Here is a 57,671-nt window from a genome sequence, read left to right on the forward strand (position 1 = left end):
CACCGGCCACCAGCTGCAGCCTGTTATCGACATGGTTTACCTGACAACGGAATCGGCTGCTTCACAGCGTTTTCTGCGGGAGGTAATGGCAGAGTTCGAGCAAGTGCCGCAGAGCTGCGGACAGGCCGAGAACGAACCATCGCAGTAGTCGCCGAACGAGGGGTCCCTCGAACTCGGCGGCACAATGGCCATCGCAATCAAGCGGTGGGGATGTCGAGAACGGCGAGGAAGGCGGTCGCCGCCGGCGTGCGGCTCGAGCGGCTCCAGATGACGTACTCGACGCGAGTCGGCGCGTCGGCGACCTCGATGGTGACTACGCCGGCGAGCTGAGGCACGTAGGCGGAGGGGAGCATGGCGACGCCGAGGCCCTGCCCCACCAGTCGAGCCATCATCGAGTCTGCCGTGGTCACTTCGAACGCGACGCTACGGTCGAGGCCAGCGGCCGAGAAGGCTTGGTCGGATTGGGCACGTCCGGCCGTCCCCGCCGGAAGGTCCACGAATACCTCGGAGGAAAGCCTGTGAAGGTCGACGGCCGGTTCGTGGGCTAGTGGATGGTCGGGCGCGACCACGGCGACGAGTCGGTCACGGGCGAGTTCGTGGGCGGCGACACCCTGGGGTCGCGCGGTGGTCGGCAGCCCGAGGAAAGCCACGTCGACGGCTCCTTGCTCGACCTGCTCGGCGAGGTCCTCGCTCGCGCCCACACGCAGACTGATGCGCACGTGCGGGTACTGCCGGCGGAAGTCCCGCAGCGCGCCCGGGATATCGACCGCGGCGACAGTAGGGATCAGGCCTACGGCCAGCCGTCCGCGTACTTCTCCGACAGCCGCGGCGACCTCGGCGGCCGCGCGCTCGGCGGCGTCCAAACACTGGCGGGCGGCCGGGAGGAACGCTGCACCGGCCGGTGTCAGTCGCACCCGGCGGCTGGTGCGTTCGAAAAGTCGCGCGCCGAGTTCTCGTTCCAGGCGCGCGATTTGGTGACTGAGGGCCGACTGGACAACCAGACATCGTTCGGCGGCCCGGGTGAAGCTGTTCGTCTCGGCGACGGCGACGACGTAGCGCATCTGCTGAAGCTCCATAGATCAATCTTGTATCGAGATTGATGGTGTGACAAACATGTGTTGGACTCATTGATCGCTGGCGGGTGAGACTGCAAGCGTGAAAAGTCCGACAGCACAGAGAGTTCCCGTCGGAACCGGCAGCGGTTCTCCCCGTGGAAATCTGCCTCGCGCCGCCCTGACGGCGCTCGCTCCCTTGGCGTGGGGCACGACCTATGTCGTCACCACCGAGCTTCTCCCGCTGGGGCACCCACTGTTCGCGGGACTCATGCGTGCCCTGCCCGCAGGCCTGGTCGCGCTGGCGATCACCCGGACCTTGCCGCGTGGAACGTGGTGGGGGAAAGCCGCGGCGCTCGGCGTGCTGAATATCGGCCTGTTCTTTCCCTTGCTGTTCACCACGGCCGAGCGCCTCCCCGGGGGCGTAGCCGCCACCCTGGCGGCGGCCCAGCCGCTCATCGTCGCCGTTCTGGCCGTGACCGTCCTGCACGAGTGCCCCTCCGCCTGGCGTCTCGCGTGGGGAACGACCGGCATGGTCGGGGTCGGCTTGGTGGTGATCGGGCCGAACGCGGCACTCGACATCGGCGGGATCGCGGCAGGCCTTGCCGGCGCGGCCACGATGGCACTCGGCGTGACCCTCACCAAACGCTGGGGACGTCCCGCCGACGTCAGTCCCACCGCTTTCGCCGGCTGGCAACTCACCGCAGGAGGTCTGTTCCTGGTGCCTGTCACTTTTCTTGTCGAGGGACTACCTCCCGCGATCGACCTGACCGCCGCCCTCGGCTACCTCTGGCTCGGTCTGGTTGGCGGCCTGATCGCCTACATTCTGTGGTTCCGCGGCATCACCACCTTGCCCGTCAACTCTGTCGCGATTCTCGCTCTGCTCTCGCCGCTGGTCGCCGCCGTTCTCGGCGCCATCCTGCTCGGCCAGACACTCGGCCCGATCCAACTCGTGGGGTTCGGGCTCTCACTCGCCGCGATCCTCGCGGGACAGCTTCCCTCGTCCACCCACTCACCCGGGTCTGTCTCAACACCCACACCGAAAGGGACACCTCGATGAAGATCGCCGTCGTCGGAGCCACCGGCATGGTCGGCTCGCGCGTCGTCAAGGAAGCCGCACGCCGGGGCCACGACCTCATCGCGGTATTCCGGAAAGAGCGGCCTGCCGCCCTGCCACCCGGAGTGACCGGCGTCGAGGGCGACGCGAACGACCCCGACCACATGAGCAGACTGTTCAGCGGCACCGACGCGATCGTGGCCGCGACCCGACCTGCCCCCGGGCGCGAACACACTGTCGCCACGACCACGACAGCGCTGCTCGACGCCGCCGCAACAGCTCGGACGCGCATCCTCATCGTCGGCGGCGCCGCCCCCTTGCAGATCCCGGGACGCCTCGACCGGCTCGTCATCGACAGCCCGGAGTACGTGCCGGAAGCAATCCGCACCATCGCCGCTGCCAGCGTCGCGCAATGGGAATCGTGCCGCGCACACCCTGCCAACTGGGTCTATCTCAGCCCGCCCGCCCTCCTCGAACCCGGACGTCGCACCGGAAACTACCGACGCGGCACCACCACACTCATCACCAGCGCCGACGGCGCGTCCCGAATCTCCGTCGAAGACCTTGCCGCGGCCGTCCTGGACGAGCTCGAGAACCCACGCGAAACCAAACACTTCACCGTCGGTTACTAGGCTCGTATCGGTTGCGACCTGCGGGCCTCCAACGGGATCGTGCACACGCCCGAAGGTACGGGGCTGATCATCGTGAAGCCGGTGGCCGGCCGGCTGTCCGCGTCGACCCGGCGACGGGCGCGACGCGGCAAGTCGATCTCGGGGGCCGAGGCGTGCCCAACGGTGACGGACTGCTATTGCACGGCAGCGCACTGTTTGCCGATCCTGCACGACTTTCGGCTGCTCATCGGACCTCTGATCAAGAGCGTCTGTCAGAGTATTCAGGCCGCACATGCACGCGCGGAGAAGCCGCGACGATGACGGAGGAGTGGTGCGCGAGAGGGGACTTCGATACCCGATCCACGACCGACATGACACAGATGCGTGTTCGAATGGCAACCGATGTGGGGCGCCCGATCGTAGCCAAGAAACGGCGAAGGTCAGGTGTTTGTTGTATGCGGTTGAACTGTAGTCGGTTCCGGACTTTTGGTGTAGTTAGCTGAGAGACGGTGAGTTGACGCGACAGCTCGCTCGTCGGTCTGCGATTCTTCCCATGGAGATGTTGCGGCGCGCGCGGAATCGCTGTGGAACGGCAAGGCGGGAGTGCGGGTCCAGCCTGCGGGTTGTGGGCAGTTCTGTAACGCATTACGCGGCAGGTGGTACCACTGTTGGTGAGCGCATCCCATGACCTCATGACAAGCTTCTCCAGACAATTCGCTGCGGGCGCGTTGGATGTGTCGCGTCGGTCGACCGGGCTGGTGCATAAACATAGGAAGGGCTGTCGAGTGTTCAGACGTATCGTGATCGTCAACCGTGGTGAGGCCGCGATGAGGCTGATTCATGCTGTTCGGGACCTAGCCGCGGAGACCGCGACACCGATCGAAACCGTCGCCCTGCACACCGACGTCGACTGCACTGCCACGTTCGTGCGAGAGGCCGACATCGCCTACGACCTCGGTCCCGCGTCCGAGCGCCCGTACCTCGACCTGAAGGCGCTGGAGCTCGCGCTGGTGGAGACCGGGGCCGACGCCGCGTGGGTCGGCTGGGGCTTCGTGGCGGAGGACCCGGCATTCGCGGAGCTGTGCGAGAGGGTCGGCGTCACCTTTGTCGGACCGAGCGCGGAGGCCATGCGCATGCTCGGCGACAAGATCGGTGCGAAACTGATCGCCGAGGAAGTCGGTGTGCCGGTCGCCCCGTGGAGCCGCGGTGCGGTCGAGACCTTGGAGGCCGCATTGGCGGCGGCGGCCGAGATCGGCTACCCGCTGATGTTGAAGGCGACCGCGGGCGGCGGCGGACGCGGCATCCGCGTGGTCACGAACGAGGCCGAGCTCGCCGATGCCTACGAGCGCACCAGCCAGGAGGCCGCGCGGGCATTCGGCAGCGGCGTGGTTTTCCTGGAGCGGCTGATCACCGGTGCCCGGCACGTGGAGGTCCAGGTGATCGCTGACGGCGAGGGCACCGCGTGGGCGCTCGGCGTCCGCGACTGCTCGGTGCAGCGGCGAAACCAGAAGGTCATCGAGGAGTCGGCGTCGCCGGTGCTCAGCCCGGTGCAGACGGCCGAGCTCAAGGCGTCGGCCGAACGGCTGGCCGTCGCGGTCGGTTACCGGGGTGCGGCGACCGTCGAGTTCCTCTACCATCCCGGCGACAAGCAGTTCGCGTTCCTCGAGGTCAATACCCGCCTGCAGGTCGAGCATCCGATCACCGAGTCCACGACCGGGTTCGACCTGGTCAGGGCGCAGCTGTGGGTGGCATCCGGTGGCAGGCTCGAAGGTGAGCCGCCGGTGGAGCGCGGGCACGCGATCGAAGCCCGGCTGAACGCCGAAGACCCCGACCGCGACTTCGCGCCCTCCCCGGGCCGCATCGCGCGCCTCGACCTGCCCACCGGGCCGGGCATCCGCGTGGACACCGGCGTCAGCGAGGGCGACACCATCCCTGCCGACTTCGACTCGATGATCGCGAAGATCATCGCCTACGGCCGCGACCGCGACGAGGCGCTCGGCAGGCTGCGCCGGGCGATGTCGGAAACCACGGTGATCATCGAAGGTGGCGCGACGAACAAGAGCTTCGTGCTCGATCTGCTCGATCAGCCGGAGGTGATCGACGCCAGCGCGGACACCGGCTGGATCGACCGCGCCCGCGGCGAGGGCAGGCTGGTCTCGCATCAGCACTCCGCCGTCGCGCTGGCAGCCGCCGCCATCGAGGCGTACGAGGAGGAGGAACGCGTCGAGCGGCATCGGCTGCTGTCGACGGCGTTCGGCGGCCGCCCGCAGGTGCAGCACGAGAGTGGACGGCCGCTGGATCTGAAGCTGCGTGGCGTCGGCTACCGCGTGCGCGTCGCGCGGGTCGGCGCGCATCGGTTCCGCGTCGGCATCGAATCGGGTAGCCCAGTCCGCGTGGTCAGGCCCGGAGGGGGTAGCGCAGCGTCACCGCCGCAGGGCCCCGCGCAGACTGCGTCGGACCACGTTCGTGCCGCCGACGTCGAGCTCGAGCGCTTCGACCGGCACACCGGGCGGATCGTCGTCAACGGCACCCGATACCGCCTGCTCACCGGCACGCACGGGCCGATCCACCTGGTCGAGGTGGACGGCGTGACGCACCGGGTCAGCCGAGACGAGGGCGGCGTCGTTCGCTCGCCCGCGCCCGCGCTGGTGGTCGCCACGCCGCTGGAGGTCGGCGCCGAGGTCGAGGCAGGCGCGCCGGTGCTTGTGCTGGAGAGCATGAAGATGGAGACGGTGCTGCGGGCGCCGTTCAAGGCGCGGCTGAAGGAATGTGTCGTGTCTGTGGGCAGCAAGGTGGAGACCGGTGCGCCGCTGCTGCGGCTGGAGCCGCTCGCCGATGACGACACCGAAGCCGAGAACACTTCGGCCGCGGGGTCCGTCGAGCTGGACCTGCCCGACGCGTCCGGGAAGATCACGGCGCGGGAGCGTGCCTCGCGCGGTCAGGAGGACTTGCGCAGCCTGCTGCTGGGCTTCGACGTCGACCCGCACGACGAACGCAGGGTGCTCGACGACTACCTGGTCGCGCGCCGGGCGGTGATGGCGGACGGCCGCCGGCCGCTGGCCGAGGAGCTCGAGCTCCTCGACGTGTTCGCCGACCTCGCCGAGCTGAGCCGCAATCGGCCCGCGGGCGAGGATATCGGGGGCCACCTGCACAGCGCCCGCGAGTACTTCCACACCTACCTGCAGAGCCTCGACGTCGAGCGGGCTCGGCTGCCGGAGTCGTTTCAGGCCAAGCTCGCCACGGCGCTCGGGCACTACGGTGTCACCGAGCTGGAGCGTTCGCCCGAGCTCGAAGCCGCGGTGTTCCGGATCTTCCTCGCTCTGCAACGCGGGCCCGCCACCGCCGCGGTGGTCGCGACATTGCTGCGCGCGTGGCTGTGGGAACCGATGCCCGACGAGACGCTGCGTGAGCCCGCCGGCCTCGCGCTGGAGCGGCTGGTGGCCGCAACACAGGTCCGTTATCCCGTGGTCTCCGACCTCGCGCGCGGCGTGGTGTTCGCCTGGTTCGGCCAGCCACTGCTGCGCCGCAACCGCGCCCGCGTCTATGCCGATGTCCGCAAGCATCTGCGCCACCTGGATGCGTACCCGGACTCGCCGGACCGCGCCGAGCGCATCGCCGAGATGGTGCGCAGCACCGAGCCGTTGGTGCGGCTGCTCGGTCAGCGGCTTATCCACCACCACTTGGACAACGCGGTCATGTTGGAAGTGCTGACCAGGCGGTACTACGGCAACAAGGGGCTCACCGGCGTCCGTACCACCGGGGTCGGGGGCTGCACGTTCGTGGTCGCCGAGCGGGTCGGCTCGCGCGTGGTCTCCTGCGCGGTGAGCTTCGAAGCGCTCGGCAGCGCGCTGCGCGGGCTCGCGGAGCTGGCGAGCGGCGGGAATGCCATCGACGCCGATATCTATCTCGCCTGGGAGAAGCAGCCGGAGGACTCCGACGCGATGGCGGCTGCGCTGCAGGAAGTCGTCAGGACACACGCGCTGCCGAACCAGGTCCGCAGGCTCACCACCACCGTCGCGGGCCGCGGCGCCGCGGTGATACACCACCACTTCACCTTCCGCCCCTCGACCACGGGGATGAACGAGGAGCGACTGATCCGCGGCCTGCACCCGTACATCGCGCAGCGGATGCAGCTGGAGCGGCTGAGCAAGTTCGACCTCACCCGGTTGCCGTCGTTGGACGAGGAGGTCTACCTCTTCCAGTGCGTGGCGCGGGAGAACCCGTCGGACGACCGCCTCGTCGCGTTCGCACAGGTGCGTGACCTGACCGGGCTGCGCGAGCACACGGGCCGGCTGATCGCGCTGCCGACGGCCGAGAACACCATCGCCACCTGCATCGACTCGATCCGCCGCGCGCAGTCGCGGCGACCGTCGAAGACTCGCTTCAACACCAACCGGATCGTGGTCTACATCTGGCCGCCGAGCGACCTCACCCGCGCCGAGCTGGAGATGATCGCCGGGCGAGTGCTGCCGACGACCGCGGGCGCAGGGCTGGAGGAGATCCTGTTCATCGCGCGCCGGCGCGACCGGAAGACCGGCGAGCTGACCAAGCTCACCGTGCGCATCTCCTTCGACGCGACCGGCGGCACCGAGCTGACCGTCGGCGAACCGTCGGCCGAGCCGGTCGAGCCGGTCGACGACTACCGACAGAAGGTGCTGCGCGCGAGCAGTCGCAACACCGTGTACCCGTACGAGTTGACCGGCTTACTCGGCGATTTCGTTGAGCACGATCTCGACGCCGACCACACGCTGGTGCCGGTTGACCGGCCGAAGGGGCGCAACACCGCGGCGATCGTCGCGGGCGTGATCACCACGCCGACTCGGCGGCACCCGCAGGGCGTCACCAGGGTCGTATTGCTCGGCGACCCGACGAAGTCGCTCGGCGCACTGTCGGAACCGGAGTGCCGCCGTGTGATCGCGGCGCTGGACCTGGCCGAGCAGATGCGGGTGCCGCTGGAGTGGTACGCGCTGTCCGCAGGCGCCCGGATCTCCATGGAGTCGGGCACGGAGAACATGGATTGGGTGGCTGCCGCGCTCAAGCGGATCGTCGAGTTCACCCAGGACGGCGGCGAGATCAACATCGTGGTCGCGGGCATCAACGTCGGCGCGCAGCCTTACTGGAACGCCGAGGCGACGATGCTCATGCACACCAAGGGCATCCTGGTGATGACGCCGGACTCGGCGATGGTGCTCACCGGCAAGGAGTCGCTCGACTTCTCCGGTGGCGTGTCGGCCGAGGACAACCTCGGCATCGGCGGCTACGACCGGGTGATGGGCCCGAACGGGCAGGCGCAGTACTGGGCGCCGAACCTGACCGCCGCGCGGGACGTGCTGATGTCGTACTACGACCACACGTACGTCGCACCAGGGGAGGAGACGCCCCGTCGGGCGAAGACGACCGACCCCGTCGACCGCGACATCTCCGACTTCCCGCATGCCGTGGTGGGCAGCGACTTCACCACTGTCGGCGACATCTTCTCCGCTCAGGCGAACCCCGACCGTAAGAAGCCGTTCGACATCCGGACCGTGATGCGTGCGCTCTCCGACCAGGACCACCCGGTGCTGGAACGCTGGGCGGGCATGGGCGATGCGGAGACCGCAGTGGTGCAGGATGTGCATCTCGGTGGCATGCCGGTATGCCTGCTCGGCATCGAGTCACAGTCGGTGCCGCGGCGCGGTTTTCCTCCCACCGACGGCCCGGACACCTACACCGCCGGCACGCTGTTCCCGCGGTCATCGAAGAAGGCGGCGCGGGCGATCAACGCGGCGAGCGGGAACCGGCCGCTGGTGGTGCTGGCGAACCTGTCCGGCTTCGACGGCTCCCCGGAGTCGATGCGGAACTTGCAGCTGGAATACGGCGCCGAGATCGGCCGCGCGATCGTGAACTTCCGCGGGCCGATCGTGTTCTGCGTGATCTCGCGGTATCACGGCGGCGCGTTCGTGGTCTTCTCGAAGGCGCTGAACCCGAATATGACCGTGCTCGCGTTGGAAGGCTCGTTCGCCTCGGTGCTCGGCGGTGCTCCCGCCGCGGCGGTGGTGTTCTCCGGCGACGTCAACGCCCGCACCGCGGCCGATCCGCGCGTGCGGGACCTGGAGGCCCGTGCCGCAATCGCCTCTGGTGCCGACCGCGGCGCGTTGACCGCGGAACTCGACGAGCTCCGCGCGTCGGTCCGTGCTGAGAAGCTCGGCGAGGTGGCCACGGAGTTCGATCGCGTGCACAACATCCAGCGCGCCGTCGAGGTCGGCTCCGTCGACGCTGTCATCCGTGCCGCCGAACTCCGCCCCCGCATCATCGAGGCCATCGAGGTCCGTCTGCGTTAGCCCTGGAACGGCCCCAGCAGGCGCAGGCTGGGGCCAACAGATCGTCGAGCGCGACAGGTGGGCGGATCAACAGCTGGTTTTCGGAGCTATGCGAGATCAGCAGAGTTGGTCCGCCGCTATCTCCAGAACGTAGTGTCAGTTCAGACCATCGCGACCCTGCGCGGGCTCGACGTCACCACGGTGGAAAGGGAGCTGACTGGGGCAGGTCCAACGCCCACCGGAATGCAGCCGATCTGGAGCGATCCGGCTGATCTGCCCGGGATCTCCATCGATCTCGATGAGCTCGACGCCGACCTGGGCGACGGCGACGCTGGATGAGCGCCAAGCCTGTCATCGATGCTGGACCGGCTCTGAACTTTCTGGCCATCAACCAACAGCGGTTGTTGCTGGCCGTTCTGGGGCCAATCAGTACACCGGAAACAGTTGAAAGTGAGGTGCTGCGCAAGTCGCAGACCGACCGCCGATTCGAACGGGTCGGGCTGGTGTGGTCCAAGCTGACACCGAAATGGATCGAAGTCCTTTCCGATGAGTGGACCGACACGTTGGAAGCGGCCTGCGATCGCCAGAACAACCTGCCCTGGACCGAGCGGAAGAAGCAGGCGAAAGGCCTCAGCGAGCTGCTTGTTCGTAGCCGATGTGGTTGAGCGGGCCGATGAGTCGTCGGGGTGGCGGCGGTCTTGGTGGTGCGGTCGAGGAAGTAGGTGCCGCTGAGTTCGCGATTTCGCCTGCTGATCTGGCCCCCGCTGGTCGGTCCGTCCGCTCTTACGAGAGTTGAGGGGTTTGTCCGTGTGTCGTCGATGGGCGGCTGAGCGGGCATGTTCGTCACGTTGCTGGTTTCACATCACCTCGAAGCAGTTGGAAGGTCGATACCGGTAGGCCGGTTCGCTCAGTTTCGGTGAGGGCCTGCTGCCAGTAGGTTCGCACCGCATATGCCAACGTGGTGTCTACACCCGCAGCGGTGGTGGTCTGGACAACATGCTGAGCGCCGGCCGCCATCATGCGCAGATGTGCGATATCGCGCCAACCGCCGCTGGAGGACATGGCCGTCACCGCGGCATACACATCCGCCATGCCACCCATCGACCGTTGCGCGTACGGCAGGAACTGCTCGATCGATTCGCCTGAGCGGTCGATCATGGCCAGTGCTTGCTCGAACGCGAGCAGCCCAGGGAGGAACATCGCCAGGACAGCCTGGTAGTACAGTTGCGCGATTCCGACGTCCTCGCCGAGGTACTCCTGTCGGCCCAGCGGTCGGAGCACCTCGGCGCATGCAGCGAAGACATCACGGGGGCCGCTGTAGAAGATGTAGGCGGCCGAATCGCCCACGCCATTGCTGTCGGCCATGACTCCACCGGCGAGGAACCGACCACCATGTGCGCGGATCCATGCCCCGGCTGTGCGTGTGCTTTCCGGCGAGTCCGACGAGAGGTTGACGATCGTCTTGCCCGGCAGGTGCTCCACCACGGGCTCGAGCACGTCGTACATTGCGCGGTAGTCGGTCAGGCTGAGGACGATCACTTCGCCGGCGTCCAAAGCTTGTGCCACGGTGCCCGCTCGCACGGCGCCGAATTCCCACACGGCGTCGGCTTTTTCGGGGCTGCGGTTCCACACGGTCACCTTCGTGCCCGAAGCACGCAACGACCGGACCATCGCCTGCCCCATCGGCCCAAGCCCGATCACTGTCACCGAACCAGCTGACGGAGTCATCCTTCCCTTCCTTCCACTTGCGGATCATGTCTGCGCCGGACTCGATGGTGTCTGCCGTTGGCCACGCCGGGAAGACCGCACTTCGAGGTCCGATTACTTACCTCCAGGTTTGGGACAAGGTCAGAAATCGACGACCGCTCCGGATGTGGTGTGGATCACGTCAGTCGTCGGAACATTCCAGGGTCGGCAACTACGGATGTTCGCTGGCATGACCGGCCGATTCCTGATCACGGCCGGCCGATCGCCCGGATCGCAGCACGAGCGTTTCCACGGCAACTCGTGTGGGCACCGTCACATAGCACGCGGCTCAGTTCCGCGCCGCACCACACGATCCGAGTCCGGTGGCCGTCGCTATCCTCCTGCAGCCCCGGTGGTGACTCCGGTAATTCGTGCAGGTAGCGCCGACCTGGTCGCTTACCTGAACGTAGGCAACTGTCCGAGAAAGTGCGTACTTGGCGCTGACGACGAGAGCGCGGACACTCGGTCCTCGTAGACGAGGTCACGAGACTCATAGGCATAGCGATCGGAACCACAATGATTGATCAGAACACCCCGGTAACCGTGCTCGGCACAGGTTCGATGGGCTCCGCTCTCGCCGCAGCCTTCCTCGCGGCGCGACATCCGACGACCGTGTGGAACCGTAGCCCGCAGCGGGCGGCACCGCTGGTGGCCGCGGGCGCGAACCAGCAGCTCGCCATCGCCGATGCCATTGCGGCCAGCCCGCTGATCATCGCATGTTTGACCACATTCCAGGCCACACGCGACAGTCTGACAGCGGTGGAGGCCGGGCTGAACGGACGCACCCTTATCACTCTCAACAGCGGAACACCCTCCGAGGCACGGGAATTCGCGCGCTGGGTGACCTACCACGGGGCGCGTTTCCTCGGGGGGGCGATCAAGAACGTGCCTTCGGCCGTGGGCAAGCCGGACACATTACTGTATTTCGGCGGCGAGCAAGCGGTCTACGACGAGCATGCAAAAACAATGCGGGTACTGGGCGGTGACCTCGTCCACCTCGGCGCCGAACCGGATCTGGCCGCCCTCTACGAATCCGCTGTCGGCGCCACTCTTCTGCCCACGCTGCTCGGCTTCTTCGAAGGCGCGGCGGTACTGGCCACGCGTGGTGTCTCGGCTCGCGCGATGGTGCCGTATTCGATCAAATGGCTACAGATGATCGAGACGCTGCTACCAGTCGTCGCCGACGAGATCGATACCCGGGACTACACTCGGCTCGGCTCTTCGATCGCACTGTTCGACTCGGCGACCGGCTATGACGAGCAGCTCGGGAAAGAGTCGGGCATCGACATATCCTGGCACGCTCCAATGCACGACCTCCTGCGCCGAGCGGTAGCAGAGGGCCGGGCAGAGCAGAGCATCACAGCACTGATCGAACTGCTCGTAACACCGGCCGCGCGGCAGGAGCCCTGAGAATCGGCGACTCTCGCTCCACTTCACGCCCACATCGGCTATTCCCGCCGTAGCGCAGGTAGTAGGCGATCTGCGTCGGGTCGCTGATGGACCGGCGGGCGAGCAGCCAGTGCCCGCGCCCGCGAGTCAGGGTGCCGTCGATGGGTTTGCGGGCCCAGTCGTAGGTGCGCGGCCCGTCCGCGCCGGCGCCGACCGACAGCCGTTGCCACGAACCAGCCGACAGCTCGGCGATCCGTCCCCGACGGTCGGCGCGGGTGCTGACCCGCTGGTCGCAGCGGGTCGCCACCACCTACGACACGTCGCGTGATTCCAACCAATCGCGCGAGTACCCGGCCTGGCCGTAGGCTTCGTCGGCGGTGAACCACGCGAACGGCACCCGGGCGACCAGCGCCGTTCCAGCATGGCGATCACCTGCCGCGGCTTGGTGGCGAAGTCGACCTTGTCGGGGATTCCGGCGGCCCGGCAGCGGTCCCGATTCACTTCGGGATCGAGAACGTGGGGCCGCAGGGCGAGGGCGCCGCCTCACCTGCAGGCGGTCTCGATGTGCAGCCGCAGGACAAGGCTGTCGAGTTGTGTCACAAATGACACGCATCTGGTGCGCGAGAGGGGACTCGAACCCCTACGTCCGTGGACACCAGAACCTAAATCTGGCGCGTCTGCCAATTTCGCCACTCGCGCTTGATGGTACGACCGTCCAAACTCTACCGGGCTTCACCGCCATCGCGAAGCACCGGGCGGGCGTGGCGTACCCGCCAGTAACACCACCTGGGATTATAACGATTCTATAACGGTCAACATGAGGAGAACTCATGTTTCGTACGCGTTGGTAACCCGATCGACCAGCGGCTTCAAATATGAGGAGAGGTCATGTTTCTGATCGTTCTAGTACGCGCGTACTCGAATACTCGACGGTAGGGCAGACGCCGGCGAGCAAACGTGAGGATTTCCTCATGATTTTGTGTCATCCTCGCCGGTATCAGGCCGATGCTCTGCGATCACCCGCATACCGGTAGGGAGCGGCGTGTCGACGAGGGCATGTCGCACGGAAAAGGAAGTCGAAGCGTCTTGACGATCAACGAGAGCACCAAGACCGGGACCGGACGGAGCGCCAAGGTGGTCGGCGCCGCCGGGAAGGCCGCGGCAGGGGGCGCGCGGTCGCCGCTGCTGGATCGTCTACTCGGCGGCGTTCCGTACGCGCTCGCCTTCGGCGGACAAGGCGCGGAGTGGCTGCGCGAGTTGGAGGAGATCGGGCGCGACAGCGCGCTGGAGCCGGAGCTGACCGCACTGGTCAACGAGGCGGCCACGCTGCTGGAACCAGTCGCGGCGCAGTTGCTTGTCGTGCGGCCGGTCGGCTTCGACCCGATCGGTTGGATGCTGGAGAACGAGCTGGCGGACACCGACGAGGGCGAGACCTCCGCGGCGCCATCCGAGCATGTGCTGCGGTCGGCCGCGGTGTCGATGCCCGGTGTGCTGCTGACTCAGGTGGCGGCCGTGCGGGCGCTGCGGCTGCATGGACTGGATACCACCGAGCACGCGCCCGCCGCGATCGTCGGCCACTCGCAGGGTCTGCTCGCGGCCGCCGCGGTCGAGGCGGGTGGCCGGCGCGACGCCGAGCTGCTTGCGATCGCGCAAATGATCGGCGCGGCAGCGGGTTTGGTCGCACGGCGGCGCGGAGTGATGCCGGTGGGTGATCGCTCGCCGATGGTCGCGGTGTCGAACGTCGATCCCGAGCGGCTGCGCGCCGTGGTCGCCGAGGTGTGCGCAGGTGTGGACCCCGCCGCGGCGGTAGTAGTGTCGATCCGCAACGGCCGCCGGCGTGCGGTGCTGTCCGGCGCACCGGCACAGCTGGAGCGGGTGCGTCAGCGGTGCGTGCAGCTCCACGACGAGCAGGCGCGCGAGCGTGACGCGAAGATACGTGGCGGCTCGGTGTTCGCGCCGGTCTTCGAAGACGTGTCCGTCGATGTGGCGTTCCACCACCCGGCACTGGCCGACACCGTCGACCTGGTGACCAGCTGGGCCACCCAGTGCGCTGTGGACGCCGACCTGGCGGGCAGACTGGCACAGCAGATCCTGGTGGATCCGGTCGACTGGGTCGGCGTCGTCGACGGCATGATTTCCGCTGGTGCGCAATGGATTCTGGACCTCGGGCCTGGCGATCTGCTGTCCCGGATCACCTCCGGCTCGCTGAAGGGCACCGGCGTCGGCATGATCGCCGCGGCCACCCGCGCGGGGCAGCGCAGCCTGCTCACGCCAGGGGCTGCGCCGGAGCCGGCAGACCCCTGGTCGGCGTTCGCGCCGCGACCGATCCGGCTGCCCAACGGCCGCATCGTGGTTGAGACCGCCTTCACCAGGCTGACCGGTCGCTCGCCGATCCTGCTCGCGGGCATGACCCCGACCACCGTCGACGCGAAGATCGTCGCGGCCGCGGCGAACGCGGGGCACTGGGCGGAGCTGGCCGGTGGCGGCCAGGTGACCGAGCAGATCTTCGCCGACCGAGTGGCCGAGCTGAAGAAACTGCTGCACCCGGGCCGCGCGGTGCAGTTCAACTCACTGTTCCTCGACCCCTACCTGTGGAAGTTGCAGTTGGGCGGCAAGCGTCTGGTGCAGCGGGCCCGCACCGCGGGCGCGCCGTTCGACGGCGTGATCGTGACCGCGGGTATTCCCGAACTCGAGGAAGCCGTCGCGCTGATCGAGGAACTCACCGAGGTCGGCATCTCGCACGTCGCGTTCAAGCCTGGCACCGTCGCCCAGATCCGGGCCGTGCTCCGGATCGCCGACGCAGTCCCGGACTACCCGGTGATCGTCCACATCGAGGGTGGCAAGGCGGGTGGCCACCACTCCTGGGAGGATCTGGACGACCTGCTGCTGGACACCTACGCCGAGCTGCGCAACCGTGCCAACGTGGTGGTGTGTGTCGGCGGCGGCATCGGCACTCCCGAGCGCGCGACGCAGTACCTCACCGGCGAATGGGCGATTCCGCACGGTTACCCCGTGATGCCGCTGGATGGTGTGCTGGTCGGCACCGCGGCCATGGCGACGCTGGAAGCCACGACCGCGCCGGAGGTCAAGCAGCTGCTCGTGGACACTCCCGGTACCCCCGACTGGGTCGGCGCGGGCACCGCGTCCGGCGGAATGGCCTCGGGTCGTAGCCAATTGGGCGCCGACATCCACGAAATCGACAACGCGGCCTCGCGCACCGGCCGCCTGCTCGACGAGGTCGCGGGCGACGCCGACGCGGTCGCCGGGCGCAGGGACGAGATCATTGCCGCGCTGAACGCCACCGCCAAGCCGTATTTCGGCGACGTGGCGACCATGACCTACCAGGACTGGCTGGAGCGCTACGTCGAGCTCGCGGTGGGCCTGGATCACCGCAAGGACTTCGACTGCGGCAGCGACATCGGCGACGCCATCACCGAGGCGACCCGCTCGGTCTGGCTGGACATCACCTGGCGTGACCGGTTCGCGGAGATGATGCGCCGCACCGAATCCCGGCTGCATCCTGCGGACCGCGGCGAGATCCCCACCCTGTTCGCGGGCGACGAGGACTTCGAGGACCCGGTCGCCGCGCTGTGCACGCTGAAGCAGCGGTACCCGGCGATGGCACAGACGCTGCTGCACCCCGCCGACGTTCCGTTCTTCGTGGCGCTGTGCAAGACGCCGGGTAAGCCGGTGAACTTCGTCCCGGTCGTCGACGGTGACGTGCGCCGCTGGTGGCGCTCGGATTCGCTGTGGCAGGCGCACGATCCGCGTTACTCGGCCGACCAGGTGTGCGTCATCCCCGGCACCGTCTCGGTCGCGGGCATCACCCGGGTCGACGAGCCGGTCGGCGAGCTGCTGGACCGCTTCGAACAGGACACCGCGTACTCGCTGGTGCGTGCCGGCGTTGTCCCCGCGGCGGTCGACGCGCGCCGTACCGCGAACGTGACCAGCGGTCCGATCGACGCCGTGCTCGCCGCACCGGACGTGCAGTGGGCCGGACGCACCACGATCAGCCCGGTGCACCGGCTCGGTGATCTGACCGAATGGGTCGTCGACGGCAACGGCGCGGTGCATCCGACCAGTGGCGCGACGCTCGTCGAGACCACGGGACCCGAGCCGGAGCACTCCTACGTCGAGCTGACCGTTCCGTTGCTGGCGGGCAACGCGGTCCGTATCCGCATCACGGTTCCGGTATCCATCTACAACGGCGGCGCCCCGGTCGTCACGGAGGCCGACGCCGACGAGGCGATGGCCGCGCTGCTCGCCGTCGCCGCCGGACAAGCGCTGCCGGAGGTGAAGGGCAGAGTCGCGCACGTGAATCTGGCCTGGACGCCGGATCTGATCGCCGACCACGCGGGTGTCACCGGCTCCGGCCTGCCCGTGTCGCTGAGTACGCTCGGCCGCACCGCCCCCGACGTGCTGGTCGGCGCCTGCTGGCCCGCCGTCTTCGCGGTGCTGGGCGCCGCGCGCACCGCCAACGGCGAAAGCGTCATCGAGGGCATGCTCGACCTGGTCCACCTGGACCACCAGATCCACCTCGCCGCCGACCTGCCCACCGAGACCAGCGTGCTCGCGGTCCGCGCGGAGGCAGGCGAAACCCTCGACACCGACCTCGGCCGAGTCGTCGAGGTGCACGTCCGGATCACCGCCATGCTGGACAAGCCCGAGACGGGGATGTCCATGCCGGTGCTGGCCACCCTCACCGAGCGCTTCGCGATCCGGGGACGCAACGGCACCGGCGAGCTGACCGATCCGCCGCGCGCGGCGGGCACCGTGTCCGACACGGCCACCGACACTCCGCGCAGGCGTCGTCGGGACGTCACCATGGTGGCCCCGCGCGCCATGCACGCGTTCGCTGCCGTCTCCGGCGATCACAACCCGATCCACACCAGCGATTCCGCCGCGAAGCTGGCCGGTCTCGGCAGCCCGATCGTGCATGGCATGTGGCTGTCGGCCGCCGCGCAGCACGCGGTGTCCGCGATCGATCCGGACAGCTCGGCTCCCGCGCGGACGCTGACCGCGTGGACCACCCGCTTCCTCGGCATGGTCCGCCCTGGCGCGGAGATCGATGTGCGGGTGGAGCGCGTCGCGGTCGACGCGGGCAGCGAGATCATCGAGGTTTCCTGCCGGGCCGGTGGCGAACTGGTGATGACCGCGACCGGTCGCACCGCGGCGCCGAAGACCGTCTACGCCTTCCCGGGTCAGGGCATCCAGCGCAAGGGCATGGGCCTGGACGCCCGTTCCCGCTCGAAGGCCGCCAAGGAGATCTGGGACCGTGCCGACAAGCACACCCGCGCGGCGCTCGGCTTCTCCATCCTGGCCGTGGTGCGGGACAACCCGACCTACCTGAAGGCGCGCGGCGTCGAGCACCGGCACCCGGACGGTGTGCTGCACCTGACCCAGTTCACCCAGGTCGCCATGGCGACCCTCGGGGTCGCCCAGGTGGCGGAGTTGCGCGAGGCCGGTGCGTTCGTCGAAGGCGCGATGCTCGCGGGCCACTCGGTCGGTGAGTACAACGCGCTCGCGGCGGTCGCCGGAGTGCTTCCGCTGGAAGCGGTGCTGGAGGTGGTGTTCCAGCGTGGCTCGGCCATGCACGAGCTGGTGCCGCGGGACGCCAAGGGCCGAAGTGACTACCGGATGGCCGCCATCCGGCCCTCACAGATCGGGCTGCCCGACTCCGAGGTGATCGACTTCGTCAACGGCATCGCCGAGCGGGTCGGCGAGTTCCTCGAGGTGGTCAACCTGAACCTGCGTGGCTCGCAATACGCGATCGCCGGCACGGTGGCGGGTTTGGCAGCGCTGGAGGAAGAGATCGACCGGCGCCGCGCGGAATTCGGCGGTAGGCGTGCGTTCATCGTGGTGCCCGGTATCGACGTGCCGTTCCACTCCACTGTGCTGCGCAAGGGTGTTCCGGAGTTCCGACAGAAGCTCGAGCAGCTGCTGCCCGCCGACCTGCAACCGGAGACTCTGATCGGCCGGTACATCCCGAATCTGGTGCCCAAGCCGTTCTCACTGGAGCGCGCGTTCGTCCAGGAGATCGCGGATCTGGTGCCCTCCGAGCCGCTGGCCGCGGTGCTCGCCGACTTCGACAGCTGGGCGGCCCGGCCGACCGACCTGTGCCGCGTGGTGCTGGTCGAGCTGCTCGCGTGGCAGTTCGCCAGCCCGGTGCGCTGGATCGAGACTCAGGACCTGCTGTTCACCGATGTCGCACATGGCGGCCTCGGCGTCGAGCGTTTCGTCGAGATCGGTCTCGGCGTGACGCCCACGGTGGCCAACCTGGCAAGCCAGACGCTGAAGCTGCCGGCGTTCGACGCCGCCACAGTCGAGGTGCTCAACATCGAGCGCGAGGCCGCGCTCGTGTACTCGACCGACACCGACCCGGCGCCGGTCGACGAGCCGATCGAGGAGCCCGCCGTTACCGCTTCCGCGGCCCCCGTCGCGGCAGCCGCTCCGGTCGCGGCGCCGGCGCCGAGCTCGGGTGGCGCGCGTCCCGACGACATCCCGTTCACCGCCGCCGACGCCACCCGCGTGCTGATCGCGCTGTGGACCAAGCTGCGGCTGGACCAGATCGGTCCGGTGGACACCATCGAGGGGCTGTGCGATGGCGTCTCGTCGCGGCGCAACCAGTTGCTCGTCGACCTCGGCTCCGAGCTCTCGCTCGGCGCGATCGACGGCGCGGCCGATGCCGACATGGGTGCGCTCTCCGTGACGGTGGAGCGCCTGGCACGCACCTACAAACCGTTCGGTTCGGTGCTGAACGACGCCATCGGCGACCACCTGCGCAAGGTGTTCGGTCCGTCCGGCAAGCGGCCGGCCGCGATCGCCGAGCGCGTGAAGAAGGTCTGGGAGCTCGGCGACGGGTGGGCCAGCCACGTGACCACTGAGGTGTCGCTCGGCACCCGTGAGGGCACCAGCGTGCGCGGTGGCGACCTGGGCGGGCTGGTCTCCGGCACGCTGGGTGACGCCGCATCGGTCGACGCGGCCATCGATGCCGCCGTGCAGGCCGTCGCGGCCCGTCGCGGTGTCGCGGTGTCGCTGCCTTCGGCGGGCGGTGGCGGCGGCGCGACCGTCGACGCGGCCGCGCTGGGCGAGTTCACCGAGCAGATCACCGGGCGCGACGGCGTGCTCGCCACCGCCGCCCGGGTGGTGCTCGAACAGCTCGGCCTTTCCGAGCGGGTGTCCGCGCCGGAGGCGACCGACGACTCGCTGGTCGACCTGGTATCGGCCGAACTGGGTTCGGACTGGCCACGTCAGGTCGCGCCCGTGTTCGACGCGCGCAAAGCGGTGCTGCTGGACGACCGGTGGGCCACAGCGCGTGAGGATCTGGCCCGGCTCTGGCTGCTCGACGACGTCGGCTCCGCAGAAGGCCCGGTGACCGGATTCCTCGGCGCGGGCGAAGCTGTCGCGGCGCAAGCCGATTGGTGGCGTCAGCGGGCCATGCGTGAGGCACGTTCGGTGCTTGCTCGGGTGTACGAGCGTATCGCCGAAGCGGCGCGGAGCACCGAAGAGCCCGGGCTCTGGTCTTCCGATGTCGCGGTGATCACCGGCGCGAGCAAGGGGTCCATCGCGGCGGCGGTCACCGGGCGTCTGCTCAGCGGTGGCGCCACGGTGGTGGTGACCACTTCGAGCCTGAACGACGAGCGCCTCGGTTTCTACCGGAAGCTGTACCGGGAGAATGCGCGCCACGGTGCCGCGCTCTGGGTCTTGCCCGCGAATATGGCGTCCTACCAGGACATCGACGAGCTGATCGACTGGATCGGCACCGAGCAGGTCGACAACGCGGGCGGCGCGAAGATCAAGATCAAGGACGCGATGACCCCCACCCTGTTGCTGCCGTTCGCGGCGCCGCGGGTGGCCGGTGACCTCGCGGACGCGGGCGGCCGCGCGGAGCTGGAGATGCGGGTGCTGCTCTGGTCGGTCGAGCGCCTGATCGGCGGACTGTCCAAGCTGGGCGCCGACCACGACGTGGACGCGAAACTGCATGTGGTGCTGCCGGGTTCGCCCAACCGGGGCATGTTCGGCGGCGACGGAGCCTATGGCGAGTCGAAGGCGGCGCTGGACGCGGTGCTCGCCAAGTGGCGGGTGGAGAAGTCCTGGTCCGCCCGGGTCACCCTGGTACACGCGCTGATCGGCTGGGTGCGCGGCACCGGCTTGATGGGCCACAACGACCCGATGGTCGCGGCGGTCGAGAAGGAGGGCGTGCACACCTGGTCCACCACCGAGATGGCCGACGAGCTGCTCAAGTGGTGCACCTCGCGGGCCCGCCAGGTCACCGCGGCAGGCCCGCAGCAGATCGACCTGACCGGCGGACTGGCCAGAGCCAAGCTGGATCTGCCCGCGCTGGCCAAGCAGGCAGCGGAGCAGGTCGAAGCCGAGACGGCGGAAGCCGATGCGGCGAGGACGATCGCGGCGCTGCCCACACCGCCGACCATGACCTCGGCTCTGCCGGTGCCCGAGTTCGATGGCGTCACCGCCGATCTTGCCGACATGGTGGTCATCGTCGGTGCCGGTGAGCTCGGCCCGTACGGTTCGGCGCGCACCCGGTTCGAAATGGAGGTTTCCGACGAGCTGTCGGCCGCGGGTGTGCTGGAGCTCGCCTGGACCACCGGCCTGATCACCTGGGAGAACGACCCGAAGCCAGGCTGGTACGACGCCGAGTCCGGTGACTACGTGCCGGAACACGAGCTGGCCGAGCGGTACCACGACACGGTGGTCGCCCGGTGCGGCGTGCGCCGTTACGAGGACGACGGCGCCATGGCAGACAACACGGCCCCGCTGATGACCTCCGTCTTCCTCGACCAAGACCTGTCGTTCACGGTGGGCGGCGAGGCCGAGGCCCGCGCCTTCCACGCCTCCGACCCGGAGCACACGGTGATCACGCCGGTCGCCGAATCCGGCGACTGGACCGTGACGCGCAAGGCAGGCACCGAGATCCGGGTGCCGCGGCGAGCCAAGCTGTCGCGCACCGTCGGCGGCCAGATCCCGACCGGCTGGGATCCGACCATCTGGGGCATCTCGCCCGACATGGCCGCCTCGGTGGACCGGGTCGCGCTGTGGAACATCGTGTGCACGGTGGACGCGTTCATCAGCTCCGGGTTCAGCCCGGCCGAGCTGATGAGCTGGGTGCATCCCTCGCTGGTGGCCAACACTCAGGGCACCGGTATGGGCGGCATGTCCTCGATGCGCTCGCTCTACGTCGACAACCTGCTCGGTGAGTCGCGCCCGAACGACATCCTGCAGGAGGCGCTGCCGAACGTGGCGCTGGCGCACGTTGTTCAGTCCTACGTCGGCAGCTATGGCGCGATGGTGCACCCGGTGGCTGCCTGCGCCACCGCAGCGGTGTCGGTCGAGGAGGGCGTGGACAAGATCCGGCTCGGCAAGGCGGAGCTGGTGGTAGCCGGCGGCTACGACGACCTCGGTATCGAGGGCATCGTGGGCTTCGGTGACATGTCCGCCACCGCGAACTCCGCGACCATGAGCGCCAAGGGCATCAGCGACCGGTATTTCTCCCGCGCCAACGACCGCCGTCGCGGCGGGTTCGTGGAGTCGCAGGGCGGTGGCACCGTGCTGCTGGCGCGGGGTGATATCGCCATGGAGCTCGGTTTGCCGGTGCTCGGCGTGGTGGCGTTCGTGCAGTCGTACGCCGACGGCGTGCACACGTCGATCCCGGCACCGGGCCTCGGTGCGCTCGGCGCGGGCCGTGGTGGGCGCGAGTCGCGGTTGGCCGCCGAACTGCGCAAGCTCGGCGTGCAGCCCGATGACATCGCGGTGATCTCCAAGCACGACACCTCGACCGCCGTCAACGACCCGAACGAGTCCGAGCTGCACGAGCGGCTCGCCGCCGCGATCGGACGGTCGGATGGCGCTCCGCTGTTCGTCGTCTCGCAGAAGAGCCTGACCGGGCACGCCAAGGGCGGCGCGGCGGCATTCCAGCTGATCGGCCTGTGCCAGGTGCTGGAAAGCGGTGTAGTGCCGCCGAACCGGAGCCTGGACTGCGTCGACGACAAGATGCGGGAGTACCCGCACCTGGTCTGGGTACGCGAGCCGCTGCGCTTCGGCGACCGGTTCCCGCTCAAGGCGGGTCTGCTGACCTCGCTCGGCTTCGGGCACGTGTCCGGCCTGGTCGCCGTGGTGCATCCGGAGGCGTTCATCCAGGCCATCGAGCCTGGCCGACGTGCGGAGTACCAGCGCAGGGCGCAGGAGCGTCAGCTGGCAGGGCGGCAGCGATTCTCCGAAGCGATGTGCGGTGGCGCTCCGCTGTACGAGCGTCCCGCGGATCGCCGTTTCGGCGGGGACGGCACCCCCGCCCAGCGGGCTCGGCAACTGGAAGCCGACGTGCTGCTCTCACCGGAGGCGCGCCTCGGGCAGGACGGCGCGTACCAGGCGAACGGGTTCGGATGCGCCTGATCTCGAGCGCGGCGGGGCAACCCGCCGCGCGGGGTACCTGCACGGGCGCGTCGGCGAGGTCGTAGGCTGCGCGGCTATGACGATCCTCGGTATCGGCTTGGACTTGGTGACTATCTCCGAGTTCGCCGAACAGCTCGAACGCGCCGGAACCACGATGCTCCGGGAAAGTTTCACCGCAGGCGAGCGGCGATACTGCCAGAGTAAAGGGACCGATCCGGCGCGCAGCTACGCGACGCGGTGGGCGGCGAAGGAGGCTGTGATCAAAGCATGGGCCTCCTCCCGGTTCGCCCGCCGCCCGCAGATCGGGGACAACCCTTATCCCCTGATCGAGGTGGTCAACGACGCGTGGGGCAGGCCGAGCATCAAGCTGCACGGCCTCGCCGCCGAATTCCTCCCACGGGTAAGGGTTCATCTGTCGCTGACGCACGATGGCGACACCGCGGCCGCGATGGTCGTGCTGGAAGACCCGGGCGAGCCGGCCGATATCGTCGAAGACTGAACAAATATCAGGTCAACGCGGAAGTGATCCCGGCTCGCGCCGGGATCACCCGCTACCGTTCGCTGGCGGTGCGTGATTCCTTCTCCGCCACGAGCAGGTAGGCGACCATCAGTCGCTTGAGCTCGGAGACCGCCTCCGCGTGGCTCTGATCATCCTGCACCGAGAAGTTCAGCATCGAATAGACCACGTGCACCAGCACTTCGGCCATCATGGTGCGGCGCGCCCGCGGCGTGCGCGGGGTGAGCGGTCGCAGCATCTGCGACACGACCTCGGCGAATTGCTTCTCGTGGATCGCTCCGGTAGTCCGGGTGGACGGAGTGGACTGCATAGCAAGCCAGACCTCCCGCCGGGACGGGTCGGTCATCCAGAGGTTGGCCAGGTGATCGACGAGCTGGTTCATGTGCCGCAACCAGTCCAGTGACGGAATCCCGCCGTGGAAATCGGCGAGCTCCTGGGAAACGGCAACCAAGTCTTGCCGATTCAGCTCACACACGATGACGTACTTGTTGGCGAAGAACTGGTACAGCGTGCCGATCGGTACCTCCGCACGCGCCGCGACCTCTTCACAGGTGAACGACTCGAACCCGACCTCGACGAGCAGTTCCCGGGACGCCTGTAGCAGGGCATCGAACTTGCGTTTGCTGCGTTCCTGCGTCGGCCGACGCCGCGGCATGAGCTCCCGTGGGTCGTCCTGCAGCTCCAACGCAGGGTCCAGACGTTGTTTCGACCTGGCCTCCGCGCGTACTTCCACGCATCCAGGCTAACGGTAGGGCACGGGCGCGACACGCGCATGTGCGGTGTTTGTTCAGGTCCGTTGATTTTCCGCACCCATCCGCGACGAATATGGCCTCGAACACATACCGAGCGCGCGTGCGTTGTGACGTGTGTTCCGAGCATGGAATCCATGGGGCTCATGGCATTCGGCAAAGCTCGTTGTCCCGGTCAATGCGCACAGGGAAGGGGTGGTCTGTGGTAGCTCGATCAGTGATAACTCTTGGCGTTTCCACTGAACGTGGTGCCGTGCACGCGGTAGCGCTCGCCGATTGCGGGACGCTGTCCGAGCGCGTTCTGCTGCATCGGTCGAAACATACGCATGGTGACACCAAGGCGGACGTAGCAGCGGCGGTAGCGACGGTGCTGGACGAACTCGCCGCCGACCTCGGGCCGGACCGGGAGATCGGCGGCGCGGCGGTCGCCTACCGGGACGCCGCTGAGCGGCGGACCATCGTGTCCGCGCTGGCGGCCGGTCCATGGCACACCGCCTCGATGGTTTCGGCCAAATCCGCCCACCTGAGCGTGGCGAGCTTGATGACCTGGCTCGACGAATTCGACAACCTGCTGGTCGGCGAGGTCGTGCCCGGGTATCAGGCGTTCACCCTGGTCGACCGAGGTCGCCGCCGGGTGCTCGCCGCGGTCGGTCAGGCGGGCAGGGCGACATCCGAATCGCTCGGCATGGCTGTTACGGCGGCGTGGGATCAGCTGGAGGCGGCCGCGACCAGGCCGGACGCGGTGGTGCTGATCGGGTCGTCGGCCGCCGAGTCGTCGGTGCTCGCCGCGGTGCAGAGCTTCGGCGCACCGGTGATCCCATGCAGGATGGCCGCTTTCGCGTCCGCGGTGGGTGCGGCGGCGAGCGCGCGGGTGGCTGTGGACGGGTTCGACGAGCCGGTCGAGGAGGTGGTGCCTCGGGTGCGTGGCGGAGCGGCGATGTTCGCGGCGGCCAGCGTGCTGGCGGGCGGGTTGCTCGTCGGCGGTGTCTACGCGATGAACGGTTTCGTGCGGCCGACGTCCACCGCGGTGACGGCCGACGCGCGAGTGACGGCGGATGGTCGCGTCGTCGTCGCCGGCTCGGTCGGTGCCGGTGACCGCGGTACGGCCCCCGGCGAGCACGGATCGGGGCGGCCTGCCCAGACGGGCGGATCGTTCGCCGAGCCGACAGCGGGGATAGGAGGTCTCGCCGTCCGCCTGCCACTGTCGGCGCAGCCCGGGGGTGCTCCGGTGCCGCTGGTGTCCGCCGAAGTCGGGTACGAGGTGGGTACGAACGCCACGGCGTCGCTGGTACCCGGTTCGGGAATCCCGACGACCACCGAGGTCGGCACGCCCAATGGCGCGCTGCTCTTTCCCGGTGAGGTCCCGCCGCCCTCCATGTTCTCTCCGGAGGCCGCGGATTGGTGGGACAAGCACTTTCGCATGATGACGCAGTGGGGAACCCGGCAGGTGCTGCCGACGTAGCGTGCACGGACAGCGACGCGAATCGGGCCCGGCGCCCTTGCGGCGCCGGGCTTTTCGCTGTCCGGCTTACACCGACAAGTCGCGGCGCAGCCGGGCGACGTGTCCGGTGGCGCGAACGTTGTACTGCGCGTCACTCTTGACGACGTGACGTTGAGCCCGGCCCTTTGTCGTTCTAGAGGAGGCGCCGGACTGACTGTCGTCACTCGACGGGCCTCGCGAATTCCTGTTGAACCGCGCTCGCCGATATACCGAGAACGAGCGCGGTCCCGCTATCTGATCGCTTACCAGGTTCCACAGAGTGTCGGACTCGGCGCGCTGCCGGTACTGAGATTGTGGATCAAACACAGCAGGGACTTCGGGAGGCTGGCGCTACCCGATGTCAGCTCGCCCGCCACGGAGTTGGTGTCGGCCATCGCGATAGGTGCGCCAACTGCCGGCATTACACACGCCCCGGCTACCAATGCGCCTGCCATCGCCCGTCGAATACGCATATTGTCCTTCTTCATCGCTCGGCCCCGACCGAGAACAGTCAACGGCCACGGCGCTACCTGGGCCAGACAGGGATTTCGGGGGCCCTGACTCTATGGGCGCCCCGCGGCCTTCGCTCTGGAGCCATATCACTGTGGGACAACCACTTCCGGATGATGCTGCAGTGGGCGGCGCAGCAGATCGTCCCGACGTAGCTCGGCCGCACGGCAAAGCCGAGGTCCGGCATGCGGATGCCGGAGCATTGTCGTCCGGGGACTACACCGACAGGTCGCGGCGCAGCTTGGCGACGTGTCCGGTGGCGCGGACGTTGTACTGCGCCACCGCGATCCTGCCCTCCTCGTCCACCAGGAAGGTGGAGCGGATGACGCCGACGACCGTCTTGCCGTACATGGCCTTCTCGCCGTACGCCCCCCATGCGGTGAGCACGCTGCGGTCGGGGTCCGACAGCAGCGGGAAGCTCAGCTGTTCGGCGTCGCGAAACTTGGCCAGTTTGGCGGGCTTGTCCGGCGAGATACCGATGACGTCGATGCCCGCGCCGTCCAGGTCGGCCAAGTTGTCGCGGAAGTCGCAGGCTTCCTTGGTACAACCGGGCGTGCTTGCGGCGGGGTAGAAGTACACGATCACCTTGCGGCCGCGGTAGCCGGCGAGCGAGACGTTATTGCCGTCGGCGTCGGGCAGCGTGAACTCGGGCGCGGTGTCGCCGGGTGAGAGTCGTTGGTTGATGGTCACCTCCAGCACGGTAACCGAATGCCCGGACATCGCGCGGAAGGGAGATCGTCGCGCGGCCCGAGAGCGCATAGTGGGGACGGATAGACTCGTTCGCGAGCGCTGGGTGCTCCGCGAACGGCCGACACGACGGCGTGGTTCGTGCCCCGGGCGCGGCAATCGACTACAGGAGGGTTTGAACGTGGCAAGGGATACCGAGCGGATCGAGCAGGACATCGAGGCCGCCCGCACTCGGCTGGCGAGCACACTCGACGAACTCGCGGTACGCACGGATCCGCATCGGCTCGCGGACGACACCAAGCAGATCGTGGTCGCGAAGCTCAACGAGCCGAAGGTGAAGTACGGCCTGATCGGGGCGGCCACCTTGATCGTCGGTCTGGTTCTGCTCAAGATCTTCCGCTGACCTGATAAACGACGACACCCGGTATGGCCGCGGCCATACCGGGTGTCGTCGTTTATCAGGTCAGTCAGTTCAGACCGTCGGGCAGGCGAAGCCGTCGCCATCGGGATCCAGGTGCGGACCGTAGCCGGGTTCTCCGCGGAAGAGCGGTGCGTGTCCAGCGGCGCGGGCATCGTCGCAGTTGGCGTAGGCGCCTCCGGCCGAGCCGGTCTGCGAGTAACCGGCCGAGCCGGTCGCTGCGGAGCCGGTATCGACAGCCGACGAACCCGTCCCGGCGGAGCCGGACGGAGGGGCGGCTTGGGCGGCGGGTGCCGCGAGCAGGGCTAAACCTGCGGCGGCAGCGCTGACGGTGAGCCGACGAACGTTCATGTATTCCTCTGTCTGGTTGCTGCGGTGGATGGGCGCCCAACCGGACGCCGCATCCACTGTTGTGACGGCTCGCCCTGTTGTCAACTGCGGGGGAACGGAACCAGGGCATCAGGAGGATGTGGCTATGGCGCGGTCAGGTGCTGGGCCGGCCACCGCCGACGTGCTCGGCGGGGATATTTCCCATGCGTCCGGCCTGGTAGTCGGCCATCGCTTCGATGATCTCAGCACGGGTGTTCATCACGAACGGCCCGTATTGCACCACAGGTTCCTTGATCGGTTGTCCGCCGAGCAGTAACACTTCGAGTTCGCCGGTCCGATTGTCTTGGCGTTCATCGGCTGTCACGGTGATCACGTCCCCTCGGCCGAATACCGCCAGCTGTCCGTCGCGCAGCGGCCTGCGTTCCGTACCGACCGTGCCATTGCCCGACAGCGCATACACCATCGCCGTAAACTGTTGCGGCCAGGGCATTTTCAGCTGTCCGCCGGGCGCGATCGAGGCGTGCGCGTACGCGATCGGAGTGTAGGTGGAACCGGGACCGGTGAATCCACCGACTTCACCGGCGATGAGCCGGACCAGTGCGCCGCCGTCATGCGAACTCACCAGCGTCAGTTCGCCGCCGCGCAGGTCCTGGTAGCGCGGCGCCGCGAACTTCAGTGCGCGCGGCAGGTTCACCCAGAGCTGGATGCCGTGGAACCGGCCTCCGGCGATGACCATGTCCTCCGGTGGGACCTCGTCGTGCAAGATGCCCGAGCCCGCGGTCATCCACTGTGTGTCGCCTTCACTGATGACACCGCCTCCGCCGTTCGAATCGTGGTGCACCATCGTGCCGTCGAGCATGTAGGTCACCGTCTCGAACCCGCGGTGCGGATGCCAGGGCGCGCCCTTGGCTTCGTGCGGTTCGTAGGCCACAGGGCCCATCTGGTCGAGCAGGATGAACGGGTCGGCGGTGCGCAGATCCATACTGGGGAAGGGCCTGCGCACCTCGAATCCCGCGCCTTCGCGCTGGGTATGCGCGGTGACTACGCTGCGGACCGGACGCTCGCGCAGGGTCGCGTCGGGGTGCGGAAGGCGCGGCAGGACCGTGATGTCAGGCACGGTGATGGCGGGCATCGAAACCTCCTCGAAGATTGGTATCCATGTCAACCAAAAGTGATTACACTTCATTCCCATGGTCCGGTGGTTGAGTGACGACGAGCAGGCGACGTGGCAGGCCTACGTGCGGCTGCGCCAGCGTTTGGACGGGGCGATTTCGGCCGGGCTGGCCGAGGATCATTTGTCCCTCGCGGACTACGAGCTGATGGTGGCCCTGTCCGCGGCGCCGAACGGCTGTCTGCGCGCCAAGGAGCTGGCCGCCGAGGTGTGCTGGGAGAAGAGCCGGTTATCCAAGCATCTGGCCAGGATGGACGCTCGCGGCCTGGTCGAACGGCGGCCGGCGGAGGAGGACGCCCGCGGCATCATCGTTCAGCTCACGCCGGAGGGCCGCGTTGCCTTGGAGCGGGCCGCGCCGAATCACGTGGACCTGGTGCGCAGGGTGTTCGTCGAGCCGATGACGGTCGCGGAAGCACGGACGCTGCGGGCGTTGGCCGACAAGGTCGTCGCCGAGGTCGAGCAGGTAACCGAGCTGGGCGGCGCCTGATCGGCGGGCCGTCGGCCAGGACGGTAGGGTCGGCTCCGCGGCTCGATCCGGACCAGGCCGCTTCGGTGATCACCGACGGGCGGCCGGACTCGGCGGGGGCAAGTGCTCCCCGGTTTCGCGGCTATCCGATGGTTCGGCCGCGGCCGACCGATCGTCGCCACCAGCCGCGATCGCCCGGGACCTGACCGGCGAGCTGGTGGCGACTGTTTGTGGCAGTAGGGTTTCCGGCGTCCCGGTGTGCTCACAACCAGGGGGTGATCGGTGGCTTCACCCAGAGCAGCTTCTCGTCGGTGTGCGCACGCCGGGCGGCCGGATGCTCCGGATGCCGGGCCGCCCAGCGGTCCTTCTCGTCCAGCAGTTGTGCCACCGTCACCCAGGTCTCGTCGGTGCTCGGCGGGTTGGTCTCGGCAGCCCTGGCCAGCTTGCGTCGCGCGGACGCGGGCAGTGCGAGCAATTCGGATCCGGTGACGCCGCGCTGCCAGACATAGCTCGCCAACCGCCGCGCCTTCTCGGCGCGGCTCTTTGCCGCGGCGTCGCTATGTGCATAGTCGGTCATGGTGCTGTCTGTGCTGTCCACGGGGTCGGGGTGCATCGACCCTAGCCGACCGGGCGGACGGTGACCGAACGCGGCGAAGCCTCCCCACCCGTGGACAGGAAGGCCTCGCCTCGCCGGCGGGTCAGTACGCGCTGCTGACGTTGTCCATCGAGCCGTAGCGGTGCGCCGCGTAGTTGCAGGCGGCGACGATGTTCGCGACGGGATCCCAGATGTCCCAAGAGGTGCCCTCGACGTGGTACATGGCGAAGGTCGGGTCGATCACCTGCAACAAGCCCTTGGACGGGATGCCGGCGGCGGCATTGGAGTCCCAGAGGTTGATCGCCTGTGGGTTGCCGGAGGACTCGCGCAGGACGTTGCGGTGGATGCCGTTGTAGCTGCCCGGAATGCCCTTGGCGTTCATGATGTCGAGTGACTGGCGGATCCAGCCGTCCAGGTTGTTCTCGTAAACCGGCGGGGCCGGAGCCGGCATCGGCGCCGGGACAGGTGCGGGTGCGGGTGCGGGCATGGGCGCGGGGATCGCCTCCAGGGCTGCCACCTCGGCGACGGGCGCAGCGGCGGCGGGCGCAGCGGTGGCGGGCGCGGCAGCCGGCTGCTGCTCGGCCACCATGGCGATGCGAGACGGGACGCTGTCGTCGGCCACGGACACCGCGGAGGAGGCGGCTACGGCCACGACACCTGCGGCGGCGACGGCGATGGTGATGCCTTCGCGGAGCGATGGGCGGCGGAAGGAAGAAATGCGTCTGTCAGGCATTGCGAATCGGTTCCTTGGTTGGGGACTTGTCTCGATCCGGCCGCGTTCGAGCAGCAAGGATCCTGCGGCGTACGCTCGTGGACGCTCGCCGTTTCGGCCATGTGCTGTTTTGTGGTTTTGTTGTGTGGGACGCTCCGGTCCCCTGGAGCGCGACGTGCTCGTGCGTGCGATGCCGGCTCGCCTTCGGCGGGACTCGGCCGCGGTGTCGCGCGGGATCCGCATCCTCGATGCGAAGAGTCGGGCGGAAGAATGGGGATCGCCGGTTCGTTGCCGGATCCGCTCCGCCGACCGCGTGGCTGGCAGCTGCCATCCGTACGGTGGTTACCGAATCGGTGTGAACAACTCTTCGGGATAACCAAACTCCAGGTCGCTTTGTGACCTGATTGCAGAATGGTCACGCTTGGTTAACGGAGAGTGAACGGATGGCCAATGGTCGGAGCTGGCGATCTTGGAAAGCGCAGAACCGCGTTGCCGAATCGTTACCTGAGCAGGGGATTTGGCATTAAACCTGATGTGACATACATCACAGAAATTTTCGGCTGACCAACTGGATTTCGGTGGCGCGCGCGAGCGTATCCGCACCGAATCGCGACCAATGGCGCACCTGGGAAGGTCGATGTCTCGTGATTGTCACGGAGAATTTCGACGATGTCGATGCCAAAAAAGGCCATGTTCTTGCCGCCTGATTGCTGGCAAGAACATGGCTTGGTTGTGCGCCATCAGGGACTCGAACCCCGAACCCGCTGATTAAGAGTCAGCTGCTCTGCCAATTGAGCTAATGGCGCGTGCCCGTGTTGCGGTGCGGCACAAACCTTAACAGGCTCAGGCCGTAGAAGTGAAATCGTGTCCTGACCGGCGCGGATGCGATGCTCTCCCACTGTGTTAACACGGAGGGCCGCGGACCTGATCTCTCCGTTGTAACGCTGTTGTGTCGACGTGGTTTTCGCATTGGCCGGGGTCGTGACGTGCTGGCAGAATGTCCGATTGTGGTCTCGACCGCCTGCGGCGCGCGGGGTGACGGCGTAGGCGGTTGGTATCCGAAGCCATCGGTGTGTTCTGAAGCACCGAGACTTGAAACGGGGTTGAAATGAGCGTTGGTCAGGGTCGGCACGGATCGACCGCATATCGGTCGAGACGGAGGATCGCGGGGCTTGTGGTTGTGTTCGTCGTGGCCGCGCTGGCCTTGACGGCGTGTTCTTCGTCGGGCGGTACGGAGGCCGCACAGGTCGCCATCGACCGCAATCCGATCACCGAGTTGATCAAGCCGAAGCTGTTGTCTCCGGTCAAGGATGGCGCGGTGGGCGTCTCACCCGGCATGCCGATGGCATTCAAGGTCGAAGACGGCAAGTTCACCAACGTGACCTTGGTCAATGCGCAGAACAAGCCGGTCGGCGGCAAGCTGGCGGCCGATGGACGGTCCTGGGAGACCACCGAGGTGCTCGGCTACGGCAAGACCTATCGGCTGAAGGCCGACGCGATCGGCCTCGGCGGTGCGAACTCCACGATGCTGAGCTTCACCACGAGCTCGCCGGACAGTCAGACCAAGCCCTACCTGATTCCGGGTGAGGGTGAGGTGGTCGGCATCGGCCAGCCGGTGGCCATCCAGTTCGACGAGAACATCCCCGACCGCAGGGCCGCGCAAGCCGCGATAAAAGTCGCCACGGAGCCGCCCGTCGAGGGTGCGTTCTACTGGGTGAACAACCGTGAGGTGCGCTGGCGGCCGGAGCATTTCTGGGCGCCGGGAACCAAGGTGACCATCGACGTGAACGTCTATGGGCGTGATCTGGGCGACGGTCTGTACGGCCAGGACAACCTCCACTCGTTCTTCACCGTCGGTGACGCCGTGATATTCACCGCGGACGACAACACCAAGCAGGTGACCGTCGAGCAGAACGGCCAGGTGATTCGCACCATGCCGACCTCGATGGGCAAGAGCAACACGCCTACCGACAACGGCATCTACATCGTCGCCGATCGGCACGAGCGGATCATCATGGATTCCTCGACCTATGGCGTAGCGGTCGGCTCGCCGGACGGATACAAGACGCCGGTGGATTACGCGACACGCCTGTCCTACAGCGGAATCTTCTTCCATTCGGCGCCGTGGTCGGTCGGCCAGCAGGGCTACAGCAACACCAGCCACGGCTGCCTGAACCTCAGCCCGGCGAATGCGCAGTGGGTCTACCAGAACGCGAAGCGTGGTGACATCACGATTGTGAAGAACACCGTCGGCGGCACCCTGTCCGGTGTAGACGGCCTCGGCGACTGGAACATTCCCTGGCCGACCTGGAAGGCGGGAAACGCGGACGACAACCGCTGAAGCCACACCATGGGCGTTTCGAGGTACCCCGGCAGCAGGGTGTAGCGGAGGCTTCGAAACTCGGGGACTTCCGGCAAGTACCGAGTAGCAGTACGGCCCAGGCCAGGGATGCAAGTCCCTGGCCTGGGCCGCATTCGGGGTGAGCGACGTCCCGGCATACGAACCGGGAAATCCTGGTCAGCGGGCAGGAGATCGCGATCAGGTTGGTAGGGACTGTTGTGCGGTAGCGCTGGAACAAGCCCTGTAGCCGGTGCCGATGAGCGTGCGTCGAACCTGCCCGATCTGTTAGGGCTACCCCGGGATTCTCGGCTACTAGATGCGTGGGAGACGTCAGTGGCGATCGGCGCGGAAGGCGGTGAGCAGCATCGCGGTGAGCGTCGAGGTAGCCGGGTTCGGGTGGGATGTTGCTGGCGGTGAGCTGCCAGTAGAGCGGGCCGGCGAGGAAGTCCAGGTCGTGCGGGATGTTCAGGTCGTGCGGGAGTTCACCGCGTTCGATGGCGCGGCGCAGCGTAGCCACCACTCTCGCCTAGTGAACGGGGCGGGTCAGCGGGTGTCTGCGAGGTGGTCGCGCAGATAGCCGTGACGGAACTCGTACACACCACCAACCTTGCGCAGCACCCCGGAACGGTGTGCGTCGTCGAGAAACGTCATCACTCCCCACGGAAGTTTACCGGTGAGCGGCAAGACGATTCGCGCGATCAGCCACGGCCCCCACACGGGGAAATACAGTACCCAGATCAGCACGCCTGCCCCTGCGGTGGCCACCCATCCGGCAGCCCAGCGGCCCGCGCCGAGCACCTCCTCGAAGGGGAGCCCGGACGCGGGCTCGAAGGCGAACAACATCATGATCCAGAACACCGTCGCGCCACCGGCTCCGACACCCAGCCCTTGCAGGAAGGCGGTGGAGCGGTCGGTGTGGAGGAGATCGGAGGGACTGACCGTAGTTGTCGGATCGACCGGTACCCCCAGCGCCCTGATCAACGAGACCACGAACCAGATGCCGGACCCGGCGAACACGCCCGCCGCGAGACCGACCGGAATCACCGCCGCCGCAGTGGGAGTCAGCCAGCCGGCGAATCCGAAGAAGCCGCCGCCTGCGGTCCACACCAGCAGCCAAGCGGCGGTCCGCCAGCTGCGCAGTCGTTGCGCGAGGTCCCCGGCGATCTCACGCATCCGGCCTTTGGCGCGCAACTGAAGTCGGGCGGGTGTGCTTCTGATGCCGCGGCCTCGCCCGATCAGCGTCCCGCCCACAATGCCGCAGACCAGGGCGGATACCACAGTGGCCGTGATCCAGGCCGTGCGGCCGTCGTTGCCGTGCCAGTTGCCTGCCCACCCCGTGAATCCGACCACCGGCACGACCGTCAGCACAGTGACCGCGCCCGCGACCACACCGACCACCCACCTCGGGACCGCGAGAACCAGCTCCCACCATGCGAGTTCGGTCTTCTGATGGCGTTTCAGGTGCCGCGCCAGAAATCCGAGCCACTCTGTCGCCTTGTCGGGGGTGTAGTCGTCGCGCAGGTGCTTCACCCCGGCGCGGTAGGACTTCGCGTACACGGTGCTCACGAAACCCGCCAGCAGCCGGTGGGTGAGCGCCCGATGCGGGTCCGCCGCCGGATCCAGCGCCACCCGATCGAGGATGTCGAGCAGTTCGACGGGATCGTCACCGGTCTCGCTGTAGACCGTTCGGGCCAGCATGACCATCAGCGGGGTGGACAGCACCTCCATCAGCGGGGCATACCGGGGTTCGCTCCGAGCCCGCTGCAGGACCGAACCCCACTTGGTCTGCCCATTGCCGTCCCTGCGGGTGGTCAACGGCAGATGCTCGTCGATTTGCCCGGTGGTGAGATCGGTCAGCTGGACCACCGCCGCACGGCTGAGGACATCGCTGTCGGCGACCGCGCTCGCATACTCGCTCGGGCGACTGGTCAGCAGCAGCCGGTCACCGAGCCGCAGATCGGCATTGATGGCCCGAATCGCGGTGGCACGCAGCTGTTCTCCGATCTCGTCGAACCCGTCCAGCACGGGGAGGATACGCTGCTTGTCCAGCAATCGAGTCGCGAGGGTCGTGCCCTGCGCATCGGTGTCCTTCAGCTCCGGAGAAATGGTGTCCACCAGCCGATCGGCCAACCAGGTACGCAGCGGAGTCTCCGGATTCCACGCGCCGAGCGGAAACAGCACGGGCACCGGATCCCCGGAGCCCGCGGTGCGGCGCTCCAGCATGTCCAGCACGAAACGTGAAGCCAGGATGGTCTTCCCTGCCCCGCGCTGCCCGAGCACGACCAGTCGCCCGGAAGGAACGCGACCGAACACGTCGGCGATCTGCTCCAGTTGGCCGCCGAGCTGCAGCGCGGTCCGCTGCGTCCGGTCGTCACGAATGTTCGGCCAGTGATCGGAGATCTCGTCCGGCCCGTTCACCCAGCGGGTCTTCAGCGGCAGCGACTCGTTCACTCGGCGCACCTCCACCTCGTTGCTCCACTGCTTCCGCACGGCATACGCCAGTGTCTCGGTGACGGCGTCGAGCGATTCGAACGGGTCGGGCGTGATCGAGTGCTGCGACAGTTGGTTGCGCTGGGCCAGGGCCGTTAACCCGCTCAGCGCGATCGAGGCAATTCCCAACCACATGCTCACGACACCGGCATACGCGTCGGCATCTTCGGGATCGCGCCCCCGGAGCTGCAGTGCCAGCCGAATCGCCAGCGCCACAACGCCGATGAAGAACAGGGCGATCGGGATTCGATTGTTCCTACGGCGGCCCGCTGACATGATCACCATCCTGCTCTACCGTCGGTGGACCGACCGCATGATCGGTCCGGATCGCCGTGCGTTGGCCCATGTGAAGGTTCTCACCGCGGATCCCGTCCGTCGAGGCTGTGACCTAGGGCGTTCTTGTTGTCTCGCGATTTCTTCGTGGCCTGGCCCCCGTATGCGACGGAACAGTCGAATTGAATCGAGGCGTCAGAGAAGCGGTTGCTCGTGTGTTTCGGCGTCACCTGCTCGATGTGCCCGCACTCCACTGCCACCTCTGCTGTCACATCGAGCTGTCGCAGTGCAAATTCACTTTGGTTGTGGAGTTCGACGATATTGGCACGGACTGCCGGTTTGTCCCCCACGGGTTCATACACCCCGTACAGCGGGCGCCCACGTCCCGCTGTACGAACCGAGGGTCCTGCCATTCCACCAGCGGAAATGAGGGAGGGTGCGAACCGACTTTCTCGAGATTCGGTTCGCACCCTCACATCGGGGTGAGCGACGGGACTCGAACCCGCGACAGCCAGGATCACAACCTGGTGCTCTACCAACTGAACTACGCTCACCATCGCCGGTGAACAACCGGCGCGGTAGATACTAGCGCGTCACCCCTTCGACTCCCTAATCGGTTTCCGGCGAGGCGTTGACCTGGCTGGATTCCACCCCATTTTCGGAGATCTGGGCGGCGACCGCGGCGATCTCGGCGGTGGAGGGGCCGGGTGGGGCGACGAACGCGGTGCGCCGGTAGTACTCCAGCTCGCGGATGGACTCTTTGATGTCGGCCAGCGCGCGATGGGTCAGGCCCTTCTCCGGCTGGCCGAAGTAGATCCGCGGGTACCAGCGGCGGCACAGCTCCTTGATCGAACTCACGTCGATCATCCGGTAGTGCAGGTGGGTGTCCAGCAGCGGCATGTCCCTGGCGATGAAGCCGCGGTCGGTGGCGATCGAATTACCGGCCAGCGGCACAGTGCGGGGGGCGGGGACGTACTGGCGGATGTAGTCGAGCACCCGCTGTTCGGCCTCGGCCATGGTGACGGTGGAGCGGCGGACCTCGTCGGTCAGGCCGGAACGCGCGTGCATATCTGCGACCACCGCGGGCATCGCGGCAAGGGCTTGGTCGTCGGCGTGGATGACAATATCCACGCCCTCGCCCAAGACGTTCAGATCGCTGTCGGTCACGAGCGCGGCCACCTCGATCAGCTTGTCGCTGTCCAGGCGCAGGCCGGTCATCTCGCAATCCATCCACACCACATATTTGTCGGACACTCGAGCAACATTAGCCGGGGCGGACCGCAGTGCCGTCGGTACGGGGCGTTCGCTCGCTGCCTCGGCGCCGTGAACGGTCGGCGTTCGACGCCAGCCGCCGCCGATCCGGCACGGCAAACGAGGACCGGCTACACCCCTTCGAACCTGACCGGCGGAGATACAGTTTTCGCAGATCGGCACATGCGTTTTCGGTGCGACAGCAAACACTGGGTAAAGCAGTCGGAGTCAGACCGAGAGGGAGGACCTACGATGACCACCCCCCAGGAGAAAGCGGCCGAGGCACGTCAGGCGGCGCAGGAGGCGGCGCGGGTCGCGGCCGAAGCGGAGGCCGCCGCAGCGGCCGCGGAACGCGAACTCGCCGAGCAAGAAGCGACTGCCGCGGGAGCCAGCGATGCGGATGCGGTGACGGCGCCGGAGAACGCGGATCGGAAAACGCAGCACACGAAAGCCGATGGCGAGCCGAAGGAAGCCTCCGCTCGGTCAGACACCGCCGCGGAGATCGCCGCGGGATACGCATTCGAAGGCGCTGCACTGGAGCTGGGCACCGTTGTGATCGACGGAACCGTGGAACCGGCGGCTCCGATCAGGATTCCGCTGCGGATGATGAACCGGCACGGCCTGGTCGCGGGGGCGACCGGCACCGGGAAGACGAAGACGCTCCAGACCATCACCGAACAGCTCTCGCGCGCCGGGGTCCCCGTGGTGGTCGCTGACATCAAGGGTGACCTGTCGGGACTGAGCCGGCCAGGGCAGACCAACGACAAAATCAGTGCGCGCGCCGCGGAGACCGGGGCCGAGGAGTGGACGCCGACCGGGTTTCCGACCGAGTTCGTCTCGCTGGGCACCACGGGAATCGGCGTGCCCATCCGCGCGACCATCACCTCGTTCGGGCCGGTGCTGCTCAGCAAGGCGCTCGAGCTCAACGAGACGCAGGAGTCGACCCTCGGTCTCCTCTTCCACTGGGCGGACAAGAACGGCCTCGCGCTGGTGGACCTGAAGGATCTGCGTGCCGTGATCACCCATCTCACCAGCCCCGACGGAAGGGAGGACCTGAAGGGCATCGGCGGCGTTTCCGCGGCCACCGCGGGCGTGATTTTGCGCGCCTTGGTGAACCTGGAGGCCGACGGCGGCGACACATTTTTCGGTGAGCCGGAACTCGATCCGTCGGACCTGGTGCGGGTCGCGGGCGGGCAGGGCGTTGTCACGCTGTTCGAGCTGGGCGCGCAGGCGGCGCGGCCGGTGCTGTTCTCCACCTTCCTGATGTGGGTGCTCGCCGACCTGTTCCAGACGCTGCCCGAGGTCGGCGATGTGGACAAGCCCAAGCTGGTCTTCCTCTTCGACGAGGCTCACCTGCTTTTCTCGGACGCCTCGAAGGCATTCCTGGATCAGGTCGAGCAGACCGTCAAGCTGATCCGGTCCAAGGGTGTCGGAGTGTTCTTCTGCACCCAGTTGCCCACCGACATCCCGAATCAGGTGTTATCCCAATTGGGTGCGCGCATCCAGCACGCGCTGCGCGCGTTCACCCCGGACGACCAGAAGGCGCTGTCGAAGACCGTGCGCACCTACCCCAGGACCGACAGCTACGACCTGGAGAACGCGCTCACCTCGCTCGGCACCGGTGAGGCGATCGTGACGGTGCTCTCGGAGCACGGCGCGCCTACCCCGGTCGCCTGGACCAGGATTCAGCCACCGCGTTCGCTGATGGACACCATCGGAACGGACGCGATCAAGTCGCATGCGCTGACCAGCGCGCTCGCCGCGAAGTACGGGCAGACCGTCGACCGGGAGTCCGCCTACGAGCTGCTCGCCGCGAAAGTCGCGGCAGCGGCGCAGGATCCGGAAACCGCCCAGGCTCCGGGCCGCGCCACGCGCGAGCAGGAGTCGACCGCCGAGCGCATCATGAAGAATCCCGCGGTGAAGGGATTCCTACGGTCGGCGGCCGCCGCGGCGGGTCGTGAGATCAGCCGCAGCCTCTTCGGCACCCGCCGCCGCTGAGCATCGGAAACGGCCGGACACCGGATCCCTGGCGCCGTGCTTGTCCGGCTCAGTGTCCGATGTCGGCCGGCGTCGAGAGCAGGGTGAGCGCTGATCATAGCGTTGTGCCCGCGTAGATGATCTCGGCCTCGGGAAAGGCTTTGCGGTAGGCCCCGCAGCGAGACCTGACCACCACCACCACCACCTCCTCGTCGAGGACGTAGGTGGCGGTGCCGTACTGATCGGCGATGTCGGCGAGGGCGCGCCGCCGAGGGTGATCCTGCCGTCGACGTGGCGATGCCAGGATCACGCCGAGTGATAGGGCTGTGGGCTGGTCTTTTGCGCATCTTTGACCACCGGCGGGTGGTTCTTGACAGGTTGCTGACGCGGACCGTGGCGGAGGTCTCTCAGCCGCCGAGCTTCCGGTAGAACGCGCCCGCGATGGGTGCGGTGAACGCGCGCGGACCATATTGGCCTGCGACGCTCATCCCTTTGCTGATCAGGCCGGGAACCACCCGCATCTTGTTGCGGGCCAGGGCGTCGATGGACACCTTGGCGGTGTATTCCGAAGAGACCCACATGAAGTCGGGCACGATGCGGTCCACGATCGAGGCGTCCGCGGGATCGGGGGTTTCGGTGCGAACCGGGCCGGGGGCGAGCAAGGTGACGTGCACCCCCGAGTCCTTCAGCTCGCCGCGTAGTGACTCGGAGAAGGTGTTGGCGAACGCCTTGCTCGCGGCATAGGTGGCGTTGTTCGGGATCGGCATGTTGCCCGCCGCCGAGCCGCTGATCAGGATGCCGCCGCCACCGCGGGCGATCATGCCCGGCAGCACGGCAAGCGTCAGATCGTGCACCGCGACGGCATTGAGCTCCATCTGGGCGCGCTCATCGGCCGGATCGAGTTCGGCGACCGCGCCGAAGGTCGCGATGCCCGCGTTGTTGCACAGAATGGCGATGTCGCGGGCGGCCAACTCCTCGACCAGCTCATCGCGCTGGGTGCGGTCAGCCAGGTCGACCGCGCGGACCTCGGCGGCGATCCCGTGCGCCAGTGTCAGCCGCTGCGCGAGTTCGGTGAGCAGCTCACCGCGGCGGGCGACCAGGATCAGCGAGTAGCCGCGGGCGGCGAGTTCGGCGGCCAGCGCGGTGCCGATGCCGGAGGAGGCGCCGGTGACGACCGCGCGGTTCTCGGAGGTGGGAGGGGGCAGGCTCACCTGGTGCAGCATAGAGGGCGCAGCCGGACGAAGTCCGTCCGCAGCCCGCTACTTCCGCGCCGGTACTGCCGAACAGGCCGCTGTCCTCGACGTCGACGATCGCACCGCTGCGGTGACGGTCGCGCTTGAACGGGGCTGCGGCGGTTGAACAGACCTCAGTCGGCGAGGTAGCGCAGCATCACCACGGTGTTGAAGTGCCTCGTCTCGGCCAATCGGAGCTGCATGCGCTTGTCCAGTGATGGGAAGAGCGGTGTGCCGCCGCCGAGCACCACGGGCGAGAGGAACAGCTGGTACTCGTCGATGAGCCCGTGTGGCATCAGCGAGGCCGCGAGGCTCGCGCCGCCGACCTCCATGACGCCATCGCCTCCGGCCTTGAGCCTGCGGACCTCCTCGACCGCGTTCTCACTGACCAGGGCGCTGTTCCAGTGGACCTCGGTGAGCGTCCGGGAGAAGACGACCTTGGGCTTCTCCGTCCAGAGCCCGCCGAACTCGCGCTCGATGCGCGATGCGTTCTCGGGCACGTGCGGCCAGTACTCGGCCATCAGCTCGTACAGCCGGCGGCCGTGCAGCGAGACCTCGATCTCGCGGTACCTGTCGTTGTGGAACTGGTGCAGTTCCTCGTCCGGGACAGTCCAGTCGATGCTGCCGTCGCGGTCGTTGATGTAGCCGTCCAAGGACACGCCGAACGTGTAGATCAGTTTCCTCATGACCGGGTAGACCTCCTACGCGCTCGAAACTCATCGGCGCTCATCGGACCTGTCCGGAGTGGCCGGTCAGCTGTCACCGATCCAGGGTCGAGGCTAGTCGGGTGCGTGAGCTCGATCGAAGGTACACCACCCTCGAGGCAGGCTTGCTCAACGCGGGACGCGACGACGGCCACCTGGTGCGGCGCCGGGGGTGCCGCGGACCAGATGGCCGCTGGATCGATCGCCGCCAACCCGACGGGCGATCGATCCGAGAACGCACGACCGGCGATCGGTGGGTGGGCCACCGATCGCCGGTCGTACCTATGGAGTTGTCATCGCGAGAGCGAGTTGCGCAAATCGGTGATGGTGGCGCGGCGCTCGTAGGCGATCCAGGCGAAGATCGCGGCGAGCACCAGTGGGAAGATCCCCATCAAGGGCTGGTCGGCGAGGAAAGCCTGCGTCCCGGCGGCGAGCACGGTGAGAACGGACAGACCCGCGGCAGCCAGGGCACTGAGCCGTGGCACCATCAGGCCGATACCGCCCGCGACCTCCACAACTCCGATGAAGATGAGCAGCCCGAGGGGGATGGTCAGATTCTCGGGGGCGTTGTCTGTCAGGGCGTTCGGCATCACGAGCTTCGGCCCGCCGGAAGCGATGATGAAGAACAGGCCGAGCAGGATCTGCAGGGTCCACAGGGCGCGGTTGCGGATCTTGCCGGGACGGTCGGTGACGTCGTTGGAGAAGTCAGCGGTGGGGTTCGCGGAGGTCATTTTCTGGTCCTTCTGGTCGGTCGCGCCGGGTTGGTAGCGCGTTCAACAGATAGGACGGAACACCGCCCGAGATCTCATCGCTGGGCGGAAAGATTTTCCGAACCGCTGCTGTTCGGCTCAGCGCCGGATTCGGTAGTCGACCGGAATTCTGCTGCTCGGGTAGCTGACCGGCGGCGGTCGGCTCCCTGCGCTGAACCACGGATGACACTCTGCGTGCAACGAATCAGGCCGCGCCGCCGTGTGCACAGGCCAGCCGCCGGGCGTCGACCATGTCGATGACTGTCGGAGCTGCGTCAGAGGCGCGCGGCCAGGCGGGTGCCTTGGTCGATAGCTCGTTTGGCGTCGAGTTCGGCGGCGAGGTCCGCGCCGCCGATGAGATGGACGTTGACGTCCGCGGCGCGCAGTGGGGCGACCAGATCGCGGACGGACTCCTGACCGGCACAGACGACGACGTTGTCGACCGGGATCAGCTGAGGACGTTCGCGTTTCGCGCCGAAGCTGACATGCAGCCCGTGGTCGTCGATGCGCTCGTAGTTCACACCGCCGATCTGCTCGACGCCCTTGGCTTTCAGTGCCGCGCGGTGCACCCAGCCGGAGGTCTTGCCGAGGTCTTTGCCGAACGGCGTCGTCTTGCGTTGCAGCAGAACCACTTCGCGCGCGGCGGGAGCGGGCTTGGGTATGGTGAGCTGGCCGGGGACCTGCTCGTCGTCGGAGGTGACGCCCCACTCTTCCTTCCACTCGTCCAGCTTCAGGGCGGGATGTCCTTCGACGGTGAGGAATTCGCTGACGTCGTAGCCGATGCCGCCGGCACCGATCACGGCGACGCGCTTGCCCACCGGCTTCTTCTCGCGCACCAGCTCGGCGTAGGTGAGCACCATGGGGTGGTCGATGCCGGGGATGTTCGGGATGCGTGGCCGCACGCCGGTGGCGAGCACCACCTCGTCGTAGCGGCCCTCGATGAGTTCGTCGGCGTCGACCCGCTTCATCAGATGCACAGTGACGCCGGTGATCTCGAGCATCCGCTGGTAGTAGCGGATCGACTCGTCGAACTCCTCCTTGCCCGGGATTCGGCGGGCGATGTCGAACTGTCCGCCCACCTTGTCGTCGGCCTCGAACAGATCGACGCGGTGGCCGCGCTCGGCGAGGTTCACTGCCGCGGACAGCCCGGCCGGGCCCGCGCCGACCACCGCGATCCGCTTGGTGCGGCGAGTGGGCAGCAACGTCAGCTCGGTCTCGTGCCCGGCGCGCGGATTGAGCAGACAGGACACGGTCTTGTGCTGGAAGGCGTGGTCCAGGCAGGCCTGGTTGCAGGCGATGCAGGTGTTGATCTCGTCGACCCGGTCCTGCGCGGCCTTATTCGCCCACTCCGGGTCGGTGAGGAACGGGCGGGCCAGGGAAATGAGCTGGGCGTCCCCGCGAGTCAGGATCTCCTCGGCCACCTCGGGCATATTGATCCGATTGGACGCGCAGACCGGAATGCTCACCTGGGCGGTGATCTTCGCGGTGAACTCCACGAACGCCGCGCGGGGCACCGAGGTCACGATGGTGGGCACCCGTGCCTCGTGCCAGCCGATGTCGGTGTTGAGGATATTCACCCCGGCTGCTTCGAGGTTCTGGGCCAGCGCGATGATCTCCTCGATGGTCTGCCCCTTCTCCACCAGGTCGGCCATGGACAACCGGAACACGATGAGAAAGTTCGGGCCGACGGCGGCGCGGGTGCGGCGCACGATCTCCACCGCGATCCGGCGCCGGTTCTGCGCCGAGCCGCCCCACTTGTCGGTGCGCTTGTTGGTGCGTGCCGCGAGGAACTGGTTGATGAAATAGCCTTCGCCGCCCATGATTTCGCAGCCGTCGTAGCCGGCGAACTGGGCGAGCTGGGCGCAGCGGGCGTAGTCGTCGATCGTCTGCTCGATGCCCTTGGTCGAGAGTTTGCGTGGCCGGAATGGATTGATCGGGGCCTTGATCGAGGAGGCCGACACGCTGCCGGGCATATAGGAGTAGCGGCCCGCGTGCAGGATCTGGATGGCGATCTTGCCGCCCTCGGTATGTACTGCCTTGGTGATCGCACGGTGCCGGTACGCCTCGGCCTTATTGGTCAGCTTGGCGCCGAACGGCAGGAGCCAGCCGGTGCGGTTGGGTGCGTAGCCGCCGGTGATGATCAGGCCGACGCCGCCGCGTGCGCGTTCGGCGAAGTAGGCGGCCAGCTTGTTGGTGTCCCAGGCGCGGTCCTCCAGGCCGGTGTGCATCGACCCCATCACCACGCGGTTGCGCAGGGTGGTGAAGCCGAGGTCGAGCGGCTCGAACAGATGGGGGAAGGAACTCATCGGTGAGTCTCGCTTTCTCCGTCACTCCGCGCGCGGGCTGACGCGCGGGTGCAGTGCGTGCAGAACTTCGTCGCACCATTCGACGAACCCCGACTCCACGCGGATGCCGGCGCGCAGGACGAGGTACTGGTGCAACGCTGTCCCGGAGAGCTGGCTCGGGACGGGGAAGTCGCGTTTCTCGATGACCAGGTACAAGTCGAGCCGTTGCGCATGCTGGTCACGGTGGCGGGCGACCTCGGTGCGCAGCGCGTCGATATCGCCGTAGGCGGCGGCGCGGACCTTCACCGCGAGCTCGTTGCGTGGGGTGCCGGAGTCGAACGGCTCGGCAATCCAGCGGGCCAGTTCGGTGCGACCCGCTTCGCTCACCGAGTAGACCTTCTTGTCCGGTCTACCCTCCTGGGTCACCGACTCGCTGTTGAGCCAGCCGGACTCCGCCATACGCTTGAGTACCCGGTAGATCTGCTGGTGGGTGGCGCTCCAGAAGTAGCCGATGGATTTGTCGAACCGGCGCGCCAGCTCATATCCCGAGCCGGCGCGCTCGGTCAGCGATACCAGCAACGCATGCTCGAGGGCCATGCGGTCAGGGTAGACGGTACATTCGGTACTATGCAACTTGGTGCATAGACGCTCCGCAGTGCTTTTCGAGCCGTATTGCCCCGGACGGACATGCGCGAGTGGCCCCGTGCGCGGGTGTCGGCGGATAGGCTGCGCGGCATGACCGAGGTGAACGCGCGGGCGACGGTCGGACAGGCCGCCGGGCGCGGGCAAGTGGTGGCGTGGGGGTTCTGGGACTGGGGGTCTTCGGCGTTCAACGCCGTCATCCTCACCTTCGTCTTCTCGGTGTATCTCACCGACAAGGTTGGTGACGATCTGCCCGGCAAGGTCTCCGCCAGCGCGTGGTTGGGCTGGACACTCGGTATCGCGGGACTCATTGTGGCGCTGACCGCGCCGGTCAGCGGCCAACGCTTCGACGCGTCGGCCAAACGCAAACGTTCCCTGGGCATGTTGACCGCGCTGACGATCGCCGCGATGACGCTGATGTTCTTCGTGCACGACGACTACCACGACCTGTGGCTCGGACTCGTGCTGCTCGCCTTCGGCTCGGCCTGCTTCGAGCTGGCCAACGTGCCCTACAACGCGATGCTGCGGCAGGTGTCCACCCCCGCCACAGTCGGCCGGGTCTCCGGATTCGGCTGGGCCATGGGCTATTTCGGCGGCATTTTCCTCCTGCTGATCTGCTATTTCGGCTTCATCTCCGGCGAAGGCGACAATCGCGGACTGCTCGGAATACCCACCGACGAAGGGCTGAACATCCGCCTCGTCGCTGTGCTCGCGGCCGTGTGGTTTGCCACCTTCGCGCTCCCGGTCCTGTTCGCGGTACCCGAAATGCCGCGCACGGACGCCGATCCAGGGGCGGCGAGCGCCGGATTCCTCGGGTCGTATCGAGTACTCTGGCGCGATCTGTGTGAGCTGTGGCGTGTCGATCGCCACACGGTAATTTTTCTCGTCGCCAGTGCCGTGTTCCGCGACGGGCTCGCCGGGGTGTTCACCCTCGGGGGGGTGCTCGCCGTGCGGGTCTACGGGATCGCCGATTCGGATGTGCTGCTGTTCGGCATCGCCGCCAATGTCGTTGCTGCGCTGGGCGCGATCGTCGCGGGCCGGTTCGACGATCGGGGTGGGCCGAAGATCGTCATCGTGGTGTCCCTGGCCGCCATGCTGGTGTGCGGGCTCGCATTGATCGTGGTGTCCGGCCCGCTGATGTTCTGGATCTTCGGGCTGCTGCTCACCGTCTTCGTCGGCCCGGCGCAGGCGTCGGCGCGCTCCTTCCTCGCCCGTCTGGCTCCACCTGGACGCGAGGGCCAGCTCTTCGGCCTGTACACGACGACTGGCCGCGCCGTATCGTTCCTTTCCCCAAGCCTTTTCGGTCTGTTCGTCTGGTTGTTCGATGCCGATCGCGCGGGCATCGCCGGTCTGCTTGTCGTGCTCGCGGTCGGACTCGCGGTACTGCTTCCGGTGCGGCCGCCGGGCCCGGTCGCGGCTCAGGAGGGGATCGACCCGGCGCCGGGCGAGCCGATGGGCAGCTGACGTTTCCGGTGTGCGTGCCGACTCACCGCTGTTTCGGTGGTTGCCACGCGCCCATGCCGAGTGCGATCAGCCGCATCTGCTGCACGGTGCGGTCGATGATCGCACTCTCCTCGCGCAGTGCGGCCGAAACGTAGGCGGCGATCCCGTCGGTGACCGTCGCAACCATCAGGTCGGCGGCGATCTCCAGATCGTGGGGGGGCCAGGAATCCAGGGCGCTGATCCGGGAGAGGTCGGCGACGAGTTCCCGCACGATCAGCCGCAGCTCCAGCGCGATCGCCTTGCGCAGCGCCGCGGAGCCGCCGTGCCGTTCCCGGGTGAGGAAGCCGAACAGTTCACGCTTCGGACCGACCTGCTCGAACACGAAGCGCACCGTGTCCGAGAGGCTCGCGTCGGAGTTGCGGCGCACTTCGCGTAGGGCGAGACGCAGTGCGGTGACACCGTCGTCGACCAGCGTCGCGCCCAAGTCGTCCAGCGACGCGAAGTGCCGGTAGAAGGCGGTGGGCACGATGCCCGCCGAGCGGGTGATCTCCCGCAGGCTGAGTGCGGCGACACCGCGCTCGGCGGCCAGTGCCAGGGTGCCGTCCAGGAGTGCTTGCCTGGTCCGCTCTTTGCGTTCGCCTCGGGTAGCTGCCTGCTCGCTCATCACGGTGAGCATACATCCGTTCACCATTTGAATTTTCCCAAGCTGTCGTTCGGGTCACATGTTTTGCCGGTTGACACCTGCCCCCTGTCATCGGTCACACTGGTTGAGTGTACAGACGTGCACTGAAATGTGGGTCGCACGTCCTCCGCAGACAAGAGGCATGGAGAACGAATGGTGGATCTCGTCAACCTGGTGCAGACCCTGACCTCGCCGCACCCGCTGGACCGGTACCTGGAACTGGTCCGCCCCACGCTGACCGTCCGGGACATGCGGGCCGAAATCACCCACGCGGACCGCTCCGTGCCGGGGTCGGTAACGCTCACGCTGCGCCCGACCAGGCAGTGGAAAGGCCATACCGCCGGGCAGTACGTCCAGATCGGCGTGGTAATCGACGGTGTTCGGCACGCTCGGTGCTATTCGCCGGTCAATCCGGAGAACGGCCGGGATCGCCACATCCAGCTCACCGTCAAGGCGCATCCCGGCGGTCTGGTGTCGCAGTTCCTCTACCGCAACGCCACACCCGGCATGGTGGTCGACCTGACGCCCGCCGACGGCGTGTTCCGGCTTCCCGAGCCACGCCCGGAGCGAGTGCTGCTGATCAGCGGCGGCAGCGGCATCACGCCGGTGCTGTCTATGCTGCGCACGTTGGCCGACGAGGGCCACCGGGGCGAGGTCGTGTTCTTGCACTACGCGAAATCGGCGGAGGTGGTGCCGCACCGCACCGAGCTCGACGTCATCGCGCGGCGGCACCAGAACTTCCGGATCGAGCTGCGTCATCCGTGGCGATCGAGGAGGGCCGCGAAGGGGGTCGACCCCGGCGCGCCAGGAGTGGACGTCGCGCCCGCGCAGGGCAGCGGGTACTTCGATTACGACGAACTGGAGCGCGTGGCGCCTTGGTTCGCCGACGCGCAGACCTATGTGTGCGGCCCGCAGTCGCTGATGGATGCGGTGCGCAAAGTCTACGAGGCCGAGCAGTTGGACGACCGGCTGCACACCGAGGAGTTCACCCTGTCCGTCGCGCCGATCGACGCGACGGAAACCTATGGCACGGTGAAATTCTCGGCCAGCGGTGTGAGCGCGGACAACAATGGCGCCACCCTGCTGGAGCAGGCCGAATCCGCCGGCCTGACGCCGGAATACGGCTGTCGCATGGGGATCTGCTTCTCCTGCACCGCGGTCCGCCGCACCGGCTGCACGCGCAATGTGCGCACCGGCGAGAGCGACAGTGATCCCGATCAGCCGATCCAGCTGTGTATCAGCGCGCCGGTCGGCGACGTCGAGATCGACATCTGACAACGAAGGGGTAGTAATCATGACCATCCTCACCGAAACCCAAGACGGACCACTGGTCCTGAGCCCGGAGCAGATCGAGGAACTCGGCCGCGAACTCGATGCGCTGCGCGCCGCGATCGTCGCCGATCTCGGCGAGCGTGACCGGGAGTACCTCTACTCCGTCATCAAGGCGCAGCGAGGTTTCGAGATCGCTGGGCGGGGACTCATGTACCTCGGCTTCCTTCCGCCGTTCTGGCTGGCCGCCGTGGCCGCGTTGAGCGTGTCGAAGATCCTGGACAACATGGAAATCGGCCACAACGTGATGCACGGCCAGTACGACTGGATGCGCGAGCCCGGCCTGAATTCCCGCGTCTTCGAGTGGGACACAGTCTGCCCGGCGGACCAGTGGAAGCACTCGCACAACTATCTGCACCACACTTACACCAACATCCACAACAAGGACCGCGACATCGGCTATTCCGTCCTGCGGATGGACGAGGACCAGAACTGGAATGCGCTGCGTCTCGGGCAGCCGCTGTACGCCTTCGTGCTCATGGTGCTGTTCGAGTGGGGCGTGATGGGTCACGACCTCGAGATCGAAAACATCCTGAGCGGCAAGAAGAAGTGGCCGGAGGTCAAGCAGCTGATCCTCGGCCAGTGGCGCAAGGCGAGCAAGCAGGTACTCAAGGACTACCTGGTGTTTCCCGCGCTGACCGGGCCGCTGTTCTTCCACACGCTGGCGGGCAACGTCACCGCCAACCTGGTCCGCAACGTGTGGGCCTTCGCGATCATCTTCTGCGGCCACTTCCCGACCGGCGTACAGACGTTCACCGAGGAGGAGACCGCGGACGAGACCCGCGGCGAGTGGTACATCCGCCAGATGCTCGGCTCGGCGAACATTACCGGAAGCAAGCTGTTCCACATCCTGTCGGGCAATTTGTCGCACCAGATCGAACACCACCTGTTCCCCGACCTGCCCGCGAGCCGCTATCCCGAGATCGCGCCCACCGTGCGCGCATTGTGTGAAAAATACGGGCTGCCGTACAACACCGGTTCGTTCGGCAAGCAGATCGGCTCGGTATGGAAGAAAATTTTCAAACTCGCGCTGCCGCCGCGTATGGTCGGGAGTGAACCATCTCCCGGTGTTATCGTGATGCGTCAGCGAAAGGCGAGCGAAGTGGGCGTGTGAATGATCGGGAAATTCGAAAGCAACAAGGATCTCATTCAGGAATTGACATCCTCGGGTGCCAAGCATGTCGGCAATATCGCTCACATCATCACCGGCACCGTCGTGGAGGTCACCAGGGAGATCGGTGAGTGGATCACCGATGCGATCGAGATGAACGAGGCCGCCGCCGCGGCCAGGAAGGACGCGGCAGTGCAGCAGGATCGCGACCGCGACGATGTCGCGGCCCCCGTCGCCGAGCCGTCGCCGACCGAGCCGGAGGCGTTCGTCGACGCCGAGGTCGTCGAGGCCGAGGTCGACAAGCCGCGCTGATCACCACGTCGGTAATCAGCGTCCGCGTTCGATGGCGTCGGTGATCGGATTCCGGTTTCCGTCGGTCAGCTGGTCCGGTCTACTGCAGGTGGGCTTCCACGTCCACCTGCAGTAGATGCGGCCGCGTAGTAATTCTTCACCAGAGGGGCCTTGGGCGTGCGCGAAGTAGCGCGGCGGGCGGTCGCATCTCCTCGGCTCCGAAACGAAGTTCAGCGTATTCGGCTGGCATGGGATTCCCCTGCGACGACGATTCGAATCATGGATACGCCAGGGCCGAGGGGGATTTCGAGGGGCACCCCTCGGCTCCGGCGCAGTCCCGCGTCCGGACCTCACCCCACGGTTCACCGACACGGCGAAGAAACCGGGAAATCCGCGACGATGCGACGAGTGCGACGGCCCGAGAAATCGGGACAATTTCAGGAAAGCGCGGTCGTCGAATTCGCGCAATAGTGTGATGTAAAAATCTCGAAGCTGGCGGAGAATTGTTATATTCCGTTACAGATCGGTCACTGAGAATCGCGTGCGGTTCCGTTCCCGATCGCCTGAGCGCATGAGCAGCAATCCGTTCGGCGCAGCGGCTGCGCGGCGTGGTCCGATCGACTAGCCTCGATGTTCGTGCCCGCCTATGTGTCATCGCCCGAGTTGACATTCGGCTTCATGTTCGCCCTGGAAGACCCTGAGCGAATCGCGGAGGTCGTGCGTGACCTCATCGTCCGCAAGACCATCTCGGTCTTCCGCCTTGCCCGTCTGTCCGACGACGACGGACCGCCGGAGCGGTACGTGGTGAACTGGGCTGTCATTCCGCAGATTTCGATCACGACCGCCGCCCCGGACCAGGACGAACTACGGGCCAGTCACACCATGCTGGTGAACGCCTTCCTCAGCGAGGAGGGCGAGGTCAGTTTGTATTCGGCGCAGGGGAGCGGACCGGTCTGACCACGGATCGCGTCCGCCGCCCGAGACTGGGAACGGTGGTTCGGCCGTACCATCCAGGCCGCGCGACCTCATTGCTATCCAGCTCCCACGGATCGAGTCCCCGTGCGACGCATCCCGGATCGTTGGCGTGTCGGTATCAGAAGGTGCCATTCCCGGTAGTCCCATAAGCGACAATCAGGACATCCGCACTGGTTGCAGCTTGCAGCGGAGCACCCGGAAGGAACTCGATCATGGAACCCGAGAAGCCTGTCCCGCCCAACCCGATTCGCGTTCGAGGAGATCTCGACCCCGCGCTGTCGCGCTGGATGTGGCTGGTCAAGTGGCTATTGGCCATCCCGCACTATATTGCGCTTTTCTTCCTGCATCTCGCCTACCTGGTGCTGACGATCATCGCCTTCTTCGCGATCCTGATCACCGGCAAGTATCCGCGGGCGCTGTTCGATTTCAATGTCGGTGTCATGCGCTGGGGCTGGCGGGTCACCTTCTACTCCCTGTCGGTGCTCGGCACCGACAAGTACCCGCCGTTCAGCCTGCAGCCGAACGAGGAGTACCCGGCCGATTTGGAGATCGATTATCCGGAGACGCTGCACCGAGGTCTGGTGTTGGTGAAATGGTGGCTGCTGGCCATCCCGCACTATGTGATCGTCGCCGCGATGGTCAGCGGAGGCGTCGCCGTCGGGATGGGCGATTCCGACGACTGGGGCGGTGGTGGCTCGATTCCGCTGCTCAGCATCCTGCTGATCGTCGCGCTGATCGCGTTGCTGTTCACGGCGCGCTACCCGCAGGGCGTGTTCGACTTCGTGCTGGGTATCAACCGCTGGCTCATCCGGGTCCAGGCCTATGCGAGCCTGATGCGTGACGAGTACCCGCCCTTCCGTCTCGATCAGGGCGCACGCGAAACACAGTGAACATCGATAATTCTGTCCCTCCGACCGAATCCGCCCGCTGAATCAGCGGGCGGATTCGTATATCCGCCGGACCACGTCCTCGATCTCAGGTTCTTCGATCGACAGATCCCGCACTTCGGCTCGATCCGACACGGCGGCGAGCAGTTGTGCGGCCGTGATCTTCTCCGGATCGAAGGCCAGCCGCTGCCGCATACCGTTGCCCTCGCTGGCCATCAGTTGAGCCGAGGGGAGGTCGTCGATGTCCGGCGTCGGCTCGGCCAAATCGACCACCAGTACTCGCTTCGCGCCGACAGTGGTCGCCAATCCGGTCAACGACCCGTCGTACACCAGACGGCCGTGGTCGACGACGAGCACGCGGCCGCACAGCCTTTCGATATCGCCCATGTCGTGCGTGGTGAGCAGCAGGGTGGTTCCGCGATCGGCGCGCTCGGCCCGGAGGAACTCGCGCAATCGCTGTTTGGACAATACGTCCAGGCCGATGGTCGGCTCGTCGAGAATCACGAGTTCGGGTGAATGCAGCAGCGCCGCGGCTACTTCCGCACGCATGCGTTGACCGAGCGACAGCTGGCGCACGGGCGTGTCGAGCGTTTCCGCCATTTCCAGCTGCTCGACCAGCTCGTGCGTGCGCTTGCGTGCGCTGTCCGGCTCTAGTCGGTGGATCGCGGCGAGGATCGAAAACGACTCGCGCAGCGGCAGATCCCACCACAGCTGGGACCGCTGGCCGAACACCACTCCGATCCGCCCGGCAAGTTCCCGACGCTGGCGCACCGGGTCCAGCCCGCAGGTGCGGACGGTGCCGGACGTGGGCACCAGGATGCCGGTGAGCATCTTGATGGTGGTGGACTTGCCCGCGCCATTGGCGCCGATGTAGCCGACGGCGGCGCCCCGCTCGATCCGAAAGGTCATCCCGTCGACCGCCGTGAGCGTCTCGCGGCGTCGTCGCCAGCGACGCCCGTTTTTGCGGTAGAGGGTGAATTGCCTGGTCAGCTCGTTCATATCGACAATCGCGTCCGGTCGCGTCATGCTCATCCGCCGCCTCCTTGGTAGTGCCGTGTACCAAGCCGCCAGAGGTACAGCGCGAGAAGCCACACCCACAGTGTCGCGAGCGGAATCAGCCAGGCGAGCCAGGCGGGAAGCAAGGGCGGACCGGGCAGTCGAAGTAGCGCGAGGGTGGGCAAGTAGGCGGTGAACGCGACGGGGATGGCGAATCCGAACAGCAGTCTCATCGGCGTGGGGAACACCGACGCGGGCTGAGTGGCGGCGAACGAGCCGCCGTAGGTGAAGCTGTTGGTGAGCTCGGAACCGTCGATCAGAAAGAATTGGAGTCCGGCGGCGCAGACGAACACGCCGCCGAACAGCGCGACACCGCCGGACATCGTCAGTGTGAGCAGTGCGGTCGTCTTCAGTCCCCAGTCGATGTCGTTGCGCACCAAGGCAATCCCCAGCACGCCGATCGCGACCGCGGCCCTGGCGAATCTGCGCAGCGAGATGTCGCTGGTGATCAATTGCAGCAGTAGTGGTTGCGGCCGGAGGTGATAGGCATCGAGTTGTCCCATTCTGATTAGCGCAGGCAAGGTGTCCAGGTGTCCGAACAAAACCTGGGACAGCGCGAAACTGGAGTGACTCAGTCCGAACAGCAGCAGCGCCGCATCCAAGTCCAGGCCGCCCAACACGCGCGCGGTGCGGAAGACGAGCCAGACTTCCGCGAACTCGATGAGGCCCATCACGATTGCGCTGAAAACCTCGCTCGCGAAGGACAGTCGATAGCTGCGCTGGGCGCGTATCCGAGAGCGCAGCACCGCCACATAGGGTGTCGACCACGACCCTGCGCGGGACGGCCAGACCTCAACCACCCTGCACCTCCAGCCTGCGACGTCCAGCGACCAGCAGCACCCGACCGGCCGACCCGATCACCAACACCCAGAACACCTGGACCCCGACGACCGCAAAGGCTTCCGCTCCGGTGATCCGGCCCGAGATCAGGTCTACCGGGGACTGCAGGATCGACGGAAACGGGGTGGCGTCCGCGATCGCGCGCAGCCAAGACGGAAACATGTGCACCGGCACGAAAAGCCCGGCGAGGAAAGTTCCCGCTGCGTAGTACAGCTGGCGGATACCGCGGGTCTCGACGACCCAAAATCCGATCAGCGCCACGGCGAACCGGCACAGGAACGAGATCGCCACGGCCAGTAGCACACTTACCGCGCCGAGCAGATACGGGACGGGCGTTCCCGGCATCGCCAGCCCGAACGTGAGCGCGCCGACAAGCACGCTCGGCACTCCGCGTGGCAGGAAAGTGCACACAGCTCGTCCGAGATCATCGGCGAGGTAGCCGAATTGGATGTCGACCGGGCGCAGGAAATCGACCGCGATGTCGCCGTTGCGCACTCGATCGTCCAGCTGGCCTAGCGGCCCCATGAACTGCACCGCACCGAGAAGCCCTTGCGAGAGCCACACGTAGGCGCCGATGGTGCCCTGGTCGTAGCCGCCGAAGTCGCCCGTGGCTTCTACCGCGGCGACCAGCACCGCCGCGCGTACGAACCCGAACACACAGTTGGTGAACAACCCGGCGAACATCGCCAGCTTGTACTGTGACTGTTTGCGGAATCCGGCGCCGACCAGATACGCGTAGACAGCGACCGAAGCAGGAAGTCGTTTTACGATGGCACGCTGTCCGTCCCCCTCCGGTATGCCGCGCACAAACATTCGAGCTTACTGAACGCTGGCTGTGTGTGAAAGTGCTTTCACATTTCTTTGCGAAATGGTGCGGGCGTGGCTCGGTGTGCGGTGTGACCATCGAGGACGCGCCGCCAGCGGCGAGGGCCGGCCAGGACGCAATGAATCGTGGATCACTCATGGAGACTTCGGATTCGGCCGAAGAGGTGGTCGAACTGATGTCGCTGTGGTGATGGTTGGTTGGTCGCTGGTCGTTTCGGTGGGGGTGGTGTGGTCAGGTAGTTGTTGTGGGTGGTGGTCAGCCGGGGATGGCGGGGGCGGCGACTTGGGAGGTGGGGGCGGTGATGGGTGGTGGTGCGGTGGGGGTGGATTGGTTCATGTCGATGGTGGGTGGGGCGGTGGGGTGGGTGTCGGTCGGTGCGGTGGTGGCGTCGACGCCGGTGGGGTGGAAGAAGCCTTGGAAGGCGCCGTAGGGGCCGTGGTTGTCGTCGACGGGGTTGTGGGGGTCGAGGGGGACGAGTTGACCGTTGGTGATGTAGTGCAGTCCGTCGTCGGTGACTACCGCGATCGCGGATCGGTTCTCCCATTGCACGATGTCGCCGGTGCGCAGGCTCGCGCTGTCGATCGTCGTCCAGGTGTGGCCGGAGGTCGATTCGCCGAGTGTGCCGGCGTAGGCGGCGCGGGCGTCGCTGCCGTTGGGGTTGTTGAACTCTCGGTTGACCGCCTCGGCCCCCGCGGCGGAAACCTTTTGGGTGGCTCCGTTCGGCAGTCGCATGTCCACCATGGCACCGGACCCGCCGATCGGTGGGGGTGCGGTCGCGGCGGGGTCGGCGGTGGCTGTCTGCTGGGCGGCTGTGGCGACGGTCGCCTGCTGCTGCGCGGTGGCCTGCTCCTGCTGCTTGTGCCGGTCCTCTTGTTCCTGGGCCTCTTGCTCACGCTCCCGCTGGGAACGTTCTTGGTCTTTCTGCTGAGCCTGCTGCATCATCTGCGACATCATCTGCATCATCATCATCGGCATCATCATGCCCATCATCGAATTGGAGCCATTGCTCGCGGCGGGCGCGCCTGCGCTTGTGGCGGAGGCGGGGGTCGCGCCTCCGTCGCCCCCGGTCAGGCTGTTCCTCAGCTGGTCGAATAGCGAAGAAGGGTCCCCTGGGGTGCCCGAGGTATCGGTCACGCCGTCGGTCACGCCATTAGTCAGGCCATCGGTCAGGCCATCTGTCAGTCCGTCGGTCAGGCCGGCGTTCGTGAGATCACCGAACACGTCGCTGTAGTCCTGTGCGGGTGTTTCGGGGGTTGGGGGCGGCGTTCCCCCGGTATCGCCCAGCCCGGCCTGATACCCGGCGTCGTATCCGGACTTGTACTCGGGCGAATCCTTGTCGACTTCTCTCTCGTTTTCCTCGTTGGTCTGCTTTGCGTCGTCGACGATCTTGTCGACGGCCTCCACGGTCTTGTCGATCGCCGTGAAGAGTTCGTCCTCCAGGTCCGGAAGAATTTGCTTGTAGGTATGATATCCCATCTCTCCCACGGACTTGGTTTGTACGTCTTTCACGGCATCGATCGCACGCAGCTGTTCGTCGAGTTCATCGATCTTGGCAATTATCGATTTGAACGATTCGCTGTTTTTCTGGTCGGTAGAGACGGCGATCGACCGGATCTTCTCGTCCAGGTCTTTGAAGTGGTTCTTGACCTGAGTGTCTGCGTTGAGATACGAATTGTGGGAGTCAGTGGTCGACGATTTATTGTCCTTGTCGAGCAATCCCTCGTTCTGCAGCCAGTCCGCGACATCTTTGGCCAGTGAGGCCTTTCCCTTGCCGAAGCAGTCCACCTGCAGTTGTAGACACTTCTGCGCTTCGTTGATCGCGATGCGCAACGGCTCCGACTCCGCCGGCGGGTGGTACAGCAGCACCAGCTCCACATGCTTGGGCGGGGCTTCGGGAAGGATGGTCCTCAACACCTTGCCGGTGTCGCGATCGATGACCTTGATACTGCCATCCACCCCGAGCTTGACATCGTTGCTCGGGTCCGTCAGTAGATCCGCGACGTCGGCGCCGGCGTACCCCCACAGCTTATTACCGTCTTTGTCGGTGAGAATCAGCTGTTTGTCCGCGTCCAGCGTCAGCGTGTAATCACCGTTGGTGATCGAACTACGCGACTTTCCCTCTTCGACCTCTTTGGAGTCTGGTAGGGCCAGCTTCTCCCCAGGCTCCAGCCGGTCATCGCGACGATCATCGACAGGCGGCAGTTTTTCTTCGGCGGTGGGTTCTTTCTTTTCGTCCTTGGGGGGTGGCGGATCGAACCCCTCGACCTTTTCGCTCGAGATATGCGAAGTAGATGACTTGGAGACATCCGAATGTTCTGTCAGATCGGGGCCACCGCTGTACGGATGTAGATTACCCTTCGGATCGATGACATTTCGTTCGTTATAGTTTATTGCCTGATAGTCACCATTTCCTTTGCAGTAATAGGGCTGCATATCCCCGTTGCCGTTTTTAAGGTAGTAGTATCCCTCCTCCTCTGGAGTGTCGGTTTTGATGAGCTTCCACTCGCCATTGATGTACTGATAGAAATACATGGCGCCCCTCAGCTCCGCGTACTGTTATCGGTCGGACGCTCCGAAGTCGGAGTAGAACCGACTGGCAGCGCAACATATATCCGGTCGGACGGAATGGCCGGGCGGTCGGGTGCATCCATGACGCCAGTCACCGTCGCAACCTGAATCTGGTTCATCTCCGACACCACCGCAGGAGCATCCGCGAACACCGGGTGCTTCACAGCCTGCTCATGTACGTTCGCCGCATCCTGCCATTGCTGCAGGCCTGGTTTGCTGTTCGTGTGGTCGTGTTGGTCGGCCATCGCGTTGCCGGCGCATTCCTGAGCCCCGTGGTAGCGCACCATTGCTCGCTCCACCGGCGTGGCGGTCGGGCCGTAGCTGGCGCGGAAGTTCTTCAGCCAGTTCTTCGGTTGCCGTGCCCAGGCCCGGGTCCGCTCCGCGGCCGCGTCGTGGCCGTCGGCCAGGCGGCGGAGCGCGTGGGGATCCATGTCCAGACGGTCCGGCATATGTCAGACGATCCTTTCTCCGTGGCGCCAGATATTCATTGTCCGTACTTCCCATCCGTGGGACGCTGAAGCTGAGGGACGACTCGACGTCCGGCACGGGCCGGTTCGTGTCCGATTCGGCGCGGCCTCGATGCACTTCTCTGTCAGCCGAACTCCACGGGGAGCCGGTATCGGGAACGAAATCACCACGGCCGGCGACGCACTCATCAGGCCGAGCAGGTAAGGGCCGCTGCGCAGGCATTGCCAGCCCGGACGTGCGCGCGCCGATCAGTACACTCGGCACTCCGCGCCGGTAGGAAGGTGCATGCTGCTCGTCCGAGATTGTCGACGAGTCAGCCGAATTGGATGCCGATCGGCCGCAGGGTATCGACCGCGATGTCGCCGTTGCGCATCCGATCGTCCAGTTGCCTGGGCGGCCCCATGAATCGCACCGCATCGAGCAGCCCCTGCGAGAACCAGACGTAGGCCGATGTTGCCCTGGTCGTAGCCGCCGAAATCGCTCGTGGGATCCGCTGAGGCGACCAGGATCGAATGCCGCTGTGGTGATGGTTGGTTGGTCGCTGGTCGTTTCGGTGGGGGTGGTGTGGTCAGGTAGTTGTTGTGGGTGGTGGTCAGCCGGGGATGGCGGGGGCGGCGACTTGGGAGGTGGGGGCGGTGATGGGTGGTGGTGCGGTGGGGGTGGATTGGTTCATGTCGATGGTGGGTGGGGCGGTGGGGTGGGTGTCGGTCGGTGCGGTGGTGGCGTCGACGCCGGTGGGGTGGAAGAAGCCTTGGAAGGCGCCGTAGGGGCCGTGGTTGTCGTCGACGGGGTTGTGGGGGTCGAGGGGGACGAGTTGACCGTTGGTGATGTAGTGCAGTCCGTCGTCGGTGACTACCGCGATCGCGGATCGGTTCTCCCATTGCACGATGTCGCCGGTGCGCAGGCTCGCGCTGTCGATCGTCGTCCAGGTGTGGCCGGAGGTCGATTCGCCGAGTGTGCCGGCGTAGGCGGCGCGGGCGTCGCTGCCGTTGGGGTTGTTGAACTCTCGGTTGACCGCCTCGGCCACCGCGGCGGAAACCTTTTGGGTGGCTCCG

General features: G+C 66.7%; 44 protein-coding genes, 3 tRNA genes and 1 pseudogene (2 of these 48 only partly in view). 20 read left to right on the forward strand and 28 right to left on the reverse strand.

Annotated elements, in window-relative coordinates:
- On the forward strand, positions 1–148 hold the end of the coding sequence (locus AB0H00_RS19040; RefSeq protein WP_357267804.1) for a protein kinase. It extends 3,317 nt beyond the left edge of the window; the window shows 148 of its 3,465 coding nt (coding positions 3,318–3,465); its start codon lies beyond the left edge, outside the window; its stop codon occupies positions 146–148.
- A 49-nt stretch (positions 149–197) separates the two neighbouring features.
- Here AB0H00_RS19040 and AB0H00_RS19045 read toward each other — a convergent pair whose 3' ends face one another.
- Entirely contained in the window at positions 198–1,076 is an 879-nt protein-coding gene (locus AB0H00_RS19045) for a LysR family transcriptional regulator (protein ID WP_357267806.1), read from the reverse strand.
- Positions 1,077–1,251: 175 nt separating this feature from the next.
- Here AB0H00_RS19045 and AB0H00_RS19050 point away from each other — a divergent pair, with 175 nt between their 5' ends.
- The 5 genes from AB0H00_RS19050 (at position 1,252) to AB0H00_RS19070 (ending at position 9,684) form a co-directional block, all read left to right on the forward strand.
- Positions 1,252–2,112, forward strand: coding sequence for an EamA family transporter (locus AB0H00_RS19050; RefSeq protein WP_357267807.1), 861 nt, complete (start codon positions 1,252–1,254; stop codon positions 2,110–2,112).
- Positions 2,109–2,741: an NAD(P)H-binding protein gene (locus AB0H00_RS19055; protein WP_357267809.1), complete on the forward strand. Its 633-nt coding sequence runs from the start codon at positions 2,109–2,111 to the stop codon at positions 2,739–2,741. Before AB0H00_RS19050 ends, AB0H00_RS19055 begins: the two co-directional genes overlap by 4 nt.
- Positions 2,742–3,505: 764 nt before the next feature.
- On the forward strand, positions 3,506–9,040 hold the full coding sequence (locus AB0H00_RS19060; RefSeq protein ID WP_357267811.1) for a carboxyl transferase domain-containing protein: 5,535 nt from the start codon (positions 3,506–3,508) through the stop codon (positions 9,038–9,040).
- Between the two features lie 132 nt (positions 9,041–9,172).
- On the forward strand, positions 9,173–9,358 hold the full coding sequence (locus AB0H00_RS19065; protein ID WP_357267813.1) for a hypothetical protein: 186 nt from the start codon (positions 9,173–9,175) through the stop codon (positions 9,356–9,358).
- On the forward strand, positions 9,355–9,684 hold the full coding sequence (locus AB0H00_RS19070; RefSeq protein WP_357267815.1) for a hypothetical protein: 330 nt from the start codon (positions 9,355–9,357) through the stop codon (positions 9,682–9,684). Before AB0H00_RS19065 ends, AB0H00_RS19070 begins: the two co-directional genes overlap by 4 nt.
- Before the next feature lie 178 nt (positions 9,685–9,862).
- Here the strand turns inward: AB0H00_RS19070 and AB0H00_RS19075 are convergent, their stop codons facing one another.
- The gene (locus AB0H00_RS19075; protein ID WP_357267817.1) at positions 9,863–10,747 is read right to left on the reverse strand and encodes an NAD(P)-binding domain-containing protein; all 885 of its coding nucleotides are present in this window, start codon (positions 10,745–10,747) and stop codon (positions 9,863–9,865) included.
- A gap of 534 nt (positions 10,748–11,281) precedes the next feature.
- Between AB0H00_RS19075 and AB0H00_RS19080 the strand changes: the two genes are divergently transcribed.
- A complete protein-coding gene (locus AB0H00_RS19080) occupies positions 11,282–12,175 on the forward strand; it encodes an NAD(P)-binding domain-containing protein (RefSeq protein WP_357267819.1) in 894 nt (297 codons plus the stop codon).
- Between the two features lie 55 nt (positions 12,176–12,230).
- Here the strand turns inward: AB0H00_RS19080 and AB0H00_RS19085 are convergent.
- Positions 12,231–12,652, reverse strand: a pseudogene (locus AB0H00_RS19085) (transposase); the annotation flags it as partial.
- 116 nt (positions 12,653–12,768) lie between these two features.
- Positions 12,769–12,853 (reverse strand) — tRNA-Leu (locus AB0H00_RS19090).
- A gap of 387 nt (positions 12,854–13,240) precedes the next feature.
- Here AB0H00_RS19090 and AB0H00_RS19095 point away from each other — a divergent pair.
- The gene (locus AB0H00_RS19095; RefSeq protein WP_357267821.1) at positions 13,241–22,561 is read left to right on the forward strand and encodes a fatty acid synthase subunit beta domain-containing protein; all 9,321 of its coding nucleotides are present in this window, start codon (positions 13,241–13,243) and stop codon (positions 22,559–22,561) included.
- 76 nt (positions 22,562–22,637) lie between these two features.
- On the forward strand, positions 22,638–23,060 hold the full coding sequence (locus AB0H00_RS19100) for a holo-ACP synthase (protein WP_357267823.1): 423 nt from the start codon (positions 22,638–22,640) through the stop codon (positions 23,058–23,060).
- Positions 23,061–23,112: 52 nt separating this feature from the next.
- Here AB0H00_RS19100 and AB0H00_RS19105 read toward each other — a convergent pair whose 3' ends face one another.
- Positions 23,113–23,733, reverse strand: a complete 621-nt coding sequence (locus tag AB0H00_RS19105; RefSeq protein WP_357267920.1) for a TetR/AcrR family transcriptional regulator — start codon at positions 23,731–23,733, stop codon at positions 23,113–23,115.
- A gap of 347 nt (positions 23,734–24,080) precedes the next feature.
- Between AB0H00_RS19105 and AB0H00_RS19110 the strand changes: the two genes are divergently transcribed.
- Positions 24,081–25,289: a hypothetical protein gene (locus AB0H00_RS19110; protein ID WP_357267825.1), complete on the forward strand. Its 1,209-nt coding sequence runs from the start codon at positions 24,081–24,083 to the stop codon at positions 25,287–25,289.
- A gap of 744 nt (positions 25,290–26,033) precedes the next feature.
- Here AB0H00_RS19110 and bcp read toward each other — a convergent pair.
- A complete protein-coding gene (bcp, locus tag AB0H00_RS19115; RefSeq protein ID WP_357267827.1) occupies positions 26,034–26,507 on the reverse strand; it encodes a thioredoxin-dependent thiol peroxidase in 474 nt (157 codons plus the stop codon).
- Between the two features lie 178 nt (positions 26,508–26,685).
- On the opposite strand from bcp, the gene AB0H00_RS19120 reads away from it, so the two are divergent.
- Positions 26,686–26,907: a DUF3618 domain-containing protein gene (locus AB0H00_RS19120; protein WP_357267829.1), complete on the forward strand. Its 222-nt coding sequence runs from the start codon at positions 26,686–26,688 to the stop codon at positions 26,905–26,907.
- A 69-nt stretch (positions 26,908–26,976) separates the two neighbouring features.
- Here AB0H00_RS19120 and AB0H00_RS19125 read toward each other — a convergent pair whose 3' ends face one another.
- Together AB0H00_RS19125 and AB0H00_RS19130 are read right to left on the reverse strand one after the other, a co-directional pair.
- Positions 26,977–27,273 (reverse strand): excalibur calcium-binding domain-containing protein, encoded by a 297-nt coding sequence (locus tag AB0H00_RS19125; protein ID WP_357267831.1) that lies wholly within the window; start codon positions 27,271–27,273, stop codon positions 26,977–26,979.
- Between the two features lie 133 nt (positions 27,274–27,406).
- On the reverse strand, positions 27,407–28,384 hold the full coding sequence (locus AB0H00_RS19130; protein ID WP_357267833.1) for a pirin family protein: 978 nt from the start codon (positions 28,382–28,384) through the stop codon (positions 27,407–27,409).
- Between the two features lie 58 nt (positions 28,385–28,442).
- Here AB0H00_RS19130 and AB0H00_RS19135 point away from each other — a divergent pair, with 58 nt between their 5' ends.
- The gene (locus AB0H00_RS19135) at positions 28,443–28,910 is read left to right on the forward strand and encodes a MarR family winged helix-turn-helix transcriptional regulator (RefSeq protein WP_357267835.1); all 468 of its coding nucleotides are present in this window, start codon (positions 28,443–28,445) and stop codon (positions 28,908–28,910) included.
- 241 nt (positions 28,911–29,151) lie between these two features.
- Here AB0H00_RS19135 and AB0H00_RS19140 read toward each other — a convergent pair whose 3' ends face one another.
- From AB0H00_RS19140 to AB0H00_RS19150, 3 genes are all read right to left on the reverse strand, one after another.
- Entirely contained in the window at positions 29,152–29,466 is a 315-nt protein-coding gene (locus AB0H00_RS19140) for a hypothetical protein (RefSeq protein ID WP_357267837.1), read from the reverse strand.
- Positions 29,467–29,587: 121 nt separating this feature from the next.
- Positions 29,588–30,217, reverse strand: a complete 630-nt coding sequence (locus AB0H00_RS19145) for a transglycosylase SLT domain-containing protein (protein WP_357267839.1) — start codon at positions 30,215–30,217, stop codon at positions 29,588–29,590.
- Positions 30,218–30,929: 712 nt separating this feature from the next.
- Positions 30,930–31,002: transfer RNA gene (locus AB0H00_RS19150), tRNA-Lys, on the reverse strand.
- Between the two features lie 302 nt (positions 31,003–31,304).
- Between AB0H00_RS19150 and AB0H00_RS19155 the strand changes: the two genes are divergently transcribed.
- The gene (locus tag AB0H00_RS19155) at positions 31,305–32,537 is read left to right on the forward strand and encodes an Ig-like domain-containing protein (RefSeq protein ID WP_357267841.1); all 1,233 of its coding nucleotides are present in this window, start codon (positions 31,305–31,307) and stop codon (positions 32,535–32,537) included.
- Here the strand turns inward: AB0H00_RS19155 and AB0H00_RS19160 are convergent.
- The 4 genes from AB0H00_RS19160 to orn form a co-directional block, all read right to left on the reverse strand.
- A complete protein-coding gene (locus tag AB0H00_RS19160) occupies positions 32,425–33,057 on the reverse strand; it encodes a TetR-like C-terminal domain-containing protein (RefSeq protein WP_357267843.1) in 633 nt (210 codons plus the stop codon). The genes AB0H00_RS19155 and AB0H00_RS19160 overlap by 113 nt on opposite strands.
- Before the next feature lie 23 nt (positions 33,058–33,080).
- Positions 33,081–35,312, reverse strand: a complete 2,232-nt coding sequence (locus AB0H00_RS19165; RefSeq protein ID WP_357267845.1) for an NACHT domain-containing protein — start codon at positions 35,310–35,312, stop codon at positions 33,081–33,083.
- A gap of 469 nt (positions 35,313–35,781) precedes the next feature.
- A tRNA-His gene (locus AB0H00_RS19170) sits at positions 35,782–35,854 on the reverse strand.
- 55 nt (positions 35,855–35,909) lie between these two features.
- Positions 35,910–36,554 (reverse strand): oligoribonuclease, encoded by a 645-nt coding sequence (orn, locus tag AB0H00_RS19175; protein WP_357267847.1) that lies wholly within the window; start codon positions 36,552–36,554, stop codon positions 35,910–35,912.
- Between the two features lie 249 nt (positions 36,555–36,803).
- Here orn and AB0H00_RS19180 point away from each other — a divergent pair, with 249 nt between their 5' ends.
- Positions 36,804–38,549 carry a helicase HerA-like domain-containing protein gene (locus AB0H00_RS19180; protein ID WP_357267849.1) on the forward strand — a complete coding sequence of 582 codons (1,746 nt, stop codon included), beginning with the start codon at positions 36,804–36,806 and terminating at the stop codon, positions 38,547–38,549.
- Between the two features lie 94 nt (positions 38,550–38,643).
- Here the strand turns inward: AB0H00_RS19180 and AB0H00_RS19185 are convergent, their stop codons facing one another.
- From AB0H00_RS19185 to AB0H00_RS19210, 6 genes are all read right to left on the reverse strand, one after another.
- Positions 38,644–38,838, reverse strand: a complete 195-nt coding sequence (locus tag AB0H00_RS19185; protein WP_357267851.1) for a hypothetical protein — start codon at positions 38,836–38,838, stop codon at positions 38,644–38,646.
- Positions 38,839–38,935: 97 nt separating this feature from the next.
- On the reverse strand, positions 38,936–39,739 hold the full coding sequence (gene cmrA, locus AB0H00_RS19190; protein WP_357267853.1) for a mycolate reductase: 804 nt from the start codon (positions 39,737–39,739) through the stop codon (positions 38,936–38,938).
- Between the two features lie 155 nt (positions 39,740–39,894).
- Entirely contained in the window at positions 39,895–40,446 is a 552-nt protein-coding gene (locus tag AB0H00_RS19195) for a dihydrofolate reductase family protein (protein ID WP_357267855.1), read from the reverse strand.
- A 311-nt stretch (positions 40,447–40,757) separates the two neighbouring features.
- Positions 40,758–41,195 (reverse strand): DoxX family protein, encoded by a 438-nt coding sequence (locus AB0H00_RS19200; RefSeq protein WP_357267857.1) that lies wholly within the window; start codon positions 41,193–41,195, stop codon positions 40,758–40,760.
- A 293-nt stretch (positions 41,196–41,488) separates the two neighbouring features.
- Positions 41,489–43,519, reverse strand: coding sequence for an NADPH-dependent 2,4-dienoyl-CoA reductase (locus AB0H00_RS19205; RefSeq protein WP_357267859.1), 2,031 nt, complete (start codon positions 43,517–43,519; stop codon positions 41,489–41,491).
- A gap of 21 nt (positions 43,520–43,540) precedes the next feature.
- Positions 43,541–44,095 (reverse strand): PadR family transcriptional regulator, encoded by a 555-nt coding sequence (locus tag AB0H00_RS19210; RefSeq protein ID WP_357267861.1) that lies wholly within the window; start codon positions 44,093–44,095, stop codon positions 43,541–43,543.
- A 138-nt stretch (positions 44,096–44,233) separates the two neighbouring features.
- On the opposite strand from AB0H00_RS19210, the gene AB0H00_RS19215 reads away from it, so the two are divergent.
- Positions 44,234–45,604, forward strand: a complete 1,371-nt coding sequence (locus tag AB0H00_RS19215; RefSeq protein ID WP_357267863.1) for an MFS transporter — start codon at positions 44,234–44,236, stop codon at positions 45,602–45,604.
- Between the two features lie 22 nt (positions 45,605–45,626).
- Here AB0H00_RS19215 and AB0H00_RS19220 read toward each other — a convergent pair whose 3' ends face one another.
- The gene (locus AB0H00_RS19220; protein WP_357267864.1) at positions 45,627–46,247 is read right to left on the reverse strand and encodes a TetR family transcriptional regulator; all 621 of its coding nucleotides are present in this window, start codon (positions 46,245–46,247) and stop codon (positions 45,627–45,629) included.
- Positions 46,248–46,418: 171 nt separating this feature from the next.
- On the opposite strand from AB0H00_RS19220, the gene AB0H00_RS19225 reads away from it, so the two are divergent.
- The 5 genes from AB0H00_RS19225 to AB0H00_RS19245 all read left to right on the forward strand — a co-directional run bounded on the left by AB0H00_RS19225 (position 46,419) and on the right by AB0H00_RS19245 (position 50,861).
- A complete protein-coding gene (locus AB0H00_RS19225; RefSeq protein ID WP_357267865.1) occupies positions 46,419–47,540 on the forward strand; it encodes an FAD-binding oxidoreductase in 1,122 nt (373 codons plus the stop codon).
- A gap of 19 nt (positions 47,541–47,559) precedes the next feature.
- Positions 47,560–48,708, forward strand: coding sequence for an acyl-CoA desaturase (locus AB0H00_RS19230; protein WP_357267867.1), 1,149 nt, complete (start codon positions 47,560–47,562; stop codon positions 48,706–48,708).
- Positions 48,709–49,017: a hypothetical protein gene (locus AB0H00_RS19235; protein WP_357267868.1), complete on the forward strand. Its 309-nt coding sequence runs from the start codon at positions 48,709–48,711 to the stop codon at positions 49,015–49,017.
- Positions 49,018–49,626: 609 nt separating this feature from the next.
- Positions 49,627–49,953, forward strand: a complete 327-nt coding sequence (locus AB0H00_RS19240; RefSeq protein ID WP_357267870.1) for a hypothetical protein — start codon at positions 49,627–49,629, stop codon at positions 49,951–49,953.
- A 230-nt stretch (positions 49,954–50,183) separates the two neighbouring features.
- Positions 50,184–50,861, forward strand: a complete 678-nt coding sequence (locus tag AB0H00_RS19245) for a DUF4389 domain-containing protein (RefSeq protein ID WP_357267871.1) — start codon at positions 50,184–50,186, stop codon at positions 50,859–50,861.
- A gap of 42 nt (positions 50,862–50,903) precedes the next feature.
- On the opposite strand, the gene AB0H00_RS19250 is transcribed toward AB0H00_RS19245, so the two are convergent.
- The 6 genes from AB0H00_RS19250 to AB0H00_RS19275 all read right to left on the reverse strand — a co-directional run.
- On the reverse strand, positions 50,904–51,890 hold the full coding sequence (locus AB0H00_RS19250; protein WP_357267873.1) for an ATP-binding cassette domain-containing protein: 987 nt from the start codon (positions 51,888–51,890) through the stop codon (positions 50,904–50,906).
- Positions 51,887–52,714, reverse strand: coding sequence for an ABC-2 family transporter protein (locus AB0H00_RS19255; protein ID WP_357267875.1), 828 nt, complete (start codon positions 52,712–52,714; stop codon positions 51,887–51,889). The genes AB0H00_RS19250 and AB0H00_RS19255 overlap by 4 nt, the downstream gene beginning before the upstream one ends.
- The gene (locus AB0H00_RS19260) at positions 52,707–53,567 is read right to left on the reverse strand and encodes an ABC-2 family transporter protein (protein ID WP_357267876.1); all 861 of its coding nucleotides are present in this window, start codon (positions 53,565–53,567) and stop codon (positions 52,707–52,709) included. The genes AB0H00_RS19255 and AB0H00_RS19260 overlap by 8 nt, the downstream gene beginning before the upstream one ends.
- Positions 53,568–53,835: 268 nt before the next feature.
- The gene (locus AB0H00_RS19265) at positions 53,836–56,112 is read right to left on the reverse strand and encodes a hypothetical protein (RefSeq protein ID WP_357267877.1); all 2,277 of its coding nucleotides are present in this window, start codon (positions 56,110–56,112) and stop codon (positions 53,836–53,838) included.
- A gap of 8 nt (positions 56,113–56,120) precedes the next feature.
- Positions 56,121–56,597 (reverse strand): type VII secretion target, encoded by a 477-nt coding sequence (locus AB0H00_RS19270; RefSeq protein WP_357267878.1) that lies wholly within the window; start codon positions 56,595–56,597, stop codon positions 56,121–56,123.
- Positions 56,598–57,208: 611 nt separating this feature from the next.
- Positions 57,209–57,671, reverse strand: partial view of a hypothetical protein gene (locus tag AB0H00_RS19275; protein ID WP_357267879.1) — the 3' end only. The gene runs 1,820 nt beyond the window's last position; the window shows 463 of its 2,283 coding nt (coding positions 1,821–2,283); the start codon falls outside the window, past its right edge; the stop codon is at positions 57,209–57,211.

Origin of the sequence: Nocardia sp. NPDC023852, from assembly GCF_040639505.1 — a bacterium.
Lineage (GTDB): Bacteria > Actinomycetota > Actinomycetes > Mycobacteriales > Mycobacteriaceae > Nocardia.

What these genes read in the sequence shown, in the direction of transcription:
- AB0H00_RS19155 (WP_357267841.1), top strand. Translation starts at nt 31,305, where the DNA reads ATGAGCGTTGGTCAGGGTCGGCACGGATCGACCGCATATCGGTCGAGA.
- AB0H00_RS19195 (WP_357267855.1), bottom strand. Translation starts at nt 40,446, where the DNA reads ATGAGGAAACTGATCTACACGTTCGGCGTGTCCTTGGACGGCTACATC.
- AB0H00_RS19200 (WP_357267857.1), bottom strand. Translation starts at nt 41,195, where the DNA reads ATGACCTCCGCGAACCCCACCGCTGACTTCTCCAACGACGTCACCGAC.
- AB0H00_RS19070 (WP_357267815.1), top strand. Translation starts at nt 9,355, where the DNA reads ATGAGCGCCAAGCCTGTCATCGATGCTGGACCGGCTCTGAACTTTCTG.
- AB0H00_RS19270 (WP_357267878.1), bottom strand. Translation starts at nt 56,597, where the DNA reads ATGCCGGACCGTCTGGACATGGATCCCCACGCGCTCCGCCGCCTGGCC.
- AB0H00_RS19230 (WP_357267867.1), top strand. Translation starts at nt 47,560, where the DNA reads ATGACCATCCTCACCGAAACCCAAGACGGACCACTGGTCCTGAGCCCG.
- AB0H00_RS19235 (WP_357267868.1), top strand. Translation starts at nt 48,709, where the DNA reads ATGATCGGGAAATTCGAAAGCAACAAGGATCTCATTCAGGAATTGACA.
- AB0H00_RS19180 (WP_357267849.1), top strand. Translation starts at nt 36,804, where the DNA reads ATGACCACCCCCCAGGAGAAAGCGGCCGAGGCACGTCAGGCGGCGCAG.
- AB0H00_RS19130 (WP_357267833.1), bottom strand. Translation starts at nt 28,384, where the DNA reads ATGCCCGCCATCACCGTGCCTGACATCACGGTCCTGCCGCGCCTTCCG.
- AB0H00_RS19055 (WP_357267809.1), top strand. Translation starts at nt 2,109, where the DNA reads ATGAAGATCGCCGTCGTCGGAGCCACCGGCATGGTCGGCTCGCGCGTC.
- AB0H00_RS19075 (WP_357267817.1), bottom strand. Translation starts at nt 10,747, where the DNA reads ATGACTCCGTCAGCTGGTTCGGTGACAGTGATCGGGCTTGGGCCGATG.
- AB0H00_RS19250 (WP_357267873.1), bottom strand. Translation starts at nt 51,890, where the DNA reads ATGAGCATGACGCGACCGGACGCGATTGTCGATATGAACGAGCTGACC.
- AB0H00_RS19215 (WP_357267863.1), top strand. Translation starts at nt 44,234, where the DNA reads ATGACCGAGGTGAACGCGCGGGCGACGGTCGGACAGGCCGCCGGGCGC.
- AB0H00_RS19080 (WP_357267819.1), top strand. Translation starts at nt 11,282, where the DNA reads ATGATTGATCAGAACACCCCGGTAACCGTGCTCGGCACAGGTTCGATG.
- AB0H00_RS19145 (WP_357267839.1), bottom strand. Translation starts at nt 30,217, where the DNA reads ATGCCTGACAGACGCATTTCTTCCTTCCGCCGCCCATCGCTCCGCGAA.
- AB0H00_RS19240 (WP_357267870.1), top strand. Translation starts at nt 49,627, where the DNA reads ATGTTCGTGCCCGCCTATGTGTCATCGCCCGAGTTGACATTCGGCTTC.
- AB0H00_RS19105 (WP_357267920.1), bottom strand. Translation starts at nt 23,733, where the DNA reads ATGCCGCGGCGTCGGCCGACGCAGGAACGCAGCAAACGCAAGTTCGAT.
- AB0H00_RS19205 (WP_357267859.1), bottom strand. Translation starts at nt 43,519, where the DNA reads ATGAGTTCCTTCCCCCATCTGTTCGAGCCGCTCGACCTCGGCTTCACC.
- AB0H00_RS19210 (WP_357267861.1), bottom strand. Translation starts at nt 44,095, where the DNA reads ATGGCCCTCGAGCATGCGTTGCTGGTATCGCTGACCGAGCGCGCCGGC.
- AB0H00_RS19165 (WP_357267845.1), bottom strand. Translation starts at nt 35,312, where the DNA reads ATGGTGATCATGTCAGCGGGCCGCCGTAGGAACAATCGAATCCCGATC.
- AB0H00_RS19140 (WP_357267837.1), bottom strand. Translation starts at nt 29,466, where the DNA reads ATGACCGACTATGCACATAGCGACGCCGCGGCAAAGAGCCGCGCCGAG.
- AB0H00_RS19260 (WP_357267876.1), bottom strand. Translation starts at nt 53,567, where the DNA reads ATGTTTGTGCGCGGCATACCGGAGGGGGACGGACAGCGTGCCATCGTA.
- AB0H00_RS19225 (WP_357267865.1), top strand. Translation starts at nt 46,419, where the DNA reads ATGGTGGATCTCGTCAACCTGGTGCAGACCCTGACCTCGCCGCACCCG.
- AB0H00_RS19100 (WP_357267823.1), top strand. Translation starts at nt 22,638, where the DNA reads ATGACGATCCTCGGTATCGGCTTGGACTTGGTGACTATCTCCGAGTTC.
- AB0H00_RS19135 (WP_357267835.1), top strand. Translation starts at nt 28,443, where the DNA reads ATGGTCCGGTGGTTGAGTGACGACGAGCAGGCGACGTGGCAGGCCTAC.
- AB0H00_RS19265 (WP_357267877.1), bottom strand. Translation starts at nt 56,112, where the DNA reads ATGTATTTCTATCAGTACATCAATGGCGAGTGGAAGCTCATCAAAACC.
- AB0H00_RS19125 (WP_357267831.1), bottom strand. Translation starts at nt 27,273, where the DNA reads ATGAACGTTCGTCGGCTCACCGTCAGCGCTGCCGCCGCAGGTTTAGCC.
- AB0H00_RS19045 (WP_357267806.1), bottom strand. Translation starts at nt 1,076, where the DNA reads ATGGAGCTTCAGCAGATGCGCTACGTCGTCGCCGTCGCCGAGACGAAC.
- AB0H00_RS19245 (WP_357267871.1), top strand. Translation starts at nt 50,184, where the DNA reads ATGGAACCCGAGAAGCCTGTCCCGCCCAACCCGATTCGCGTTCGAGGA.
- AB0H00_RS19220 (WP_357267864.1), bottom strand. Translation starts at nt 46,247, where the DNA reads ATGAGCGAGCAGGCAGCTACCCGAGGCGAACGCAAAGAGCGGACCAGG.